This is a genomic window from Pseudomonas sp. FG47 (assembly GCF_057809115.1).
Window position 1 is genome coordinate 56604 of record NZ_JBMDJI010000019.1, and the last position, 49438, is coordinate 106041.

Here is a 49438-nt window from a genome sequence, read left to right on the forward strand (position 1 = left end):
CTCACGCTGTTCAGGCGTGAGTCGAGCAAGCCGTTGTTCGACGTGCTTGTCGACCAAGTGTCGATCGAGATGCACCAGGCCGCCCAGCTCATGCAAAGCAATGCCGACCTGCGCAAGGCGATGTGGCGCGGTTACCTGTCGGCATTTCTCAAGGTGTTCGGTGGCTTCGCGCCCTTGGGTTGGCCCATGAGCCTCACACTGTTGGGGGCTGGCCTTGGCAAGGTGGGCCTGGATGTGGACGCCGCGGCCACTGCAGTGGACGCGCAGGCCCGTCAGGGGGCGCTGCGTGAAGCCATGCTCGACAGCCTGTATACGGCCTTGAACATGATCGATATCAGCTTCACCTCCAGTTTCGCCTCGTTGACTTACGACGCGCCGCCCCACGAGTTCAAGGCATCGCTCGGACGTTGGCAGGAGGTGCGCAGTGCCACCCTGCCGGTGGAGGGGCAGGAGACCAATACGCTGGTGGCCGGCGAGCTGATGCAAACTGGCCGCTTGCGAGGCGTGCGGGTAGCGAATGACGGCAGTTGCTGGATCACCCTCAACGGCTTGGTCTATCGGGTGCGCTACAGCCCTGACTTGTCCTGTTGGCTGATTGTGCCGCCGGACAATCCCTTTGCATTCGCCGCCTTGCATCCTGTGCGCCTGAACGACCAGGGCGAGTGGGTGCTGTTGGAGCCGCCGCGCCTGCTGGGGGGGGCCCCCCCTGCACCTGCGCAGCTGTCCAGCCTGCGTTCGGAACTTTGGGATACCTACAGCCGGACCGGCCAGTGGGCGAGCGCCAAGCTGTCGACCAAGGCCATCGTGCGGCAGAAGGATGTGCTGATTGGCGCGGGTGTTGTCGAGCTTGCGGCCGGAAAGGGCTTTGACCTGGATACCCATGGTTTGCCTTGCCTGCTGGTCGAGGGCAAGCCGGTGTATTCCTACCGCAAGGGGCGGCAGTTCTTCAACGCCTTGATCGAGGACTACACCCACAAGGCGTCGAACGTCAACGATGTGTTCCGCTATGGCACCTACGCGCACCCGGACATGGACGACTACATCGGGCGTCTCGCCGACACCTTGGCGGCGTTGCCCGAGAACAACGCCGTCACCTTGTATCGCGGTGGTAACGCTAGCCGCGGCACGGGAGGCGAAGGCTATCGCAGCGGCCGTCTACAAGTGGGCGACATACTGGTCAACACCGACCTGAGCTCCTTCACCGAGAATCCCTACAAGGCTTGCGAATTTGCCTCCACCGGCAGCGGAGAGGACGAGGATGGCGCACTGCGTAGCTATGATGACAGCTCGGTGATTTTCGAGTTGCCGGCGCAGCGTTACCAAGGGGGGAGGCCGATCAGCCCGTTCTCGATCTACCCGATGGAGGCTGAAACCCTGTTCCTGCCGGGGCACTACTTGCGCATCGAGGGGTTGCAGCAGGTCTACGGGGAGGGCTATCGGTTCATTCATGTGCAGCTTGCCCGGGTGGGCGGGCCCGGCACGGCGGCCGTGTATGACCTGCGTACCGGTCAGCCTTTCGATCGAGAGGTTTACCGAGCGCGCTTCAGGAACCCGGCGGTGGCGGACCGGTTCTTTCCCGCCGACGGTGGCCGGCGCTGAGAGGGGGCGGCCTTGATCAGGCCTGCTTGAGCAGCAATGCCACCCCAGGGAAGTACTGCCCCAGTTCGTTATGCAGCTTGCGGTAGGCATAGGGGAAGTACCAGGCGATCGCGCAGGCGGTGTGTTTTTGCAGGTCGTCGACCAGGTCCTGCAGTTCTTCGGGGCTGGCGTGCTGCCCGGCCTTCCACGGGGTGACGAACAACGCCCCGGCCTTGAACTGGCTGGCGTAGGCGATCGCCTTGGCCTGGCTGGCGCTCTCCTGCAAGGCCGCTGCCAGGTCGAGGCGGGCGATGCGTGGCCAGCGCTGGCTGGCGTGCAGGTGGATCGAGTCCTCGGCATTGCCGATGAACAGGTCGCCGCGCGCCTCGCGCTCGCCTTCGTCGCGTTGTTTCTTGCTGGTGTATTGCTCCAGCGCCACCAGCTCGGCCTGCCAGGCCGCCGCCGCGAGCATCCCGGTGTTGGCGGCGGCGCCGTGCCAATACGGGGCCTCGTTATCGCCTTGGAACTGGTTGAAGCGGTCGATACAGTCGACCCAGCGTTCCAGGGCCGGGCGCAGGAACTCCAGGCGGGGGTTGTTGATGATCAGGCCTTGCATGCTGCGCGCTCCTTGTCATTGTGGTCGCGGTCGGTCGCGGTGATGGCTATGTGATATCACTGCTTTGAGTGTGGCACAAGCTGGCGGATCGGCCATTGATCCAGGCCAGATCGGTCCATGCTCGATTGACGCTCCTGATGCAACCCTCTAACCTTCGCGGCGTGTTTCAGGTGCCCTGCGAGCCGTGGCTCGGCAGGGTGAAACTGGGAAGCCGGTGAGCGCCAGCCAAGGTGCGAGTCCGGCGCTGCCCCCGCAACGGTAGGTGAGTCAACGCTGCGCAAGGCCACTGGGTGTATCGCCCGGGAAGGCGCGCAGCCCGGGCCAGGCCCGCTCACAAGCCCGGAGACCGGCCTGCAACTGCCAACGGCATCACGGAGGGTGATGCGCCAGCGATGTGGCCTGCGCCACGGCCCCTGCGCGTTCTCCGTCTGCCCGCCCTTTTTCTGTCGCTGCCCCTGCGACAGCCCGCGGAGACCCCTGATGAGCGAATCCACCGAACGCGACGAACGTCACCTGGCGCGCATGCAGCGCAAGAAGGCGATCATCGACGAGCGCATCGCCAATTCCCCCAACGAATGCGGCCTGTTGCTGGTGCTGACCGGCAACGGCAAGGGCAAGAGCAGCTCAGCTTTCGGCATGTTGGCCCGCGCCTTGGGCCACGGCATGCAGTGCGGCGTGGTGCAGTTCATCAAGGGTCGCAACAGCACAGGCGAAGAGCTGTTCTTCCGCCGCTTCCCCGAGCAGGTGCGCTATCACGTGATGGGTGAGGGCTTCACCTGGGAGACCCAGGACCGCCAGCGCGACATCGCCGCCGCCGAGGCCGCGTGGGCGGTATCGCGCCAGTTGCTGCAGGATCCGTCGATCCAGTTCGTGGTGCTCGATGAGCTGAACATCGCCCTCAAGCATGGCTACCTCGACCTCGACCAGGTGCTCTCGGACATCCAGGCCCGCCCACCGATGCAGCATGTGATCGTCACCGGCCGTGCAGCCAAGCCGGAAATGATCGAGCTGGCCGACACCGTCACCGAGATGGGCATGCTCAAGCACGCCTTCCAGGCCGGTATCCGCGCACAGAAGGGCGTCGAGCTGTGAGTGACTCGCGCCAATGTCCCGCCGTGCTGATCGCGGCCCCGGCCTCGGGCCAGGGCAAGACCACGGTCACCGCCGCCCTGGCCCGCCTGCACCGCAACCTCGGGCGCAAGGTGCGGGTGTTCAAGTGCGGGCCTGACTTTCTCGACCCGATGATCCTCGAGCGTGCCAGTGGCGCGCCGGTCTATCAGCTGGACCTGTGGATGATCGGTGCCGAGGAGAGTCGTCGCCTGCTGTGGGAAGCGGCGGGCGAGGCCGACCTGATCCTGATCGAAGGCGTGATGGGGCTGTTCGACGGCACGCCGTCGAGCGCCGATCTGGCCCGTCATTTCGGCGTGCCGGTGCTGGCGGTGATCGATGGCACGGCCATGGCCCAGACCTTCGGCGCCCTGGCCCTGGGCCTGGCGCGTTACCAGCCCGACTTGCCGTTCGCCGGGGTGCTGGCCAACCGGGTTGGCAGCCTGCGCCACGCGCAGTTGCTCGAAGGCAGCCTCACCGAAGGCCTGCGCTGGTACGGCGGGTTGTCCCGCGAGCGTGGCATCGAGCTGCCCAGCCGCCACCTCGGCCTGGTCCAGGCCAGTGAACTCAATGACCTGGATGCGCGCCTGGATGCCGCCGCCGAAGCGCTGGGTGCCAGCTGCGATGCAGCATTGCCGCCACCGGTCGGTTTTGCCCGGCCTGAGCCACTGGGCGTGACCACACCGCTTGCCGGGGTGCGCATCGGGGTGGCCCATGACGAAGCCTTCGCCTTCACCTATGGCGCCAACCTGGATCTGCTGCGCAGCCTCGGCGCGCAGCTCGAATTCTTCTCGCCGTTGCATGATCGGGAGTTGCCTGATGTAGACAGCCTGTACCTGCCAGGCGGCTACCCGGAGCTGCACCATCAGGCCCTGGCCGCCAACGCACCGATGCTGGAGGCGATCCGTGGCCACCACGCCGAGGGCAAGCCGCTGCTGGCCGAGTGTGGCGGCATGCTCTACCTGCTCGACGCCCTGACCGATGTGGCCGGTGTGCGTGCGCCGCTGGCAGGCCTGCTGCCGGGCGAGGCGACCATGCAGAAGCGCCTGGCGGCCTTGGCCCTGCAGGCCGTCGAGTTGCCCGAAGGCATCCTGCGCGGCCACACCTATCACCATTCACTGACCAGCACCGAGCTGGAACCGATTGCCCGGGGCCTGAGCCCCAACGGCGGACGCGGCAACGAGGCGGTCTACCGCCTGGGACGGCTGACCGCTTCCTACGTGCATTTCTATTTTCCGTCCAACCCCGACGCGGCGGCGGCGCTGTTGCGACCATGAGCGAACACGCGTACAGCGCCGTTGAGCGCGCGGCCATCTACCGGGCCATCGGCGAGCGCCGCGACATGCGCCATTTCGCCGGCGGCGAGGTGGCCCCCGAGTTGCTCGGGCGTCTGCTGGCCGCCGCTCATCAGGCCCCCAGCGTGGGCCTGATGCAGCCCTGGCGCTTCATTCGTATCAGCCAGCGCGGTTTGCGCGAACGTATCCAGGCGTTGGTGGAGCAGGAGCGGGTGCGCACCGCCGAAGCCCTGGGCGAGCGCTCCGATGAGTTCATGAAGCTCAAGGTCGAAGGCATCAACGACTGCGCCGAGGTGCTGGTCGCCGCGCTGATGGACAAGCGCGAGGCGCATGTCTTCGGCCGCCGCACCCTGCCGGAGATGGACCTGGCTTCGCTGGCCTGCGCCATCCAGAACCTGTGGCTGGCGGCGCGGGCCGAAGGGCTGGGCATGGGCTGGGTGTCGCTGTTCGAGCCGCAGGCCCTGGCCGAGCTGCTGGGCATGCCCGTAGGTGCCAAGCCCATGGCGGTGCTGTGCCTGGGGCCGGTGACCGAATTCTATCCGGCGCCGATGCTGGTGCTCGAAGACTGGGCCGAGCAACGGCCGTTGAGTGACATGCTCTACGAGAACCAGTGGGGAGAGCGGTCATGAGTGTGGCTTTGCTGACCGTGGCCGGCGTGGCTCTGGATGCACTGCTGGGTGAGCCGAGGCGGCGCCATCCCCTGGTCGGTTTCGGCAACCTCGCCGTGCGCCTGGAGCAGCGCTTCAACGCCGGTGGCCGGGGCTGGCGCAGCCACGGTGTCACGGCCTGGTTCCTGGCTGTCGTGCCGCTGACCTTGCTGGCGCTGATTCTTTCCTGGCTACCTGTTATTGGCTGGCTGGTGGACGTGCTGGCGCTGTACTGCGCCCTGGGCCTGCGCAGCCTGGGTGAGCATGTGCTGCCGGTGGCCCAGGCGCTGCGCCAGGGCGACCTGGAGCAGGCGCGGCGGCGCGTCGGTTACCTGGTCAGCCGCGAGACCCGCGAACTGGACGAACCCGCCGTGGCCCGGGCGGCCACTGAGTCGGTGCTGGAGAACGGCAGCGATGCGGTATTCGCCGCGCTGTTCTGGTTCGTCGTGGCCGGGGCGCCGGGGGTGGTGCTGTACCGCCTGAGCAATACCCTGGATGCCATGTGGGGCTATCGCAACGAACGTTTCGAGCGCTTCGGCTGGTGCGCGGCACGCATCGACGATGGGCTGAACTATATTCCCGCCAGGCTGGTAGCGCTGACCTATGCGCTGCTGGGCAAGACCCGCCTGGCCCTGGCCTGCTGGCGCAAGCAGGCGCCGCTATGGGACAGCCCCAACGCCGGCCCGGTGATGGCGGCGGGGGCCGGTGCCCTGGGGGTGGAGCTGGGTGGCCCGGCGGTGTATCACGGCGAGCTGCACGAACGCCCGCGCCTGGGCGAGGGGCCGATGGCCGACGCTGATGCCATCGAGCGTGGCTGGAGCCTGGTGCAGCGTGGCGTGTGGCTGTGGGTGCTATTGATCTGCGTGGGAGCCTACCTGAATGCTTGAGCACGGTGGCCGCCTGCTGCGGGCGGTGAAACAGTACGCGATCCCTCGGCACCAGTGGCTCGACCTGTCCAGTGGTATCGCCCCCTGGCCCTACCCGATACCGCCGATTCCCGTGGACGCCTGGGCTCGTCTGCCCGAGACCGAGGACGGCCTGGAGGCGGCTGCACGGCGCTACTATGGCGCGCAGCCGCTGCTGGCGGTGGCCGGCTCGCAGGCGGCGATCCAGGCCTTGCCGTACCTGCGCCCGACCGCTCGGGTCGGGGTACTGACGCCATGCTATGCCGAACATCCGCATGCCTGGGCGCGGGCGGGGCATGCGCTGGTCGAGCTGGATGAGGCCCAGGTCGAGGACGCACTCGACAGCCTGGATGTCCTGGTGCTGGTCAATCCCAACAACCCCACCGGCCGCCGTGTGCCCCGCGAACGCCTGCTGGCCTGGCATGCGCGTCTGGCTGCGCGGGGTGGCTGGTTGCTGGTGGACGAAGCCTTCATGGACAACACACCGGCATACAGCGTGGTCGATCAGGCCGAACAACCCGGGCTGATCGTGCTGCGCTCGTTCGGCAAGTTCTTCGGCTTGGCCGGCGTGCGGCTGGGCTTCGTCGTCGCCGAGGCGGATGTGTTGCGGCAACTGGCCGAGGCGCTCGGGCCCTGGACCGTCAGTGGACCGACCCGCGTGCTGGGGCAGGCGTGCTTCGCCGACGAGGCGACGCACCTGGCGCAGATTGTCCGTTGCGCCCAGGCCAGCCAGCGCCTGGCCACGACGCTCGAAGGCGCAGGCCTGCCACCCAGCGGTGGCTGCGACCTGTTCCAGTACGTGCGTGACGAACGTGCCGCGCATCTGCATGACTATCTCGCTCGCCGGGGCATCCTGGTGCGGCTGTTCGAGCGGCCGTCGGCGCTGCGTTTCGGCCTGCCCGCCACGGCGGCGGACGAACAACGCCTGGCCCAGGCCCTGGCGGACTACCACAAGGAATCGGCATGACCACCCTCATGGTGCAAGGCACCACCTCCGATGCCGGCAAGAGCACGCTGGTCACCGCCCTGTGCCGCTGGTTGCTGCGCCAGGGCATCGCCGTGGTGCCGTTCAAGCCACAGAACATGGCGCTCAACAGCGCCGTGACCGCCGATGGCGGCGAGATCGGTCGCGCCCAGGCGGTGCAGGCCCAGGCCTGCCGGCTGGCGCCACACACCGACATGAACCCGGTGCTGCTCAAGCCCAACAGCGACACCGGCGCCCAGGTGATCGTCCATGGCCGGGCGGTGACCAGCATGAACGCCGTGGCCTATCACGACTACAAGACCATCGCCATGCAGGCGGTGTTGGCCTCCCACGAGCGCCTGAGCGAAGCCTATCCGGTGGTGATGGTCGAAGGTGCTGGTTCCCCGGCGGAGATCAACCTGCGGGCCGGCGATATTGCCAACATGGGCTTCGCCGAGGCCGTCGACTGTCCGGTGATCCTGGTGGCCGATATCAACCGGGGCGGCGTGTTCGCCCATCTGGTCGGCACTCTGGAGTTGCTGTCGGCAAGCGAGCAGGCGCGGGTCAAGGGCTTCGTCATCAACCGTTTCCGTGGCGACATCGCCCTGCTGCAGCCTGGCCTGGACTGGCTGGAGCAGCGCACTGGCAAGCCGGTGCTGGGCGTGCTGCCCTACGTCACCGACCTGCACCTGGAGGCCGAGGATGGTATCGATACGCGCCAGGGCGAAAAAAGTGAGCGCCTGCTGAAGGTGATCGTCCCGGTGTTGCCGCGCATCAGCAACCACACCGACTTCGATCCGCTGCGCCTGCACCCTCAGGTGGACCTGCAGTTCATCGGCCCGGGCCAGCCGATTCCGCCTGCCGACCTGATCATCCTGCCCGGCTCCAAGAGCGTGCGCGGCGACCTGGCGCAACTGCGCGAGCGCGGCTGGGACACGGCCATCGCCCGGCACCTGCGTTATGGCGGCAAGCTCATCGGTATCTGCGGCGGCCTGCAGATGCTTGGCGAGCAGGTGCATGATCCCCTGGGCCTGGAGGGGCCGGCTGGCTCCAGTGATGGCCTGGGCCTGCTGGCGTACAGCACCGTGCTGGAATCCGAGAAGCAGTTGCGTAACGTGGCGGGCACGCTCGATCTCGAGCAGGCCCCGGTGGCGGGGTATGAAATCCATGCCGGCGTCACCAGCGGGCTGGCGCTGGAGCGCCCCGCAGTGCAACTGGCCGATGGCCGTGCCGATGGCGCCATCAGCGCCGACGGGCAGATCCTCGCCACCTACCTGCATGGCCTGTTCGAGGGTAGCCAGTCGTGCGCCGCGCTGCTGCGCTGGGCCGGGCTGGCCGATGCGCAGACCATCGACTACGAGGCCCTGCGCGAGCGCGATATCGAGCGCCTGGCCGACCTGGTCGAGCAGCACCTGGACACCGCGCGCCTGTGCGAACTGTGTGGAGTCGCCTGAAATGCACAGCCTGATCCTCGGCGGCGCCCGTTCGGGCAAGAGCCGCCTGGCCGAACAACTGGCCGAAGCCAGCGGCCTGCCGGTGACCTATATCGCCACCAGCCAGCCGCTGGACGGCGAGATGAATGAACGCGTGCGCTTGCACCGTGAACGGCGTCCGGCCCATTGGGGGCTGGTGGAGGAGCCCGTGGCGCTGGCCGCCGTGCTGCACGCCGAAGCCGGCGAAGGGCGCTGCCTGCTGGTGGACTGCCTGACCCTGTGGCTGACCAACCTGCTGATGCTCGAGGATGACCAGCGCCTGGCGCAGGAGCGCGACGCGCTGCTCGCCAGCCTGGCGCAATTGCCGGGCACGATCATCCTGGTCAGCAACGAAACTGGCCTGGGCGTGGTGCCCATGGGCGAACTGACCCGTCGTTATGTCGACCTGGCAGGCACGTTGCACCAGGCCGTGGCCGAACGCTGCCAGCGCGTGGTGCTGACCGTCGCCGGCCTCCCTCTCATGCTCAAAGGACCAGCCTTATGACCCCGATGTGGTGGCGTGACGCCTGCCAACCCCTCGATAGCGCCGCCATGGACCAGGCCCGCGCCCGTCAGCAACAGCTGACCAAACCGGCCGGCTCACTCGGCCAGCTCGAAGGCCTGGCGGTACGCCTGGCTGGCTTGCAGGGGCGCGAGCGTCCCAGCCTGGAACGGGTCGCCATCACCATCTTCGCCGGCGACCATGGCGTGGTGGAGGAGGGCATCTCCGCCTATCCGCAAGCGGTGACCGGGCAGATGCTGCGCAACTTCGTCGGCGGTGGCGCGGCGATCAGCGTGCTGGCGCGCGAGCTGGGCGCCGAACTGCGGGTGGTTGACCTCGGCACCATCGACGCGGACCTGCAACTGCCAGGTGTGCACCACCTGCGCCTGGGGGCCGGTACCGCCAACTTCGCCCGCCAGCCGGCGATGACCGACGCGCAGCTGGCGGCGGCGTTGCAGGCCGGCCGCGACAGTGCCTTGCGCGCGCTCGACAACGGCGCCCAGCTGTTCATCGGCGGTGAAATGGGCATTGGCAACACCACTGCCGCAGCCGCGTTGGCCAGTACCTTGCTGGGCTGCCCGGCGCGTGAGCTGAGCGGCCCGGGCACCGGCCTGGACAGCGCCGGCGTGCGCCACAAGGCCGAGGTGATCGAGCGTGCCCTGGTGCTGCACGGCCTGCGCGCTGACCAGCCGCTGCAGGCATTGGCCTGTGTCGGCGGCTTCGAAATCGCCGCGCTGGCAGGTGCCTACCTGGCCTGTGCCCAGCACGGCGTGGCGGTGCTGGTCGACGGCTTCATCTGCAGTGTCGCCGCCCTGGTGGCGGTGCGCCTCAATCCGCAATGCCGCCCGTGGCTGCTGTTCGCCCACCAGGGCGCCGAGCCAGGCCACAAGGCCCTGCTGGCGGCGCTGGAAGCCGAGCCGCTGCTGGCCCTGGGGCTGCGCCTGGGCGAGGGCAGCGGCGCGGCGCTGGCGGTGCCGCTGATTCGCCTGGCCTGCGCCCTGCACGGGCAGATGGCGACCTTTGCCGAGGCCGCGGTGGCGGATCGTCCGGCATGATCCTCGAGCTGTTGCGCCATGGTGAGACCGAGCTCGGCGGCGGCTTGCGCGGCAGTCTCGACGATGCCCTTACCGAAAACGGCTGGGCGCAGATGCGTCAGGCCACCGCCGCTGCCGGCCCCTGGGATGTGCTGGTGAGCTCGCCGTTGCAGCGTTGCGCGGCGTTTGCCGAAGAGCTGGGAGCACGGATCAACCTGTCGGTGCAGCGCGAGGCCGGTGTGCGCGAGCTGCATTTTGGCGACTGGGAAGGGCAGAGCGCCGCCCAGATCATGCAGACCGACGCCGATGCCCTGGGGCTGTTCTGGCGTGATCCTTATGCGTTCACCCCGCCTGCGGGCGAGCCGGTGCTGGCCTTTGCCGAACGGGTGCTGTCTGCGGTCGAGCGCCTGCACCGCGAGCATGCCGGCAAACGGGTGTTAGTAGTGACCCATGGCGGGGTGATGCGCTTGCTGTTGGCGCGTGCACGCGGGCTGCCACGTGAGCAACTGTTGCAGGTCGAGGTCGGCCATGGCGCGCTGGTACGCCTGGCCGTGGCTGAAGACGGTCAGTTGCGCGAGGTGCGCTGAGATGCTGCCGTTCTGGATCGCCCTGCAGTTTCTCAGCAGCCTGCCGGTGCGCCTGCCGGGTATGCCGGCGCCGCAGGAAATGGGGCGTTCGCTGCTGTTCTATCCCGTGGTGGGGCTGCTGTTCGGTCTATTGCTGTGGCTGGCCAGCCAGCTGCTGCATGGCGTGGCGGCCCCTCTGCACGCGGCCTTGCTGCTGGCGCTGTGGGTGTTGCTCAGTGGCGCGCTGCACCTGGATGGCCTGGCCGACAGCGCCGATGCCTGGCTCGGTGGTTTTGGCGACCGCGAGCGGACCTTGCAGATCATGAAGGACCCGCGCAGCGGGCCGATTGCCGTGGTCACGCTGATGCTGGTGCTATTGTTGAAGTTCTGCGCGCTCTGGGTGCTGGTCGAGCGCAATGCCGGCGGCCTGCTGGTGCTGGCACCGGTGGTGGGCCGCGCGGCGCTGCTCGGACTGTTCCTGGGGACGCCTTACGTGCGTCCGGGTGGGCTTGGCGCGGCCTTGGCCGAGCATTTGCCACGTCGCGCGGGCGCTGCGGTGTTGCTGGGCTGTGCGGTGCTCTGCGCGGCGCTGGGGGGCTGGCCGGGACTGTGGGTGCTGCTGCTGGCTGGCGTGGCGTTCGCCTGGTTGCGGCGGTTGATGTGCCAGCGCCTGGGGGGCACCACGGGTGATACCGCGGGCGCACTGCTGGAATTGCTGGAATTGGTGGTGCTGCTGGGATTGGCGTTGTAAGAGCGGCAGCGCGAAGCAGCCAAGGGGGTGTTTATGCCGGAAATATCCCACCGGTAACTCGGAGCCCTGTCTTGGCCACTGCGGCTATCCTCGACCCTCTCAAACACCTGGAACGCCCCTCATGCACCACTGGATCCTCGCCAGCCTGCTGGCCCTTGCCGCCATCCCCGCCAGCGCCGCCGACCTGATCGATTTCTGGGACACCCCGCGCCATGGTGGCAACAGCTTCAACCGCCTGCCGCCGGACCAGGCCTATTTCGATGCGCTCAAAGGCTACGGGGCCAGTTGGGTGCGGTTGTCCTATGACAAGTGGCGCCCAGCCAAGCGCGACTTTCTGTTGGGCAACGCCGATGATTACCAGGGCCTGGCGGCTACCGACCTGAAGCAACTCGTCGCGGTGCTCGACCGGGCCCATGCCGCGGGTCTGAAGGTAGTGATCACCCCGCTGTCGCTGCCCGGCATGCGCTGGAGCCAGAACAACCAGGGCAAGTTCGACGACCGCCTGTGGCAGGACAAGCGCTTCTGGGCGCAATCCGCGCGCTTCTGGCGCGATGTCGCCCAGGCGCTCAAGGATCACCCGGCGATCGCCGCCTACAACCTGATCAACGAGCCTGCACCCGAGAAACTCGGCGGGCTGACCGAGCATGCGTCGCCCGGGCAGATGCAGCAGTGGTATGCCCGCCAGCAGGGCGGTGCACGTGACCTGCCGGCGCTGTACCGGCAATTGCTGGCGGCAATCCGCGAAGTCGATGGCAAGACCCCGGTCATGCTCGATGCCGGCTGGTACGCCGCCGCCGATGCCTTCAGCTATTGGCCCGCGCCACTGGCGGACGCCCGGGTGCTGTACAGCGTGCACATGTACGAGCCCTATGCGGCCACCAGTGCGCCGAACCTGGCCCGCAAGCGGCCCTACGCCTATCCGGGGCCAGTGCCTTTTGCCGGGCAGGTGCAGCCTTGGGACGCGCAGCGGGTTGCCGACTACCTGCGGCGCCCCCTGGACTGGGCCCAGGCAATGAAGTTGTCGCGCTCGCGCCTGGTGGTCGGGGAGTTCGGCTGCATGCGGCGCCTGCCGGGGTGCCGGCAGTACCTGGAGGATGTGCTCAGGGTACTGGACCAGCATCAGATGCATTGGGCCTTCTACAGCTTTCGCGAGGACAGCTGGGATGGCATGGATTACGAACTGGGCACCGCCAAGGTGCCGTGGCGCTATTGGCAGGCCATCGACAACGGCCAGGCGGACCCTTTGCCGCGCCAGGCGACCCCGGCATTCGAGCCCATTCGGCGCCAGCTACAGCCGTGAAACCTCTTGCAACAGTCGATATGCGGGTATATACACGTATCCATGCTGACCAGTGAATGTATCTGCACCCACCTGCGTCGCGCCGCCCGTGGCGTGAGCCGGCACTATGACGAAGCCCTGGCCGGTTTCGGGATCAATGTCGCGCAATTTTCCTTGCTGCGTCACGTGCAGCGTCTGGACCGGCCGAGCATCACCAGCCTGGCCGAGGCCATGGGCCTGGAGCGCAGCACCCTGGGGCGCAACCTGCGGGTATTGGAAGCCGAAGGCTTGGTGCAACTGGCCGAGGGCGATGATCAGCGCAACCGCCTGGTGCTGCTGAGCGCCGCCGGCAAGGCCCGGCTGGAGGCAGCCCATCCTGCTTGGGAACAGGCTCAGGAGCAGTTGGTGGCGCGCCTGGGCGAGGGGCAGCGGGATGAACTGGTGCGCTTGTTGGAACGCTTGGCCTGAATCACCACGACTATAAGCGGGTATATACCCGTATAAACCTTGCGATGTGCCGGAGACAACGACAATGACTTCCCTATGGCGGAGCAGCGGGTGGGTGTTACTGGGGGCGGCGCTGATCCTGGCGTTATCCCTGGGTGTGCGGCATGGCTTTGGCCTGTTCCTGGCGCCGATGAGCGGCGAGTTCGGCTGGGGGCGAGGGGTATTCGCCTTCGCCATCGCCTTTCAGAACCTGATTTGGGGCTTGGCCCAGCCGTTTTCCGGGGCCCTGGCCGACCGGCTCGGTGCGGCCAAGGTCGTGATCATTGGCGGCATGCTCTATACCGCTGGGCTGGTGCTGATGGCCCTGGCCGATTCACCTTGGTCGCTGTCGCTGAGCGCCGGGCTGTTGATTGGCATCGGCCTTTCCGGCACCTCGTTCTCGGTGATCCTCGGCGTGGTTGGCCGCGCGGTGGCGCCGGAAAAACGCAGCATGGCCATGGGCATCGCCAGCGCGGCGGGGTCGTTCGGCCAGTTCGCCATGCTGCCGGGTACCCAGGGCCTGATCCAGTGGCTGGGTTGGTCGTCGGCGTTGCTGGTACTGGGCCTGCTGGTGGCGCTGATCGTGCCGTTCGTCGGCCTGCTGCGCGACCGTCCGCTGCCTAGCCATGGTGTCGAACAAAGCCTTGGCCAGGCCCTGCGCGAGGCCTGTTCGCATTCCGGCTTCTGGCTACTGGCCCTGGGCTTTTTCGTCTGCGGCTTCCAGGTGGTATTCATTGGCGTGCACCTGCCGGCTTACCTGGTCGACCAGCATTTGCCGGCGACCACCGGCACCACGGTGCTGGCGCTGGTCGGGTTGTTCAATATCGTCGGCACCTACACCGCAGGCTGGCTGGGTGGACGGATGTCCAAGCCACGCCTGCTGACCGGCCTTTACTTGCTACGGGCGGTGGTGATCGTGCTGTTCCTGTGGGCACCGGTGACGCAATACAGCGCCTACCTGTTCGGTATCGCCATGGGGCTGCTGTGGTTGTCCACGGTACCGCTGACCAATGGCACCGTGGCCACTCTGTTCGGCGTGCGCAACCTGTCCATGCTTGGCGGCATCGTGTTCCTGTTCCACCAGCTGGGGGCTTTCCTGGGCGGCTGGTTGGGTGGCGAGGTGTATGATCGCACCGGCAGCTACGAGCTGGTCTGGCAGTTGTCGATCCTGCTCAGCCTGCTGGCCGCCGCGCTCAACTGGCCGGTACGCGAGCGTCCGGTCGCGCGATTGCAGGCCCAGGCCGCATGAAGCGCTTGCTGTTAGCCGTGGCGGCATTGCTGGTGCTGGCTTTGGTGTGGTGGGGCTGGCAGGCGAGCGGGTTGGCGCTGCTGCAGTTGGGCATGAGCCTGTGTTAGGGCTACCCTGCACCTGAATGCATGATTCGCAGGAGACCGACAATGCACGCACGCTGGCTAATGCTACCCATCCTGGCCCTGGCCGTCACCTCGAGCTGGGCGGCGGATTGCCCGGCCTTGCTCCAGGGCAGCCTGCCCGAACTGCGCGGCAAGGAGCAGATCGACCTGTGCCAGCGCTTCGCCGGCAAGCCCCTGGTGGTAATTAATACTGCCAGCTACTGCGGCTTCGCCCCTCAGTTCGAAGGGCTCGAGACCACCTACCAGAACTATCAGGGGCAAGGGCTGGAAATGCTCGGCGTGCCGTCCAACGACTTCAAGCAGGAAGACGCCGACAGCGAGAAGACCGCCAAGGTCTGCTATGCCAACTACGGCGTGACCTTCAGCATGACCAAGGCCCAGCCGGTGCGGGGCAGGGACGCGATCCCGCTGTTCGTCGAGCTGGCCCGCCAGAGCAGCGCGCCGAAGTGGAACTTCTACAAGTACGTGGTGGACCGCAAGGGCAAGGTGATCGGCAGTTTCTCCAGCCTGACCAAGCCGGATGATCCGGCGTTCACGGCGGCGATCGACAAGGCCATTGCCTCCCAGCCCTGAGCCCGTTTGCCACGCAGGCATGAAAAAACCGCCACGAGGGCGGTTTTTTCATGCGGCAAGTGTCACTCAGAAGCGGTAGGTCAACGAAGCACCAACGCCGTGGGCGCTGTTTTCGTACTTGGCCTTGTAGCTGCCTTTGAGCGCGCCTTCCTGCAGGCTGTGCGGCTGGTTGTTGACCTTGGTGTCCTCTTCCCACAGGTAGGAGTAGGCCACGTCGATGGTCATGTCGTCGGTCGGGCTCCAGCCTGCACCCACGCTGAAGATCTTGCGATCGCCAGTGGGAATGCGCGGGGAGCGGTTGGTGTTGTTGGTCGGCGACTGGTCAACCGAGAAGCCGGTACGCAGGGTCCACTCCTTGTTCACCTTGTAGGAGGCGCCAATGGCGTGGGCCCAGGTATCGTGCCAGTTCTGCTCCTCGGTGATGGTGCCGAACGCGGCAGTCAGCGGGTTGCCTGCCAGGGCGGCTGGCAGCTTGTTGTTGACGGTGATGTCTTTCAGGCGGCTCCAACGGGTCCAGGTGCTACCGGCATAAAGGGTCCACTGGTCGTCGAGCTCATGGGTGACCGAGAAGTCCACCGACTCGGGGGTCTTGATATTCAGCTTGGCATCGTACTTGTCGTTGAGGGCACCTAGACGAGGCACGCCATAGCTGACCTTGGTCTTGCCTTCGAGCTTGTAGTCGACCATCGAGTGGTAGGTCAGGCCGACGCGGGTGCGATCAGTGGCCTGGACCAGGATACCGATGTTGTAGCCCACGGCGGTGTCGTCGCCCTTGATCTTGATTTCGCCGTCAGCAGGATTCAGTGGCGAGAGACTGGCCAGGTTCGAGCTCAGTTCGCCCTTGATGCGGTTGATGGTTGGACCGAAACCGATCGAAACCTTGTCGTTGAACGCATAGCTCACGGTCGGCTGGAAGGTCACGACCTCGACATGGCTCTTTTTACCCCAGTAGCGTGCGGCATCGTTGCTACCGTAATCGGTGACCAGGCCGAATGGCACGTAAACGCCGAAACCGACGCTCCAGTGGTCATCGATCGACTTGACGTAGTAACCCATCGGTACACCGACCACAGGCACCATGTCACCGTCTGTTTCCCCCCCCTTGCTGCTGCCTGGGCCCGAAATATCGGACTTGGCAATCACAGCGGCACCACCGACGGTCATCTGATCGCGCTTGAGGCGCGACATGCCCGCCGGGTTGCCGTACACGGTGCTGGCATCTTCGGCAGAAGAAGAACGACCCGCGAAACCTGTCCCCATACCGCTGACGCTTTGTTCGTTAAGGGCGAAACCACTGGCGAGCAATTGGCTGGAAGCGAGGGCAACGGCAATGCCGAGAGAGGTTTTGAGCATTACTTTTTTCATTATTAGAAACTCCTTGGGATCTCCGGGGCGAAAAGCTACCAACAAATGCCGCTCCACGCTATAGGCGCAAACACTGGAGATAGAGCGGTTTTGTAGGACAATCCGACCAAAATTCCTTTTTTTCGCGGTAGAGGTGGCTTTCAGGACGCCAGAACCTGAGCCGGCTCGATGCAGTGCTGCCAGGCCTGGGTGAAATCGCGCAGGCGGCCCTGTGGCTGGAAGGTTTGCCGCCAGATGCGCGCCAGGCCCAGCAGGTCGTTGGCGGCCGGTAATGGCATGGCTTGTTCCTCGATGAGCATCCAGGCGATGGCGGTGGCGTAGCGCAGGTTAACCGTCAGTTCCAGGTGTGGGCCGCCCAGGAAGGCGTGCTGGCTGGCCAGGCCACGGACCAGGCTGGCCAGCTCGGGGTCGCGGGCCAGGAAGTGATCCCACAGGCAGCGGTGGCGCTGTTCACCAATACGGTACAAGCCATGGCCGCGTCGGTCGTGCAGGGCCGAGCCCAAGGCTGATTGGCTGGCGGCAACGCCCAGTAACAAAGCTTCGGCGCTGTCGCAGTGACGATCCAGGTAAAGCAGGGTCGGCCGGATCACATATTGACTCAACTCGTTCGCAGCGATGCCCATGATGGCCTCTGGCTAAGAAGGACCGACGGGCGCTGGAGCTTGGCAGCTGGTGAGTGGTCAGGCCCGCCGGAAGCGGCAAGCGCCGCTCGAGTTGAAGTGTAGTGTGATAAGCGTGCTGTAAAAGGCTGTTTTTAAATCGATTGCTGTCTGAGGGCGCGGGCTATATGCCCGCTGGCAATTAAGCCAATTACCTTCAGACAGGCTGTTGCGTGACCTATTCATGGCGTGAATTACCCGCCATTCATTCATGCGGTCAGCGACTGGCGGGTACGATCGATCACTGCTTGCAAGGGTTCTGCCCGGTTGTATTGGTCCGGGTAGAGACGCTCGCTATGGCAGGCGATGCCGTGTTCGTCGACCAGGGTGAAGCTGAAGCTGCCCTTGCGCGGCGCGACGATCAGGCACTTCAGTGGGGCGAAGGCCTGGGAAAGGGTGCCGAAGGCAGCCTGGATTTGCTGATGGTTACTCATATTGTTGGATGTTCCTGCGTAAGACACGGTATTCGATCCGTGCACAATAGAAACGTTCCAGTGACATCTTTATTAAGGAGACGCAGAACCTGACTGGAACAGGGCAGCCAGAAGGGCGCATGCATAAGTGGGCGCTGGGCTGACTGGTAGGTACGACAGAAGGCAGGCAGCACACCGGGTCCTGGGTTCTAGGCGCCGGGGAAGATCCTGATCAATCTGAAATCGTGATTCGCGCAGGGCAGGGATTGCCAAGTGAATCATCGAATGGGCCGGTCCGAAGAGGCAGTGCCTGCTCGTATGCGAGTGTGGGCTGCGAGGACGTAGATGGCCAGAATTGACTTTCAGCTGGGTACTAACGCTGCACAACCTACACGAACAATCGTGGGTTGGCAAGTATTTGGTTTGTTTGCGCGAAGCCGAACATTATGGCGGCAATCGTGGCTGCTGTGAAGAGGGTAGACTGCTCCAAGACGGCCCGGCCTGTGCCGTTTTCGTGCAGCGCCTGGGCACTTGTACACATTCGCATGGGGACTTGTAACCCTCTTGCAACATCCTGTGGACGCTTCGCCAATGACTTGACTGAACGCTTAAGTCAATGAAAAAAAACACTAATATTTGCTGGTGAAAAAATCGACAGTTTGACTGAAGCCCCCATTTCACAGGGGTTTGCAGCCTGCGTGAAGGGGTTGTCCACCGAGTTATCCACAGCTTCTGTGGATTGTCCCTAGGGCTTGCTCTAGGACGGGCGTGCCAGCTGTTTCATCTCGTGTCCGACAATCAGATGGCAATAGGGTGGCCGGCATTTTCAGGTGTGAAACGTCAAGAAAAAAACATCGAATTTTTTTCCCCTAAGCCGTAAGTCGAAGGGGTCATTGGCGACAAAAAGGAGTAGAGTGGCGCGCCTTTCGAGTCACCAACGCTGTCGGTCATGAAGCTTCGCGGTAAACACCTCGCTCCCCCGGTTGCAGCCCCCTCGTTGCCCTCCTCCAAACGGTTCTCCCTGAAAGTGGCCCTGTGGCTGCTCGACAGCCCGCGTCTGGGCGACAAGCCCAGCGTCAAGCACCTGGCTGGGCGCATGCTCAAGCAGCCGGCGCGCCAAGGCGTGGTGGTGGCCCAGAGCCGCTTGGGGCAGATGCTCTGCCGCGACTGCGGCAATGCCCGGGACCGGCGCATCGGCCATGAGCTGTTGCGCCAGGCTGCCCGTGCCGGCGATCGGCGGGCGCAGTTGGAATATGGCCGCCTATGCCCGGAGCCAGAGCAGGCCCGCTACTGGCTGGAGCTGGCGGCGGGGCAGGGGTCGCAGGAGGCTCGGCGGTTGCTGCGGCAGTTATAGTCCGGTTCTGGCCCTTTACTACGCGCTGGGCGGTTCGCCAGCAAGGCTGGTTGCTACAGGCAGACGTGGTGGCGGGCAGTTGAACTGATAAGCTGCACGGCAATCGTCAATGTTCGTTCGGGGTTAGCATGACAGTGGATCTGACCAGCGTCCTGCTGGGCGTGGTGGCAGGCGCGGTGCCTTGCCTGGGCTGGGTCATGCAGGTGCAGCGCGGGCAGGGCGCGCGCAAGGCCGAGCAGGCCTTGCTGCAAGAGCGTCTGAATGCCGCGCAACTGGCCCAGGCCGGCTTGCAGGCGCAGCTGGAGGCCAGTCGCGATGAAATCAGCGACCTTGGCGAGGCCAACACCGTCAAGCAGACCCAACTGGCGGCCCAGGGCCGTGAGTTGGAACTGCTGCAGATCGACCGCGACAACGCCCGCGACGCCGCCCATGCCTGGAGCCTGGAGCGGGCCAATCGCGAAGCCGAGCTGCGCCGCCTGGAGGCCCAGACCGCGCGTCTGGAAGCCGAGCTGCGTGAACAGCAGGAAAGCCACCAGCAACGCCTGGAAGACCTGCAGGAGGCTCGCGACACCCTGCGCGCGCAGTTCGCCGACATGGCCACGAAGATCTTCGACGAGCGCGAGCAACGCTTTGCCCAGACCAGCCAGCAGCACCTGGGCCAGTTGCTCGACCCGCTCAAGGAGCGCATCCAGGCCTTCGAAAAACGCGTCGAGGAAAGCTACCAGCAAGAGGCCCGCGAGCGCTTCTCGCTGGGCAAGGAACTCGAGCGCCTGCAGCAGCTCAACCTGCGCCTGTCCGACGAAGCCACCAACCTCACCCAGGCGCTCAAGGGCCAGAAAACCCAGGGCAACTGGGGCGAGTTGATCCTCGAGCGGGTGCTGGAGCACGCGGGCCTGGAGAAGGGCCGCGAATACCAGACCCAGGTCAGCCTCAAGAGCGCCGATGGCGAGCGTTTCCAGCCCGATGTGCTGATCATGCTGCCGGGCGACAAGCAGGTGGTGGTCGATGCCAAGGTCAGCCTCACCGCCTACCAGCAGTTCGTCGGCAACAACGACGAGGCGGCGCTCAAGCAGCATGTGCAGTCGCTGCGCAACCATGTCAAAGGGCTGTCCAGCAAGGACTACAACCGCCTCGAAGGCCTGCACAGCCTGGATTTCGTGCTGTTGTTCGTGCCTATCGAGGCGGCGTTCTCGGCGGCGTTGCAGGCCGAACCGAACCTGTTCCAGGAGGCCTTCGACCGGCAGATCGTGATCGTCAGCCCCACCACTTTGCTGGCCACCCTGCGGGTGATCGACAGCCTGTGGAAGCAGGAGCGCCAAGGCCAGAACGCCCGGGAGATCGCCGAGCGCGCCGGCTGGCTGTACGACAAGTTCGTGCTGTTCATCCAGGACCTGGACGAACTGGGCGCGCGCCTGGCCCAGGTCGACAAGGCCTATGCCGCGGCGCGCAACAAGCTGTGCGAGGGGCGTGGCAACCTGGTCAGCCGCAGCGAGCAGCTCAAGCTGCTCGGCGCCCGGGCCAGCAAGAGCCTGCCGGCCGAGCTGATCGAGCGCGCGCTGAGCGACGAAGCGCTTACTGAACCAGGCTCAGATGGCGGTTGAGCAGGGCGCGCAGGGCCGCCGGCTTGACCGGCTTGGCCAGGTAGTCCAGGCCGGCGGCATGGACCATGGCGATGGTCTCGTTGCGACCATCGGCGCTGATCACCACCCCCGGCACCGGTTCGCCCAGGCGCGCGCGTAGCCAGCCCATCAGCCCGGTACCCGTCTCGCCGTCGTCAAGGTGGAAGTCCACCAGCGCCAGGTGCGGGCGCAAGCCCTTGGCCAGCAGCGCCTCGCATTCGGCCTGGTTGCGCGCGGTGGATACCTGGCAGCCCCAGCGGCTGAGCAGGCTGTTCATGCCGATCAAGATGCTGTCCTCGTTGTCCACGCACAGCACCTGCAGTCCGGCCAGCGGCTGACCAGCCTGCTCCACGGGCGCCGGTGCGGCGGGGGCGGCGCTGTGGGCGACGGGCACGCCCACCCGGAACACGCTGCCCTTGCCCGGCCAGGAGCGGACTTCCAGTTGGTGGCCGAGCACCCGGCACAGGCCGTCGGCGATCGCCAGGCCCAGGCCCAGGCCTTTCTCGGCGCGGGTCTGGTGACTGTCGAGGCGCTTGAACTCCTGGAAGATCACCGCCAGCTTGTCATCGGCGATACCTGGGCCACGGTCCCACACCTCCAGCCACAGGCGTTCGCCCTGGCGGCGCACGCCGAGCAGGATCGGCCCCTTGCCATAGCGCAGGGCATTGGTGAGGAAGTTCTGCAGTACCCGGCGCAACAGTTTCATGTCGCTGTCGACCCGCAGGCGGCTGCCGCGCAAGCGGAACTCCAGGCCTTTTTCGGCAGCCAGCAGCTTGAACTCGGCGCCAAGGGTGTCGAACAACTGGTTGAGGGCGAAGGGCTTGACGTCCGGGGTGACCCGGCCGTTTTCCAGGCGCGAGATATCCAGCAGGTCGCTGATCAGCTCCTCGGCCGAGCGCAGCGAGCTGTCCATGTGCTGGACCAGTTGGCGGGCTTCGTCGTTCATGCCTTCGGCCTGTTGCGACAACGCCGCGGAGAACAACCGCGCGGCGTTCAGCGGCTGCATCAGGTCGTGGCTGACGGCGGCGAGGAAGCGCGTCTTGGATTGGCTGACGGCTTCGGCGCGGCTTTTCGCCTCGATCAACGCCTGGTTGAGCTGCGACAGTTCGCGGGTGCGTTCGGCGACCCGCTGCTCGAGACCTTCGTTGGCGTCGCGCAGGGCCTGCTCGGCCTCGCGGAACGGGGTGATGTCGGTGAAGCTCATGACGAAACCACCGCCCGGCATCGGGTTGCCGATCAGCTCGATCACCCGGCCATTGGGGAACAACCGTTCGGAGGAATGGGCGCGGCCCTGGCGCATCCAGTGCAGGCGCCGCGCCACATGTACCTGGGCCTCGCCCGGGCCGCACAGGCCGCGGTCGGCGTTGTAGCGGATGATGTCGGCGATCGGTCGGCCGACGCTGATCAGCCCGTCGGGGTAGTTGAACAGTTCAAGGTAGCGACGGTTCCAGGCCACCAGGTGCAGGTTCTGGTCCACTACGCTGATGCCCTGGTTGATGTTCTCGATGGCGCCTTGCAGCAACGCGCGGTTGAACTGCAGCACCTCGCTGGCCTCATCGGCGATGCGTACCACGTCCTCGAGCTGCATGTCGCGGCCTTCGATGGCGGCCTTGACCACCGCGCGGGTCGAGGAGCTGCCGAGCACGCCGGCCAGCAGCCGTTCGGTGTGCTCGATCCAGTCGCCGTCGGCGTTCTGGTTGGGGTTGAAGCCCTTGCCCTGGCGGTAGGCGAAACGGATGAAGCTCTGCCGGGCGCGTTCCTCGCCGACGAAGCGCGCGGCCAGCTTGAGCAGGTCGTCGATCTGCACTGCCAGCAGCGGCTTGCTGCTGGGGCGGGCGCTGGTCTGCTGCCCGATGAAGCGCCCGGCCTGCCAGTGCTCGGAAACCCGCGTGCGCGACAGGATCGAGACCCAGGCAAAGAGGGTGAAGTTGCCGGCCAGCGACAGCACCACGCCCTGGGTCAGTGGGGTGATCGGCAGGTTCAGCGGATTGCCGTGCAGCCAGGCCAGGCCCGGGAACAGCTGCAGCGACCAGCCCAGGCTATGGGCGGTGATCGGCAGCACCAGGGTGTAGAACCACAGGAAGATGCCTGCGGCGAGGCCGGCGAACACGCCGCGGCGGTTGGCCTGCTTCCAGTACAGCGCGCCGAGCATCGCCGGGGTGAGTTGGGTGACCGCGGCGAAGGCGATCTGGCCGATGGTGGCCAGGCTCGCGGTGGAGCCCAGCAGGCGGTAGCTGACGTAGGCCAGCAGCAGGATCACCACGATGGTCACCCGACGCACCGAGAGCATCCAGTGGCGGAACACCTCGAACGGCCGTTCGGCGTTGTTGCGCCGCAGCAGCCAGGGCAGCAGCATGTCGTTGGAGACCATGGTCGACAATGCCACGGCCTCGACGATGACCATGCCGGTGGCCGCCGAGGCGCCGCCGATGAAGGCCAGCAGGGCCAGGCTCGGGTGCGCCTCGGCCAATGGCAGGCTGATGACGAAGGAGTCGGAGATCACCGTGCCCGGCAGCAGCATCTGCCCGGCCAGGGCTATCGGCACCACGAACAGCGCCGCCAAGGCCAGGTACAGCGGGAACACCCAGCGTGCCAGGCGCATGTCCTGGGGTTCGATGTTCTCCACCACGGTAACGTGGAACTGCCGCGGCAGGCAGATGATCGCCATCATCGCCACGGCGGTCTGCACCACCATCGACGGCCAGTTGATGGTCTCCTGCCAATAGCTGTCCAGGTGCACCGACTGACGTGCCTGGGTGAACAGGTCGTCGAAGCCGTCGTACAGGTTGAACACCACGAACACGCCTACCGCGAGGAAGGCCAGCAACTTGACCAGCGATTCGAAGGCGATGGCCAGCACCATGCCGCGGTGGTGTTCGGTGACATCGAGGCTGCGGGTGCCGAACACGATGGCGAACAGCGCCAGCACCAGCGATACCACCAGGGCGGTGTCCTGCACCCGGCTGCCGGTGGCATCGGCGCTGGCGCCGATCAACAGGTTGACGCCCAGCACGATGCCCTTGAGCTGCAGGGCGATATAAGGCAGCACGCCGACCAGGCAGATCAACGCCACCACCACGGCGAGGGTCTGCGACTTGCCGTAGCGCGCGGCGATGAAGTCGGCGATCGAGGTGATGTTCTGCTGCTTGCTGATCAGCACCATCTTCTGCACCACCCAAGGTGCGAAGATCAGCAGCAGCACCGGGCCCAGGTAGATGGGCAGGAACGCCCAGAGCTGCTCGGCGGCCTGGCCGACCGCGCCGAAGAAGGTCCAGCTGGTGCAATACACTGCCAACGACAGGCTGTACACCCAGGCGCGCAGGCGCGGCGGCAACGGTGTGCTGCGGCGGTCGCCGTAGAAGGCGATGGCGAACATGATGGCCATATAGGCCAGGGCGACCACGGCGATCAGCCCGCTGGACAACGACATGCAAACTCCGGAGCAGAAAAAGAAAACGCGGTCCCGATCAATCAGTCTGGCACGCAGCGGGCGCCGCGTCAGCGCAGACCATGGTCGCAGTGGCAGGACGTCGCAGGGCCGGCGCCTACTCCACCCGCCGACGCGTGCCCAGCCAATAGAACATCGCCGCCAACATGACCGAGCCGATGAGCAGGTAGAACACCGCCGCCGGCAGCAGATACCCCAGTGCCAGGCCTACCAGGATCGGCCCCAGCCCGCCGCCCAGGTTGGACAGGTTCTGCGCGCCATAATAAACCCCGCGCAGGTGTTCCGGTGCGATCAGGTCGATGAACATGAATTCGGCCGGAATCACGATGATCTCGCCCAGGGTGAACACCAGCATCGCCAGGCACCAGGCTGGCGCCGAAGCCGCCACGGAAAACCCCAGCAAACCGGCGATGAACATGGCCATGCCGGCCATCAGCCAGGGCATCAGCTGCTGGCGGCCGATGCGCCGGCCGATCACGTACTGCAGGGCAATCACCGTGACGGCGTTGGTGGTCACCAGGTAGCCCGCCAGCCGCGCGACCTGGGCCGGGTCCTGCAGGGTCACCACCAGGTATTGCGACAAGTAGGCGGTGAACTGGCCGAACACCACGGCGCTGAGCACGCCGCCCAGGGTAAAGCAGACCAGCCGGCGGTCGCGCAGCATGCCCAGGGCAACCTGGGCGAAGCCCGCCGCGGGCCCGTCCTCGCGCAGGCCCAGCAGGTTGCGCTCGCCCAGCCAGTAATAAGCCAGGCTCAAACCGCTGCCGATCAGCGCCGATAGCAGAAACGGCAGGTGGTCGTCGGCCTCGATCAACAGCACTCCGAGCATCGGCCCTGCGGCCCAGGCGATGTTGTTGAACGTGTACTTGATGGCGAACGCTTCGCCGCGCCGGTCTTCGGGCAGCAGGGCGCAGAACCCGGCCTTGGCGGTAATGTCGACCACGGTCTGGGCCAGGTAGGCCACCACCAGGAAGCAGAAGAACAGCAGCGCCGAGGTGCTGCTCACGATGCCAATGAAGGCCAGGGCGAACAGCAGCGTGCAGGCGACGATCAGCGTGTGGCTGCGCAGGGTGTCGACCAGGTGCCCGCCGTAGAGGCTGAGCATGGAGGCCAGAAGCATGGCGCCACCCACCAGCAGGCCGGTGTGGCCGACCGATAGGCCCATGTGCGCCGACAGGTACACCACCAGATAGGGCAGGGTGATCGCCCGGGCCATGGTCAAGGTGAAGGTGGTGAACAGCAACAGGCGCACGGCGGATGGATAGTTTTTCAGGGCACGGAGCATCGACGGGTCCTTGTCATTGTTAGCGGCCAAGCATATGCCAGGCGGCTGATCGAACGCTATATATGTAAAATCGATAACAGATAGAGAAATTACCCGTTATATAGATATTCTTCACGGGCATAAGATATTCCTACCTTACCCAAGGCCAGGAGAAACGTTCATGCCATGCACCCAGACCCACGCGCCCTGCTGGCGCCCGCTCAGCCATCTGGCGCACCCGCGCGAGGTGATTCGCCAGTTCACCCCCAACTGGTTCGCCGCAACCATGGGCACCGGCGTGCTGGCCTTGGCGTTTCACCAGCTCCAGGTGCCGGTGCTGGACCGCGTGGCCGAAGGGCTGTGGTGGCTGACCATTGGCCTGTTCACCCTGTTCTGTGTCCTGTACGGCGCCCGTTGGCTGCTGTTCTTCGACGAAGCCCGGCGCATCTTCGCCCATTCCACCGTGTCGATGTTCTTCGGCACCATTCCCATGGGGCTGGCCACCATTCTCAATGGCGCCCTGGTGTTCGGCATGGCGCGCTGGGGCGAGGCCGTGGTGCCCTGGGTCGAGGCCTTGTGGTGGCTGGACGTGGGCCTGGCGCTGCTGTGCGGGGTGGCTATTCCCTACCTGATGTTCACCCGCCAGGAACACAGCATCGACCAGATGACCGCGGTCTGGCTGCTGCCGGTGGTGGCAGCGGAAGTCGCCGCGGCCAGTGGTGGCCTGCTGGCCCCGCACCTGGCCGACGCCCACCAGCAGTTCCTGGTGGTGGTGACCAGCTACGTGATGTGGGCGGTGTCGCTGCCGGTGGCGTTCAGCATCCTGACCATCCTCATGCTGCGCATGGCCCTGCACAAATTGCCGCCGGCCAACATGGCCGCTTCCAGCTGGTTGGCGTTGGGCCCGATCGGTACTGGCGCGCTGGGCATGCTGGTGCTGGGTGGCGATGCGCCGGCAGTGTTCGCCGCCAATGGCCTGGGCGGGTTGGGTGAGGTGGCGCGCGGCTTGGGGCTGGTGGCCGGGATCGTGCTGTGGGGCGCGGGGCTCTGGTGGCTGCTGACCGCGGTGCTGATCACCTTGCGCTACATGCGCCAGGGCATGCCGTTCAACCTGGGCTGGTGGGGGTTCACCTTCCCGCTGGGGGTGTACTGCCTGGCGACGTTGAAGCTGGCTGCCTGGTTGTCGCTCGATTTCTTCAGCGTGTTCGGCCTGGTGCTGGTGGTGGCGCTGGCCCTGCTCTGGGCGGTGGTGGCCAGTCGCACCCTGCGTGGGGCGTGGCGAGGTGAGCTGTTCGTGTCGCCGTGTATTGCACAGGCGTAGCTGGACAGCACGAAGGCCCGGCAGTACTGTCGGGCTTGCTCGCTTGGCGAAGACGCATGGATGCGGTTATCTGTGTCTGGAGGGCAGGGCGCGGACAACAAGAACAAGCGGGCAAGGAGCGCCTTAATGGAGCTGAATTCGATCGTTTCGCTCAAGTCCTATGCCGAAGGCGTCAGCCTTCATGTGCACGACTTCCACCAGTTGGTCATTCCCACCCACGGCACCATGGAAATAGAGGTCGATGGCACGCAAGGGCATCTGACCAATGCCAGGGGCATATTGATCCCCGCCGCCAGCCACCATCGCTTCAATGCTTCCTCGGGTAGCCAGTATGTGGTTGCCGACATCCCCATCGACTTCCGCCTGGCCGATGGCCGTCAGGTGGGGGCGCTGCGCCTGCTCGACGAACGTTTCTTCAGCGTGCCCTTGTCGTTCTGCCACCTGATTGCCTTTCTCAGAGGGGCGGTTCAGGAGCAGCGCGCCGTCGACACCGGCGCCTGGCTCAGGTTGGCCTTGAGCGCCATCTCCGGGCAGGCTGCGTCGGTCACGGACGCGAAGTACACGCCGCTGGCCAAGGCCACGACGTTCATGCGGGCCAACCTTGACCAGCCGATCACCTGCAAGCATGTGGCTGTTGCTGCCGGCGTCAGCGAACGCAAGCTCAACTACCTGTTCAACCAGTCACTGCGGATGACGCCCCATGCCTACTTGCTGGAACTGCGCATCGAACGGGCGATTGGCCTGCTCTCCGGCAGCCGACTGCCCATCAGTGACATTGCGCGGGCCTGCGGCTTTTCCGATCAGAGCGCGTTGACCCATGCGCTGAAGCGCGCCCGTGACATCACCCCGGCCAGGTTGCGACGCGCCAGCGCCTGATCGCCCTGGCGCAACCTGCCTGGCCTTGCAGGCGGCAACAAAAAAATTGCCGGATCCTGCAAGCCGGGCCCATGACGGCTGGCGTACGTTTCGCTCACCACCTCGACGGGTTACGAGCGTCCCATGTCCGAAGCGTTGCACGGTAACTCCCTTGCACCCGCCAGCCTGAAGAAGTCCGCCAACGCCTGCGGCTTGCTGGCGATCCTGATGTGGGCGGCGCTGGCGCTGTTGACCACCCAGACCCAGGGAATCCCGCCTTTTCAGTTGCTGTTTCTGTCATTTTGCATTCCTTTCGGCCTTGCCTGCCTGGCCGCGCTGGGTGGCTGGCGGGGTGGCTTGCGGGCCTGGCGACAGCCGGTGGGGGTCTGGTGTTCCGGATTCGCCGCGATCTTCCTGTACCACGCCTTCTACTTTTTTGCCCTCAAGGCCGCTCCGCCCGCGCAGGCCAGCATGATCGCCTACCTGTGGCCGCTGTTGATCGTGCTGTTCAGTGCCATGCAGGGTGGGGGGCGCCTAAACCGCCTGTGCCTGCTGGGCGCCTGCCTGGGCCTGGCCGGCACAGCCTTGATCTTGCAACCACAGAGCAGTGTGCTCACCACGCGCACCTTGCTCGGCTATGCCGCTGCGTTGTGTTGCGCGTTGGTGTGGTCGAGCTATTCGGTGTTCAACAAGCGCCATGAAGGCGCGCCGGTAGGTGTCATTGGCGGGATCTGCGGGTTGGTCGCGCTGGCCGGGTTCATCTGTCACCTGCTGCTGGAAGACACGGTGATCCCTGACGCCCGAGGCTGCCTGGCGATCGTGCTGCTGGGGCTCGGGCCGGTCGGGCTGGCGTTCTTCGCCTGGGACTACGCCACCAAGAGCGGCAATGCCGAGTTCCTGGGGGCGGTTTCATACCTGGCCCCCTTGATCTCGACCTTGCTCCTGGTGCTGGCAGGCGTGCTGACCCTCGATCTGCGGCTGATGGCCGCGGCCGGGTTGATCGTCGCAGGCACCCTGGTGGCCACTTTCGGCGCTCGCTGACGGCCTGAACAGGGTGTTCGGCCGCAATACACTTGATAAGGATATCTCTATGCTCAGAGTGCTGGCAGTCAGTGCTCCCCACTGGCAGTTTGCTCCTGCAGGCCACGAACAACACCTGAACAGCAGCACGCCTTTCAGTTTGCATAATGCGATCAGGGTCTGTGCCCATGAGGCCCGCGAGGGTATCGGTGCATGGGGGCGGAGCAATTGGCACAGCACGCAGGGGCTGGCCGAGGCGGTGTTCATGTCGGACTACCTGCATGAGACGCTGGCCTGGCTGGACCGGGCGCTGGCCAGTGTTCGACCCAACCTTGTATTGATCGGCGCGATGTCGATTTCCTTTCCTGGCGCCGTCGCGGTGGCCGCGCGTGTCAAGCAGGTGCTGGGGCCTCAGGCGATCGTGGTGATCGGCGGCAAGCACGCGATAGAGACCACCTACCTGGTGAACGGCAAGCTGCGGGTGCACCCCGGTTCGCCAATCGCGGCCATGCTTCGGGGGGATATTGGGCGCCTCTTCGACCTGGTGATTTCCGGGGATGGCGAGGCACTGATACGCGAGATTGGCGTTGCGGTGGCCGGCCTGCCCGCCTCGGAGCTGAACGCTTCCAGCATCGCCACATTCCTGGCGGATCGCGATGAGGTTCGTGGCGACTGGACGGCCGCCTGGCTGGAGGAGGACCGTGTCATGCATCTAGGCAGTGCACAGTTGCCCTTGGATTATGACCATCTGCCCGTGCCCGCGACCTTGTTCCCGATCACCTCGGCGTTTCCGGTCTTTGCTACCAAACTGACGGCTCATGCCTATAGCGATACCAGCAAGGGCTGCATCTATTCGTGCGACTTCTGCAGCGAAGCCCAGGCCATCAATGGCAAGTTGCATGGCATGGCGAGCGCGCACCAGCGCTTGTATCGGCAATTGCGCGCTATCGCCAGCCTGGCGCCTGGGCTGCCGGGTGGCGGGACGGTCAGCGCCTTCGTCGAAGACTCCATCCTGCTGCAGGGCAACGCGATTTCGCTCGCGCGCTTGTCCGACCTGATCGAAGCACAGGGGCTGGGCATGGTCTTTGGTGGGCAATTGACCGTGGACATGGTCAACGATCCCAATCGCCAGGCGCAGATTGCACGGCTGGCAGGCAATGGTCTGCGCTATCTCTTCATGGGGCTGGAGACGCCGGACGAGGCGCTCGCGGCAACCATGCACAAGAACCGTGGGGCCGCCAAGGCCAGCCTCAAGGGCGACCTGCTATGCAGTGACGCGGCATCCAGCGGCTGGGTGCACAGGAGCGAACAGGCCCTGCGTTTCCTGGCTGGTGTCGGCATCGACTGTGGGTTGTCGCTACTGTTCGGCCTTGGTGAAAAGCATGCCCAGCGCATCGCCTTGCTCGAGCGGATAGGCGCTTGGCAGCGCGAGCTGGGGCAACCCAAATGCATCAGCATGAACTGGGCGGTGCAGCATCCGTTGCGCCAGGATCAGGGCAATCGGCACCACTACCTGGAGTGGGCCATCGATGCCGACGACCCCCGTGCGCCGATCATCTCCCGGGTCTTCGGTGAGGCTTCCACGCGTTATTGCATGCCCGGGGTGAGCATGGCCAGCCTGGCCGAGCTCACGGAGCTGGACGGGCTCTACCAGCAACTCAATAACATTGTCTGAGGCTTGAGCTTCCATGATCGAAGTAGCTTCCGCGCTGTCCACCGCCTGGCCGTCCCTGCGGGTGGGTTTTCTCTACTGTCAGCTGGCTGGCACGGTCGACAATGGGCGCTTGCCAGCGTTGGGGGCTGGCGAGCCTGATGCGGTCGCGCAACAGAACATTGACAGTGCCCGGCGCCTGTTCAAGGCATGCGGTGCCGACCCGTCACGCTACCGGCCTTCCTGCGATGCGCTCAGTCGTCGGGTGGCGGGGGGCAAGCCATTGGCAAGCGTCAACGCCGTGGTGGATATCGGTAACTGCATTTCATTGCGTTACGGCGTCTGTGTCGGGTCCTACGACATGGCTTGCCTGGAGGGGCCGATCGTCTGCACCGTGGGTGAGCCGCAGGCGAGCTACCAGGGTATTGCCGACAAGACCATCAAGCTTGGGGGAATGCCGGCGGTGCGCGACACGCAGGGCTACTTCGGTAGCCTGCACGCCGACTCCCGGCGAACCTGCGTGGGTGCGCAAAGCCAGGCGCTGTTGATGCTGTTCTTCTACGCCAGTGACGAGGTCAATCCACTGACGGTCCAGGGCGATGCCAGCGCACTGCTGCATGACTGCTACTCGTACTCGCTGGTTGCCTGCAACATGGGAGTTTGCCAATGACGACCGGGCCGCAATCCCTTGCACATGATGATTCCGCTGCCGGCTTCTATGCCTGCGGCGCTGGCGACCAACTGTTCAGTGATGCGCACTTTCCGCCTGCGATCAATGCCTTTCTGCACTCTGAGCGGATGCTGCTAGCGGCGGCGGCACGGTCTCGGCAGGTGATCGTCGAAATCGGCTGCCATGAGGGCACCCATGCGGGTTGGTGTCGCGCCGCAGGCAAGCGCTACCTCGGTATCGACCCGGTCGAACGCTATATCCAGCGCGGCCGCGCCCGGCTCGCCGAGGCTGACCAGCAACGCTGCACGTTGGTGGTGGGACGCGCGGAGCAGGTCGATGAACTCATCGCCCGCGAACTGGCAGGCATTGCGCCCAGCGACATACTGCTGTTCATTCCGTTCAACTGCTTTGGCAACATCACCGAGGTCGAGTCTGCGGTGCGTAGTATCGCGCGTAGCGGTTGTGCGCTGTTGCTCAGTTCCTACCAGACGACACCTGCGGCGTTGCTGGCGCGTTTTGCCTATTATGCCGCGTGTGGCTACAACCCTCTGACCTTGAGCCGCGATGAACGCGGCGAGTTGTTCCATGACGCTCTGGGGTTACATACCTATGCCTACCATCCCAGCTGGTTGAGCGCGCTGTTTGCGCGCTTCGGCATGAGCGTGCAGGCAGTCCAGCATGCCGAGATCGGCCAGGCCTTCGTGACGCCTGAGCTTGAAGTTGCGCTGTGCGAGCAAGTGCGCCGATGAGCTGTTATGCGCGCAGCCTGCTCGGCGGGTTGCCTTTCTGGCCTGTTCCCGTGCAGATTTGTGGCTTGGCGCGCCGTGCGCGCCTCCAATGAAAAAGCCCAATCAGGTACACGGACGATGAGTCACCCCTCGCAATTCACCCTGCTCGGCAAACGGCGTTTCCTGCCGTTCTTCATGACCCAGTCGCTGGGCGCCTTCAACGACAACCTGTTCAAGCAGTCGCTGATCCTGGCGATCCTCTACAAGCTGAGCCTGGAAGGCGACCGCTCGATCTGGGTCAACCTCTGCGCCTTGCTGTTCATCCTGCCGTTCTTCCTGTTCTCGGCATTGGCCGGGCAGTTTGGCGAGAAATTCGCCAAGGACCGGCTGATCCGCGCGATCAAGCTGGCCGAGATCGCCATCATGGCCATCGGCGCGACCGGTTTCGTCACCCATCACCTGGAGTTGATGCTGCTGGCGTTGTTCGCCATGGGCACCCATTCGGCGCTGTTCGGCCCGGTGAAATATTCGATCCTGCCCCAGGCCCTGCGGGAGGAGGAACTGGTGGGCGGCAACGGCCTGGTGGAGATGGGGACTTTCCTGGCGATCCTGGCCGGGACCATCGGCGCTGGCGTGCTGATGTCGTCATCCAGCTATGCGGCGCTGGCCGCGGCGGGCGTGGTCGGTACCGCCGTGCTCGGCTACCTGGCCAGCCGCTGGATCCCCCGCGCCGCCGCCGCCGCACCCGAGATGAAGCTGGACTGGAACATCTTCAAGCAGTCCTGGGCCACCCTGCGCCTGGGCTTGGGGCAGACCCCGGCGGTGTCGCGCTCGATTGTCGGCAACTCGTGGTTCTGGTTCGTCGGCGCCATCTACCTCACGCAGATCCCGGCCTATGCCAAGGACTGGCTGCATGGCGACGAGACCGTGGTCACCCTGGTATTGACCCTGTTCTCGGTGGGCATCGCCGTCGGTTCGCTGCTGTGCGAGCGCCTCAGCGGGCGCAAGGTGGAAATCGGCCTGGTGCCGTTCGGCTCGTTCGGCCTGACCCTGTTCGGCCTGCTCTGGTGGTGGCACTCCGGGGACGTTCCTGCTGCGGCGACGCCCCATGACTGGCTGGCACTGCTGGGCATGAGCCAGGCCTGGTGGATCATGCTCTCGATCGTGGGCCTTGGGGTATTCGGCGGCTTCTACATCGTGCCGCTGTACGCCTTGATCCAGGCCCGCACCGCAGAGGGCGAGCGGGCCCGGGTGATCGCCGCCAACAACATCCTCAACGCGCTGTTCATGGTGGTGTCGGCGATCATCACCATCGTCCTGTTGAGCCTGGCCAAGCTGAGTATCCCGCAGTTGTTCCTGGTGGTGTCGCTGCTCAATATCGCGGTCAACGCCTATATCTTCCGGATCGTGCCGGAATTCACCATGCGCTTCCTGATCTGGCTGCTCAGCCATTCGATGTACCGGGTCGAGCACCGCGAGTTGCAGCGTATTCCCGACGAAGGCGCGGCGCTGCTGGTGTGCAACCATGTCTCGTTCGTCGATGCGCTATTGCTCGGTGGCGCCATCCGCCGGCCGATCCGTTTCGTCATGTACTACAAGATCTACAACCTGCCGGTGCTCAACTTCGTGTTCCGCACCGCCGGAGCCATCCCGATCGCCGGGCGTGGCGAAGACGAGGCGACCTACGAGCGAGCCTTCGTTCGCATCGCCCAGTACCTGGCTGACGGCGAGCTGGTGTGCATCTTCCCCGAGGGCAAGCTGAGTTCGGATGGTGAGATCGATGTGTTCAAGGGTGGGGTCAGCCGTATCCTGGAGCAAACGCCAGTGCCGGTGATTCCGTTGGCGTTGCAGGGGCTGTGGGGGAGTTTCTTCAGTCGCGATCCGAACAAGGGCTTCTTCAAGCGTCTGTGGTCGCGGGTGACCATCGTGGCTGGCGCCGCCATCCCGGCGGAGGCGGCGCAGCCTGAAGCGCTGCGCGAACAGGTGAGCCTGCTGCGCGGCGCGCTACGTTAAGGCGGTGCAAGCGAAGGTCAGCTGGCGCTGACCTTCAGGCCGACCAAGCCGCAGATGATCAGGGCAACGCTGACCAAACGCACCAGGGCCATGGATTCGCCGAACAGGATGATGCCGGCGATGACCGTGCCGACCGCGCCGACGCCGGTCCAGATGGCATAGGCGGTGCCCAGCGGCAGCTCTTTCATGGCCAGGCCCAGCAGGCCGAGGCTGATGACCATGGCGCCGACGGTGAGCACGGTGGGCAGGGGGCGGGTGAAGCCGTCGGTGTACTTGAGGCCGACAGCCCAGCCGACCTCGAACAGGCCGGCGAAGAACAGGATGATCCAGGACATGGTGTCTCTCCATCGTTTCAAGGATGGGGCCGTCCCCGGGATGGTCACGCACAGCGTCGTAAGGTCGTCCTCACAGTGCGCAGTATAGTGCACATTTTTCAGCTCGCCGGCAAGTGCTCTGCGCTGTTGGCGCCAGCGGTTCGCCGCACGAGCCCGCGCCTGCAGCAGGTGCTTGCCGGCGATAGAAAGCGTCGATCATGCGGTATGCGCTATCGATTGGACGCTGCCTGGGGTTGCCTCTAACGTGGCCGCGAGCCCATTTCCGGAGCAGTTCCCATGAGCGTGAAACCCGATGCGGTGTTCGTGCCACTGAACATCGCCGTGCTGACCGTCAGCGACACCCGTTCCTTCGACAACGATACCTCTGGCGAGCTGCTGGCCAGCCGCGCGGTCGGCGTCGGCCATCGCCTGGTGGCGCGCGAGTTGCTCAAGGACGATCTGTACAAGATCCGCGCCCAGGTCGCCACCTGGATCGCCGACGAGCAGGTGCAGGTGGTGCTGATCACCGGCGGCACCGGTTTCACCGGACGTGACAGCACGCCGGAAGCGGTGAACTGCCTGTTGGACAAGCACATCGATGGCTTCGGCGAGCTGTTCCGTGCCCTGTCGATTCTCGACATCGGTACCTCCACGGTGCAGAGCCGGGCGCTGGCCGGCATGGCCAATGGCACCCTGGTGTGCTGCCTGCCGGGCTCGACCGGTGCCTGCCGCACGGCCTGGGAGGGGATCTTGGCCGAACAGCTGGATGCCCGGCATCGGCCGTGTAATTTCGTCGCGCACCTTAAACCCATCGGGGCCTGCGCAAGCCGCGGTTGACCTCAGGAACCCCATCGCGGGGCGAGTCGCAGAGGCGGTGCGCCGCTGCGACTTGCCCCGCGACGGGCCTTCAACTCAGCACATGATCCACCGGCTCCAGCGCCGGCGGCAGCGGCTCGTGCCCCAGCGCCGCCAGCACATCGCGTTCGAGGCTGCGCACCAGCGCATCGGTGGGTAAATCGTTCTCGTCGCGCCCGAACGGGTCTTCCAGCTCGTTGCCGATCGCATCCAGGCCGAAGAAGGTGTAGCTGACGATGGTGGTGAACAACGGCGCCAGCCAGCCCAAGGGTTCGGCCAGGGCGAACGGCAGCAGCAGGCAGAAGATATAGATGGTGCGGTGCAGCAGCAGGGTGTAGGGGAACGGCAATGGCGTGCTCTTGATCCGTTCGCAGGTGGCCTGCACCTCCGAGAGCCCCGCCAGGCGCTGCGCCAGGCTGGTATAGCGGAACTCGCTGAGCGCCCCCTGTTCGGCCAGCCGTGAACAGTGTTCGCCCACCTCGCGCAGGATGCCGTCACACACATTGTGGCGGACGATTAGCGCCTGCTCGCCCAGCCAGGGCCGGGCGGCGCGCAGTTCGTCCTCGTTGCGCAACCGGGCGTTGAGTGCGTGGGCGAAGCCGCACAGGTTGCGCAGCAGCAGCGTGCGCAGGTGCGGGTCCTTGATCACCACGCTTTCGCGGGTGAACGAACGCACCTCGATGATCAACCGCCCCCAGGCCTTGCGACCTTCCCACCAGCGGTCGTAGCAGGCGTTGTTGCGAAAGCTCATGAAGATCGACAACGACAGGCCGAGCAAGGTGAACGGCGTGGCACTCACCGGGTAGAACAGCGCCGGGTAGTGCCGCTCGATCAGCACGATCAAGGCCGCCAGCAGGGTCACCCCCAGGCAGCGCAAGGCGATGCGCTGGATAATCGAGCCCTTGAGGGTGAACAGCACGCGCAGCATGTCGGGGCGTGGATGGACGATCAAGGCGGTTCCAGAGGCAGCCGATCAGCCGCCGGTCATGTTCATGAAACGCAGGATCTGCACCTCGCCACCGACCTCGAAGTGGTGGCGGTAGGGCTTGAGCTGCATGGCGTCGCGGATCGCCTGCTCCAGGCGCTCGCGCTCGCCCGGGTGCTGGCGCAGGACCTGCTTGAGGTCCACCGAGTGCTCGTTGCCCAGGCACAACAACAGGCGGCCTTCGACGGTCAGCCGCACGCGGTTGCAGGTGGCGCAGAAGTTGTGGCTGTGCGGGGAAATGAAACCGACCCGGGTGTTCGGCGCCTCGGCCAGGCGCCAGTAGCGCGCAGGGCCCTGGGACGACTCGGCCGACTCGACCAGGGTGAAGTGCTCGGCCAGGCGCGCGCGCACATCGTCGCTGGAGCAGAACGACTCGCCGCGTTCGTGCTCGCTGATCACGCCCAGGGGCATTTCCTCGATGAAGGAGATGTCCAGCTCTCGGTCAATGGCGAAGCGCACCAGGTCGACGATCTCATGGTCGTTGCGGCCCTTGAGGACCACTGCATTGAGCTTGGTGCGACGGAAGCCCGCGGCGCGGGCGGCATCGATGCCGGCGATCACCTGGTCGAGGTCACCGGTGCGGGTCAGGGCGCGGAAGCGTTCGCGGTCGAGGCTGTCGAGGCTGATGTTCAGGCGCGACACGCCGGCGTCGAACAGCGGCTGGGCCAGGCGGCCCAATTGCGAGCCGTTGCTGGTCAGGCACAGTTCGCGCAGGCCGGGCAGGGCGGCGATGCGCCCGCACAGCTCGACGATGCCCTGGCGTACCAGCGGCTCGCCGCCGGTCAGGCGGATCTTGCGGGTGCCCAGGGCCACGAAGCGCTCGGCAACCTGGTACAGCTCCTCGAGGCTGAGGATCTGCTGGCGCGGCAGGAACTGCATGTCCTCGGCCATGCAATAGACGCAGCGGAAGTCGCAGCGGTCGGTGACCGACATCCGCAGGTAGTCGACTTTGCGGTTGAAACCGTCGATCAGGGCCTGGGGGTTCTTTTCCACGTTCGCGCTCGACATTGAAGAGGGGGGGGCGGCGCAAGGCCGCAGACAAGGTTCAAGCTATAACCTGCGTCCAGTGCCGTCAAATTGCTTTGCCCGACTATTCGATCAGTCTCCTCTATCACGGCTCAAGGCCCCGCCAGGCGAGGGCTGCAGGCCATGATCGACGGCGTTTATCACGCTTTCACTCATATCGATTGGACGCGTCTGGGGCGCACTTCTTAGGCTGGAAAAAACACCGCGCGAGATTTTCACAGCATGAGCCAGGACGAACACATCAGGGACTACAAGGGGCCGGCCGCCGGCTGGGGCGCGCTCAAGAGCGTGACCAAGAGCTGGCTGGGCAGCGAGAACGCCTTCAAGAACCTGCGGGCCATGCTCAAGACCAACCAGAACGGTGGCTTCGACTGCCCGGGCTGCGCCTGGGGCGAGTCGCCGGAAAGCGACATGGTCAAATTCTGTGAGAACGGTGCCAAGGCGGTGAACTGGGAGGCCACCGGTCGCTCGGTGGATCCGGCGTTCTTCGCCAAGTACAGCGTCAGTGCGTTGCGTGAACAGACCGACTACTGGCTCGAGTACCAGGGCCGGCTGACCCATCCGATGCGCTATGACGCGGCCACCGACCATTACGTCCAGACCAGTTGGGAAGAAGCCTTCGCCCTGGTCGCCCGCCACCTGAACCGTCTCGAGTCGCCCGACCAGGCCGAGTTCTACACCTCTGGCCGGGCCAGCAACGAGGCGGCGTTCCTCTACCAGTTGTTCGTGCGCGCCTTCGGCACCAACAACTTCCCCGACTGCTCGAACATGTGCCACGAGGCCAGCGGCGTGGGCATGGCCGAGACCCTTGGCGTGGGCAAGGGCACCGTGGTGTTCCACGACCTGGAGCTGGCCGATGCGATCTTCGTCATTGGCCAGAACCCCGGCACCAACCATCCGCGCATGCTCGAACCGCTGCGCGAGGCGGTCAAGCGCGGCGCCCAGGTGGTCTGCTTCAACCCGCTCAAGGAACGTGGCCTGGAGCGTTTCCAGCATCCGCAGCACCCGTTCGAGATGCTCAGCAATGGCTCCGAACCGACCAACACCGCCTACTTCCGTCCAGCCCTGGGTGGCGACATGGCGGCCATGCGCGGCATCGCCAAGTTCCTCCTGCAGTGGGAGCGCGAGGCACAGCTGAACAACGAGCCGCCGGTGCTCGACCATGCCTTCATCGCCGAGCACACCAGCGGCGTCGAGGATTACCTGGCACTGGTGGATGCCACGCCATGGCCCCATATCATCGAGCAGTCCGGCCTGAGCAAGGCCGAGATCGAGCTGGCCGCGCGCATGTACCGCAAGGCCGAGCGGGTGATCATGTGCTGGGCCATGGGCATCACCCAGCACCGCCACTCGGTGCCGACCGTGCAGGAAATCGTCAACCTGCAGTTGCTGCGCGGCAACGTCGGCAAGCCGGGCGCCGGCCTGTCGCCGGTACGTGGCCACAGCAACGTGCAGGGTGACCGCACCATGGGCATCGACGAGAAGCCCAAGGCGCAGTTGCTCGATGCCATCGAGCGGCGCTTCCAGTTCAGCGTGCCCCGCGAGCACGGGCACAACGCGGTGCTGGCGATCAAGGCCATGGAACAGGGGCAGGCCAAGGTGTTCATCGGCCTGGGCGGCAATGGGCGGCAACTTTGCCCAGGCCACGCCGGATACCCCACGCACCCACGCGGCGCTGCGCAACTGCGAGTTGACCGTACAGATTTCCACCAAGCTCAACCGCTCGCACCTGGTGACCGGACGCGATGCATTGATCCTGCCGTGCCTGGGCCGCACCGAGATCGACCTGCAGGCCGAAGGCCCGCAGGGCGTCACCGTGGAAGACACCTTCAGCATGGTGCACATTTCCCACGGCCAGTTGCAGCCGCGTTCGCCGCACCTGCGCTCGGAGCCGGCGATCATCGCCGGCATGGCCCAGGCCACCCTGGGCAATCGGCCGATCGACTGGGACCATGTGATCGCCGACTACGGCCGCATTCGCGACCTGATCGCCGATGTGATCCCGGGCTTCACTGATTTCAACGCGCGCCTGCAGCATCCAGGCGGTTTCCACCTGGGCAACAACGCCGCGGACCGCAACTTCCGTACGGCCACTGGCAAGGCGCGGTTCAGCGCCAGCGAGCTGCCGGTGCAACTGATCAACGAAGCGGTGCTGGCGCGTGGTGACACGCCGGACCTGATCCTGCAGACCTTGCGCTCCCACGATCAGTACAACACCACGCTGTACGGCCTGGACGACCGCTACCGCGGTGTGTTCGGCCTGCGCGAGGTGGTTTTCGTCAATGAGGCCGATATCCGCCGCCTGGGCTTCGAGCCGGGCGAGCAGGTGGACCTGGTGTCGCTGTGGGAGGATGGTCGCGAGCGGCGGGTGTCGGGCTTCCGCCTGGTGGCCTATGACGTGCCGCAGGGGCAGGCGGCGGCGTACTACCCGGAGACCAATCCGCTGGTGCCGCTGGACAGTTACGGCGAAGGTACCTACACGCCAACCTCGAAGTTCGTGGCGATCAAGCTGGAGAAGGCCCAGGCCGGCAATCGTATCGAGGTGATGGCCGCCGGGGAGTGAGCAGCTGCGCCGGTATACAAACTGTAGGAGCCAGCCTTGCTGGCGAACCAGGTGACGCGCTGCCTGGCACCGGTTATGCCGGCGTTCGCGGGTAAACCCGCTCCCACAGGGGGCACGCCGCACGGTGTTAGCGATGCACCGGATACGCCGTGGTGTACTTCATCTGCTCCATGGCAAAGCTCGAAGTGATGTTCGACAGCCCGTCGGTGCTGGTGATCAGCTTCTTGTAGAAGCGGTCGTAGGCGCCGATGTCACCCACCACCACGCGCAGCATGTAGTCCCAGTCGCCGGACATGCGGTACACCTCCATCACCTCCTCGAACGCCGTCACCGTGGCGGCGAACCGCGCCAGCCAGGCACTGTCGTGGCGCTGGGTCTTGAGCTGGACGAACACCGTCAGCCCCAGGCCCAGGCGCACAGGGTCGAGCAGGGCGACACGTCCCTTGATGTAGCCGTCTTCCTCCAGGCGCTTGACCCGTTTCCAGCACGGCGTGGTCGACAGGTTGACCGCTTCGGCCAGGTCCTTGAGCGAGATCGAGGCGTCACGTTGGAGCAGGGTAAGAATATGCTGGTCGAAACTGTCCATTGTGTGCTGTGGCCTGAAAAGAGAAAAAGTTTCCCGAGAGTAGTCGCTAGAACACATCATTGGAACTGTAATCCCATGCCGAGCGGCAGGAACGTTCCGATAGCGCCGGGCCGGGGCGGATATGCGATAGTGGCGGTTTTCCACCCTTAGCCCATGGGCCCGAACATGTCCGACAAGCCGCGCAATTTCGCCACCCGTACCATCCACGCCGGCGAGCAGTCCAGCGTCGCCGACAATGCCATCTTCCCGGCCATCGTCACCTCCAGCTCGTTCATCAAGCGCGGTTTGGACGACAACCCCGAATATGCCTACAGCCGGGTCAGTAACCCGACCCGGCATGCCTACGAAACCTGCGTGGCCGCACTGGAGGAGGGTGTCGGCGCTGTCGCCTGCGCCTCGGGCGTCAGTGCCACCGCCACGGTGCTCGAGCTGTTGTCCAAGGATGCCCATGTGGTGGTGATGAACGGCGTCTACGGTGGCACCTTCCGCCTGCTGGAAGACTACCGTGGACGCACCTCGGGCCTGACCACTACCTATGTCGACCTCAATGACATCGACGCCGTGGCCGCTGCGATCCGCCCCGAAACTCAACTGATCTGGATCGAATCGCCGACCAACCCGCTGCTGCACCTGGTGGACATCAAGGCGGTGTGCGACCTGGCCCGCGCTCGCGGCGTGCTGACCTGCATCGACAACACCTTCTGCTCGCCGTGGAACCAGCAGCCGATCACCCTGGGCGTGGACCTGGTGATGCACTCGGCGAGCAAATACATCGGCGGCCACTCCGACCTCACCGGTGGCGTGGTGGTGGCGGCCAACCCGGAGCTGTTGGGACGCCTGCGCAAGATCAGCATGGCGGTCGGCGCCATCCAGGGGCCGTTCGACTGCTACCTGGCATTGCGCGGGCTGAAGACCCTCGATGTGCGCATGGAGCGCCAGAGCGCCAATGCCCTGCGCGTGGCGCAGTTCCTCGAACAGCACCCGCAGGTCGAGCAGGTCTACTACCCGGGGTTGGAAAGCCATCCGCAGCATGAGCTGAGCAAGCGCCAGATGCGCACCGGCGGCGCGGTGGTGGCGTTGCGCATCAAGGGTGGTCGGGCGGCGGTCAACCGTTTGGTCGAGGCGCTGTCGATCTTCGTGCTGGCCGACTCGTTGGGCGGGGTGGAGAGCATGATCAACCACTCCTGGAGCATGTCGCACAATTCGCTGAGCCCGGAGCAGAAGGGTGTGATGGGAATCAGCGAGAACCTGCTGCGGTTGTCGGTGGGGATCGAGGACTACCGCGATCTGATCGAGGATCTGGAGACGGCACTGAAGGCCTCGGCCCAGGCGTGATCGTCGGGCGGCATCGGCCTTGCCGGCGTTCGCCGGCAAGGCCGGCTCCTACAGGGGGATGCGCCCCTTGCAGGAGTCGATTCAGGATTTGGGCGGATGGACGATCCTTTCGATCTTGTCCTTGAGCAGCAAGCGTTCCTTGCGTAGCAGGTTGACTGTGTCGTCATTGGTGCCGTTGCCTTCGGCGGCCACCACTTCCTTGTCCTTGGCGTTGTATTCCTTGTGCAACTTGTGCAGGTCGTGGTCCTTGTCGATCAGGGCCTGGAACTGGTCGGCGGTCACATGCAGGTCTGCGAGCAAATCATGCGGGACGGGCATTTCTTCACCTCTCTGGCGGGTTGTCGAACGAGCCTGAGTCCTGAGGATAGCCGCCTTTGCCCCATTGCGGGACTGGGGTAGGCTGTCGCACATCCCTCGCGTAACTGGAACCTGCGCCATGCCTCACTTGAACCTCGAATACAGCGACAACCTGCGCGACCTCAATGTCGACGTGCTGTTGCTGCGCCTCAACCACGCCCTGGTCGGTAGCGGCCAGTTCGCCGAGGAACTGGACATCAAGAGCCGCGCCCAGGCTTTCGCCCAGTATCGCGTCGGCACCGCGCCGGGCGAGCGGGCATTCGCCCATGTGCGCCTGGCGATCCTTAGCGGCCGTTCCGAGCAGGTCAAGCAGCAGCTGTCCAGCAGCCTGCTCGAGGTGCTGCACGAGGCGATCCCCGCCCAGGTCGGGCTGGACATTCAGCTGTGCGTGGAAGTGCTGGATATCGACCGCGCGCCGTACGCCAAGCGTCGCCTGCCTGGCTGAATGGCGGCTGAATGAAAGTTGTTTAATCCATGAAAGACGTCAATCCAGCGATTCGTTGGCGTCTTTTTCACAAAAAATTGATGCTCGCATTCCTAAAGTTCGCGCAACTTTCCAACCTGCCCAAGCGGGCGTGTTGGCCGCTGTTGAACTCTTAATGCGAACGCCATGCTCACACTTAAACCCCTGCGGACTGAATGGGTCACGTTGCTGGCCAGTCTTTACCTGCTGATCGGCATGAACATGTTTCTCTGGGAGCACCTGGAAGCCATTGTGCCACCCGGCATGGTGGGGCTGTGGCTGAGCTTGGCATTCGCGGTAATGATGCTGTTCGCGTTCAATCTTATTCTCACCTTGTTGGCATTTCGTTATGTATTGAAACCGGTGCTGATTGTATTGTTCATGGGCGGCGCGGCGGTCGCGTACTTCATGAACCAATACGGCGTACTTATAGATGCCGGCATGTTTCGCAATGTCGCCGAAACCAATGCCGCGGAAGTCCGCGACTTGCTGTCGTTGAAGTTTGTCCTGTATATCCTGCTGCTCGGCGTATTGCCGTCGCTGCTGGTATGGAAGGCCAACATCGCCTATCGGCCCTGGCACCGCGAGCTGCTGGGCAAGCTGGTGGTCAGCGGCGCCTGCGTGGTGGCGTTGGGCTCGGTGGCGCTGGTCAATTACCAGGGGCTTGCCTCGTTGTTGCGCAACCACCATGAACTGCGCCTGATGCTCACCCCGAGCAATATCGTCGGTGCTTCGTTCGGTTACGTTCGTGAACAGATCGGCAGCGCCGCCCAGCCCTTCCTGGCCTATGGCGAAGATGCTCGCCGCGATGCCGCCTGGCAGCACCATGCGCGCAAGTCGCTGACTGTGCTGGTGGTGGGCGAGAGTGCCCGGGCGGATAACTTCGGCGTGCTTGGCTATGCCCGCGATACCACGCCGCGACTGGCCAGGGAACAGGGCTTGCTGAGCTTCACCGACGTGCATTCCTGCGGCACCGAGACCGCGGTGTCGGTGCCATGCATGTTCTCCGGCATGGGCCGCAAGGACTATGTGCCGAGCGTGGCGAAGAACCGCGAGGGGCTGCTCGATATCCTCCAGCGCGCTGGCCTGGCCGTGCAGTGGCGTGACAACCAGAGCGGCTGCAAGGGCACCTGCGATCGCGTGCAGTTCATCGATGTCAGCAACCTCAAGGATCCGGCCCTGTGCGCCAGCGGCGAATGCCATGACGAGATCCTGCTGCAGGGCCTTGGCGAGCTGATCGACAACCTCGACCAGGACACCGTGCTGGTGCTGCACCAGATGGGCAGCCACGGCCCCGAGTATTTCAAGCGCTACCCGGCTGGTGCCGAGCCATTCACCCCGGTATGTCGCAGCAATGCGCTGAACCAGTGCAGCACACAGGAAATCGTCAATGGCTATGACAACACCTTGAGCTATACCGACAAGGTGCTGGCGTCGCTGATCGACACCCTGCGCAACAAGCAGGACAAGGTAGACACCGCGATGATCTACCTGTCCGACCATGGCGAGTCGCTGGGCGAATACAACCTGTTCCTGCACGGCACGCCGTACATAATGGCGCCGGACCAGCAGAAGCATGTACCGCTGCTGGCCTGGTTCTCCGACAGTTATCAGCAGGACTTCGGCCTCGACACCGGTTGCCTGGCCAAGCTGCGCGATGCGCCATTGTCCCAGGACAACCTGTTCCACTCGATGCTCGGCCTGTTGCAGGTGCGCACCGGGGTCTACCAGCAGTCGCTGGACATGTTTGCCGGCTGCCGCCCCTGGTTGGCGGCCGATCGCTGACCGCCACCGCGGTCGGTACCAAGGATGGCGTGGCTTGCGAGGTTTCACCCAGAGCACCCGCGCCGTATATACTGCGCGCCAATGTTAGTGGGAGAGCCTCGTGGCCATCGATATTCACTGGATCCGTGACGACCAGACCCTGGCCGAGCACTGCCAAAGCTGGCGCGAACTGCCTTTCGTGGCGCTCGACACCGAATTCATGCGGGTCGATACCTTTTACCCGAAGGCCGGGCTGATCCAGATCGGCGACGGCCAGCGGGCCTTCCTCATCGACCCGTTGCTGATCCGCGACTGGCAACCGCTGGCCGGGCTGCTCGAGGATAGCGGCGTGGTCAAGGTGCTGCACGCTTGCAGCGAAGACCTCGAGGTGTTGCTGCGCCTGACCGGCAAGCTGCCGCAACCACTGTTCGACACGCAACTGGCAGCAGGCTACCTGAACATCGGATTCTCGATGGGCTATTCGCGCCTGGTCCAGGACGTGCTGGGTATCGACCTGCCCAAGGGCGAGACCCGCTCCGACTGGCTGCAACGCCCGCTGTCGGACACCCAGGTCAGCTACGCCGCCGAGGATGCCGTGCACCTGGCCGAGCTGTTCGACGCCCTGCGCCCGCGATTGTCCGATGACAAGTACGCCTGGGTCCTTGAGGACGGAGCCGAACTGGTCGCCGCGCTGCGTCGCGAAGTCGAGCCCGAGACCCTGTACCGCGATGTCAAGCTGGCCTGGAAGCTGGGCCGCCAGCAGTTGGCGGTGCTGCGCGAGCTATGTGCCTGGCGCGAGCGTGAAGCCCGCAGCCGCGATGTGCCCCGCAACCGTATCCTCAAGGAGCACTCGCTGTGGCCCATGGCCAAGAACCAGCCCGATTCGCCGTCGGCCCTGGCGAAAATCGACGAGATGCATCCACGAACCATCCGCCAGGACGGCGAACAGCTCATCCAGCTGATCAAGCGTGCCGCCGCGCTGCCGCAGGAGCAGTGGCCAGCGCCGCTGCCCGAGCCGCTGCCGATCGAGGCCGCCGGCATCCTCAAGCGCCTGCGCGCCATCGGCCAGGCCGAAGGCGAGCGCCTGGGCATCGCCCCGGAGCTGATGCTGCGTAAAAAAGCCCTCGAAGCGCTGCTCAAGAGCGGCTACCCCAACGGCCCCTATCAACTGCCCGATGCCCTGCGCGGCTGGCGCCGCGAGCGCATGGGCCAGGCCCTGCTGGACGACCTGGCGGGCGCCGGAGATTCCCGATGAAACGCATCTGCTCCATCTATAAAAGCCCACGCAAGAATGAGATGTACCTCTACGTGCTCAAGGCAGACGGCCTGGCCCGCGTGCCCGAGGCGTTGCTGCCGTTCTTCGGCACGCCGCTGCACGCCTTTGACCTGGTGCTGACCCCGGAGCGCAAGCTGGCCCGCGAGGACATCGCCAAGGTCCTGGAAAATCTCGACAGCCAGGGCTACCACCTGCAGATGCCGCCGCCGGAAGACGACTACATCGAGCACCTGCCCGAAGAGTTGCTGCGTCGCAACGACCCGGCCTGAGCCGGGCCTCGCGCCTCTCCCCCGGCCCGCCTGGCGGGCCGCTTTCGTTGTTTGCCAAGGTTGTGTTTGCACATGCGTGTTCTGATCGCTGAACAGGATCATGCCCACTATGCTCGCCTGCTGGGCGAGCTGGCACCGGACCTGGAGGTCCTGACCAGCGGCGATTCCGCCGAGCTGGCGCGCTTCGCCCCCGAATGCCCGGTCTGGCTGGGCCAGCCGGACCTGCTGGCCAGCCTGCTGCGCCAGGGCCACAAGCCCGTTTGGATGCAGTCGACCTGGGCCGGTATCACCCCGCTGTTGGCCGATGGCTTGCCGTGTGATTATCGCCTGACCCGCGCGGTGGGTATCTTCGGCCAGGTGATGGCCGAATACATGCTCACCTATATGCTCAGCCATGAGCGCGAAGTGCTGTCGCGCCTGGTCAGCCAGGTCGAGCGGCGCTGGGATGACCGCCCAGGGCGCACCCTGGAAGGGCGTCGGGTGCTGATCGTCGGTACCGGCGATATTGGCCAGCGGGTGGCTGAGTTCCTGCAACCCTTCGGCGTCGAGCTGTACGGCGTGGCCAGTACCGCCCGCGAGCAGGCGCCGTTCGTCGAGGTGGCCGGGCTCGAGCAACTGCCGCGTCTGGTCGGTGAAGTCGACTACGTGCTCAACCTGCTGCCCGATACCCCGGCCACGCACGATCTGTATGACGCGACGCTGTTCAAGTGCTTCAAGCCCAGCGCGCTGTTCATCAATGCCGGGCGTGGCGTGGCGGTGGTCGATGCCGACCTGGTCGAGGCGCTCAAGCAGGGGCACCTGGCCGGGGCGGTGATCGATGTCTGCCGCCAGGAGCCGCTGCCGCAGCGCCATCCGTTCTGGACCGCCTGGGGGCTGCTGCTGACCGGGCACAGCTCGGCGCCGACCTCGCCGGTGGCGATGGCACGGTTGTTCGTCGAGAATGCGCAGGCGTACGCGGCGGGGCAGGGGTTGCGTGGCGAAGTGGATTTCGCCCGCGGTTATTGAGGGCAAGCCGCCACCTGCAGGAGCCAGCGTTGCTGGCGCAGCAAGCGCCGTGTTGGATGGCTTCGGCCGTGGCGCTGCCGGCTCCTACAGAGATCGCGTTACAAGCTGAACTCGCCTTCAGCAGCCAGCTCGCTCAGCGGCCGGCGCGGGCTTGGCATTTCGCGAGCCTGCAGGGCTTCGGCCAGGGTCGCCTTGTCACCCAGCTTGCCGATCGCCACCATGGCGTGCAGCGCGTAGCCCTCGGGGATCTTCAGCTCGCGGCGGGCCAGGTCCTGGTCGAAGCCGGCCATGCCGTGGGTGTGCCAACCGCTGATGCTGGCTTGCAGCGCCAGGTGGCCCCAGGCGGAACCGGTGTCGAAGGTGTGCCACAGGGCGGGTTTTTCTTCATCGGAGCCGGGCGCGGCGAAGGTGGTCTTGGAGAGGATCAGCACCAGCGCCGAGGCGTGCTGCGCCCAGCTGCGGTTGAATTCGTTGAGGATATCCAGGTAGCGCGCCCAGCTCGGCGTGTCACGGCGCGCGTAGAGGAAGCGCCACGGCTGCGAGTTGTAGGCCGAAGGCGCCCAGCGCGCGGCCTCGAGGAAGCTCAGCAGGGTCTGCTGGCTGATCGGCTCGTCGCTGAAGGCGCGGGGCGACCAGCGGTTGATGAACTGCTCGTTGATGGCATAGTCGGCGATGCGTGGGGTGGCGCTCATGGCTGCTCCTGCAAGGGCGGGGTCAAAAACCGCACGCTACTGTGTCCGGCGAGCACTGACAAGCGGTCTGGCGTTGCCGCCGGACTGCCTCTAGACTGGCGCCGCCGCGTGCCGCGGATTGAAGTTGACTGCAGGAAACCGTGTGATGATCGCCGATACCGCGCCCTTCTGGCGGCGCAAGACCCTCGAGCAGCTCGACGCCCAGGAGTGGGAGTCGCTGTGTGACGGCTGTGGCCTGTGCTGTTTGCAGAAGCTCGAGGACGAAGAGGACAACAGCGTCTATTACACGAGCATCGCCTGCAAGCTGCTCGACCTCACCACCTGTGCGTGCAGCGATTACCCCAACCGCTTCCAGCAGGTGCCCGACTGCATCCAGCTGACCCCGGGCAAGGCCGACCAGTTCAAGTGGTTGCCGCCCACCTGCGGTTATCGCCTGGTCAGCGAAGGCCAGGACCTGCCGGCCTGGCATCACCTGGTATGCGGGGATCGCCAGCAGGTGCATGAGCAACGCATTTCCCGGTCAGGGCGGATGCTCAGTGAAAAGGACGTGGATGAAGACGACTGGGAAGACCACCTGATCTTTCGCGCGGGTTGAGCCTCGCGGCTACAAGGAGTTTCGCTATGCGTCGCCCGCTGTTGATGGTGTTTGTCCTGCTGCTCAGTACGCAGGCGCTGGCGAAGAAAGTCGACCTCGATTACCAGGTACGGCTGCTGCCGCAGAGTGGCCAGGCCGAGGTGCGCATGACCCTGGCCGAGGGCAGCGCGGTGCGCAGCCTGGACTTCGACCTGGGCAAGAGCGGCGCCTACAGCGATTTTCTCGCCGACGGCCAGTGGCAGGTGCACAACGGCCGTGGCGTCTGGCGTCCGGCACCGGGCAAGACCAGCCTCAGCTATCGGGTAGTGCTCGACCAGCAACCCAAAGGCGGCGCCCACGAGGCGCGGATCACCGCGCACTGGGCACTGTTTCGTGGCGACCAGTTGGTGCCGCCGGCGCGCCTTGACCAGCAGGACGGCACCGAGCTGGTGTCGCGCCTGGCCTTCGACCTGCCGGCGGGCTGGAAGAGCGTCGAGACGGCCTGGCCGCGCATTGGCCGGCAAAAATTTCGCATCGATGATGTCTCGCGTCTGTTCGACCGCCCCACCGGCTGGATGCTGGCCGGCAACCTCGGCAGCCGCCGCGCGCGCCTGGGCGATACCGAGGTGACCGTCGCCGCGCCGCAAGGGCAGGGCATGCGGCGCATGGACACGCTGACCTTGCTGACTTTCGTCTGGCCGCAGTTGCAGGCGGTGTTCCCGCGCAATCCGTCCAAGTTGCTGCTGGTCGGTGCCCGTGACGAGATGTGGCGTGGCGTGCTGCCAGGCAACAACTCGCTGTACCTGCATAGTGGCCGGCCGCTGGTCAGCGAGAACGGCAGCAGCCCGGTGCTGCGCGAGCTGGTGCAGTTGTTCGCCCAGATCAACGACCGCGATGGCAGCGATTGGCTGGGCGAGAGCCTGGCCGACTATTACGCCACCGAGTTGTTGCGCCGTGCCGGCGGCATGAGTGATGACCGCTATGAGGCGGCGCAGGCGCGTTTGCACAAGCTGGGCGACAAGGTGAACCACCTCAAGGGCGCCAAGGCCAGCCCCGCGCAGGTGGCTCGTGGCGTGCTGCTGTTGCAGGCGCTGGACCGCGAGATCCGCCTGCACAACCACGACAAGCGCTCGCTGGACGATGTCGCCAGGGCGCTGATGCGGCTGTCCAGCGTCAGCACCGCAGAGTTCGTGCAGATCAGCGAGAACGTGCTTGGCCGCCAGTCCGAGGTGTTGCAGGGCAAGGTGTTGCGCTAGGCGCGGGTCTTTGTTCGCGGGGCAAGCCCGCTCCCACGTGTTAGCCCCTGTGCCTGCGATGCATTCAACCGCCTGTTATCGTCGCGGTACGGGTCGCCGCTTCGGCGCTGGCCTGCAGGGCCTTGAGCTCCTGCGCCCCGCGTTCGATGTCGCGGTGCAGGCGCAGGTACTCGGCGCGATGATGTTGCCACCAGGCCTTGGTCGAGCAATGCCCGCTCAGGCCTCGGGCCAGGGCCAGGCCACCCACGGCCACTTGCAGCATGCCCAGCAGGCCGCCATGGCGCAGGCCCTTGCTGATCATCAACGCGCCCCCGGCCAGAGAGCTGATGCGTTCCAGGCCGTGGACATTGGGTTGCGGTGCATCCGTTGTGGAGTGGAAGTCGTGCATTGGCGGGGCCTCCTCAGGTCGGTGATATTCAGCAGACGCTGGCGGGCATACGAGCGTTCATTTTTATTGCCTGGGCGGCCCCCGGCCAACTCCGAGTTTCATGAACATATAAGTTTCTGTTTCTGTTTCTGTTTCTGTTTCTGTTTCTGTTGCTGTTGCTGTTGCTGTTGCTGTTGCTGTTGCTGTTGCTGTTGCTGTTGC

46 protein-coding genes, 1 pseudogene and 1 riboswitch (1 of these 48 running past the window's edge) are annotated in these 49438 nt (G+C 65.2%); of the genes and pseudogenes, 34 read left to right on the forward strand and 13 right to left on the reverse strand.

All coding sequences use genetic code 11. From position 1 onward, the window contains the following. On the forward strand, positions 1-1599 hold the 3' portion of the coding sequence (locus tag ACODS5_RS15585) for a dermonecrotic toxin domain-containing protein (RefSeq protein WP_489109076.1). It extends 963 nt beyond the left edge of the window; 1599 of the gene's 2562 nt are visible here — the last part of the coding sequence; its start codon lies off the left edge, out of view; its stop codon occupies positions 1597-1599. Between the two features lie 16 nt (positions 1600-1615). On the opposite strand, the gene ACODS5_RS15590 is transcribed toward ACODS5_RS15585, so the two are convergent. Beyond that, positions 1616-2194, reverse strand: a complete 579-nt coding sequence (locus ACODS5_RS15590; RefSeq protein ID WP_489109077.1) for a hypothetical protein — start codon at positions 2192-2194, stop codon at positions 1616-1618. Positions 2195-2345: 151 nt separating this feature from the next. Next, positions 2346-2563, forward strand: a riboswitch (cobalamin riboswitch). Between the two features lie 111 nt (positions 2564-2674). On the opposite strand from ACODS5_RS15590, the gene cobO reads away from it, so the two are divergent. The 14 genes from cobO to ACODS5_RS15660 all read left to right on the forward strand — a co-directional run bounded on the left by cobO (position 2675) and on the right by ACODS5_RS15660 (position 15149). After that, positions 2675-3286, forward strand: coding sequence for a cob(I)yrinic acid a,c-diamide adenosyltransferase (cobO, locus tag ACODS5_RS15595; protein WP_134691854.1), 612 nt, complete (start codon positions 2675-2677; stop codon positions 3284-3286). Next, positions 3283-4578, forward strand: a complete 1296-nt coding sequence (locus tag ACODS5_RS15600) for a cobyrinic acid a,c-diamide synthase CobB (RefSeq protein WP_134691855.1) — start codon at positions 3283-3285, stop codon at positions 4576-4578. Before cobO ends, ACODS5_RS15600 begins: the two co-directional genes overlap by 4 nt. Beyond that, positions 4575-5225, forward strand: a complete 651-nt coding sequence (bluB, locus tag ACODS5_RS15605) for a 5,6-dimethylbenzimidazole synthase (protein WP_134691856.1) — start codon at positions 4575-4577, stop codon at positions 5223-5225. Before ACODS5_RS15600 ends, bluB begins: the two co-directional genes overlap by 4 nt. After that, entirely contained in the window at positions 5222-6130 is a 909-nt protein-coding gene (cbiB, locus tag ACODS5_RS15610; RefSeq protein ID WP_134691857.1) for an adenosylcobinamide-phosphate synthase CbiB, read from the forward strand. Before bluB ends, cbiB begins: the two co-directional genes overlap by 4 nt. Continuing rightward, positions 6123-7115, forward strand: a complete 993-nt coding sequence (gene cobD, locus ACODS5_RS15615; RefSeq protein ID WP_489109078.1) for a threonine-phosphate decarboxylase CobD — start codon at positions 6123-6125, stop codon at positions 7113-7115. The genes cbiB and cobD overlap by 8 nt, the downstream gene beginning before the upstream one ends. After that, positions 7112-8566 carry a cobyric acid synthase gene (locus tag ACODS5_RS15620; RefSeq protein WP_134691859.1) on the forward strand — a complete coding sequence of 485 codons (1455 nt, stop codon included), beginning with the start codon at positions 7112-7114 and terminating at the stop codon, positions 8564-8566. Before cobD ends, ACODS5_RS15620 begins: the two co-directional genes overlap by 4 nt. A 1-nt stretch (position 8567) precedes the next feature. Beyond that, the gene (cobU, locus tag ACODS5_RS15625; protein WP_134691860.1) at positions 8568-9089 is read left to right on the forward strand and encodes a bifunctional adenosylcobinamide kinase/adenosylcobinamide-phosphate guanylyltransferase; all 522 of its coding nucleotides are present in this window, start codon (positions 8568-8570) and stop codon (positions 9087-9089) included. Beyond that, on the forward strand, positions 9086-10141 hold the full coding sequence (gene cobT / locus ACODS5_RS15630; protein ID WP_134691861.1) for a nicotinate-nucleotide--dimethylbenzimidazole phosphoribosyltransferase: 1056 nt from the start codon (positions 9086-9088) through the stop codon (positions 10139-10141). Before cobU ends, cobT begins: the two co-directional genes overlap by 4 nt. Then, a complete protein-coding gene (cobC, locus tag ACODS5_RS15635; RefSeq protein ID WP_489109079.1) occupies positions 10138-10707 on the forward strand; it encodes an alpha-ribazole phosphatase family protein in 570 nt (189 codons plus the stop codon). The genes cobT and cobC overlap by 4 nt, the downstream gene beginning before the upstream one ends. A 1-nt stretch (position 10708) precedes the next feature. Beyond that, entirely contained in the window at positions 10709-11437 is a 729-nt protein-coding gene (locus tag ACODS5_RS15640) for an adenosylcobinamide-GDP ribazoletransferase (protein WP_134691863.1), read from the forward strand. A 121-nt stretch (positions 11438-11558) separates the two neighbouring features. Beyond that, positions 11559-12737, forward strand: a complete 1179-nt coding sequence (locus ACODS5_RS15645; RefSeq protein ID WP_489109080.1) for a glycoside hydrolase family 5 protein — start codon at positions 11559-11561, stop codon at positions 12735-12737. A 42-nt stretch (positions 12738-12779) separates the two neighbouring features. After that, positions 12780-13184, forward strand: a complete 405-nt coding sequence (locus ACODS5_RS15650) for a MarR family winged helix-turn-helix transcriptional regulator (RefSeq protein WP_253092516.1) — start codon at positions 12780-12782, stop codon at positions 13182-13184. Between the two features lie 64 nt (positions 13185-13248). Further along, positions 13249-14451 (forward strand): MFS transporter, encoded by a 1203-nt coding sequence (locus ACODS5_RS15655; RefSeq protein WP_134691866.1) that lies wholly within the window; start codon positions 13249-13251, stop codon positions 14449-14451. A gap of 149 nt (positions 14452-14600) precedes the next feature. Further along, on the forward strand, positions 14601-15149 hold the full coding sequence (locus tag ACODS5_RS15660) for a glutathione peroxidase (RefSeq protein WP_489109081.1): 549 nt from the start codon (positions 14601-14603) through the stop codon (positions 15147-15149). A 66-nt stretch (positions 15150-15215) separates the two neighbouring features. Here ACODS5_RS15660 and ACODS5_RS15665 read toward each other — a convergent pair whose 3' ends face one another. From ACODS5_RS15665 to ACODS5_RS15675, 3 genes are all read right to left on the reverse strand, one after another. Beyond that, positions 15216-16514, reverse strand: coding sequence for an OmpP1/FadL family transporter (locus ACODS5_RS15665; protein ID WP_134691868.1), 1299 nt, complete (start codon positions 16512-16514; stop codon positions 15216-15218). Between the two features lie 140 nt (positions 16515-16654). Continuing rightward, positions 16655-17137: a hypothetical protein gene (locus ACODS5_RS15670; protein WP_134691869.1), complete on the reverse strand. Its 483-nt coding sequence runs from the start codon at positions 17135-17137 to the stop codon at positions 16655-16657. Positions 17138-17382: 245 nt separating this feature from the next. Beyond that, a complete protein-coding gene (locus ACODS5_RS15675) occupies positions 17383-17607 on the reverse strand; it encodes a hypothetical protein (protein WP_134691870.1) in 225 nt (74 codons plus the stop codon). A gap of 928 nt (positions 17608-18535) precedes the next feature. Here ACODS5_RS15675 and ACODS5_RS15680 point away from each other — a divergent pair. Together ACODS5_RS15680 and ACODS5_RS15685 are read left to right on the forward strand one after the other, a co-directional pair. After that, on the forward strand, positions 18536-18940 hold the full coding sequence (locus tag ACODS5_RS15680; protein WP_134691871.1) for a tetratricopeptide repeat protein: 405 nt from the start codon (positions 18536-18538) through the stop codon (positions 18938-18940). Positions 18941-19182: 242 nt separating this feature from the next. Further along, a complete protein-coding gene (locus ACODS5_RS15685) occupies positions 19183-20541 on the forward strand; it encodes a DNA recombination protein RmuC (RefSeq protein ID WP_489109086.1) in 1359 nt (452 codons plus the stop codon). On the opposite strand, the gene ACODS5_RS15690 is transcribed toward ACODS5_RS15685, so the two are convergent. After that, the gene (locus tag ACODS5_RS15690) at positions 20513-23989 is read right to left on the reverse strand and encodes a hybrid sensor histidine kinase/response regulator (protein ID WP_134691873.1); all 3477 of its coding nucleotides are present in this window, start codon (positions 23987-23989) and stop codon (positions 20513-20515) included. The genes ACODS5_RS15685 and ACODS5_RS15690 overlap by 29 nt on opposite strands. A gap of 115 nt (positions 23990-24104) precedes the next feature. After that, positions 24105-25292: an MFS transporter gene (locus tag ACODS5_RS15695; protein WP_134691874.1), complete on the reverse strand. Its 1188-nt coding sequence runs from the start codon at positions 25290-25292 to the stop codon at positions 24105-24107. A 160-nt stretch (positions 25293-25452) separates the two neighbouring features. Between ACODS5_RS15695 and ACODS5_RS15700 the strand changes: the two genes are divergently transcribed. The 7 genes from ACODS5_RS15700 to ACODS5_RS15730 all read left to right on the forward strand — a co-directional run bounded on the left by ACODS5_RS15700 (position 25453) and on the right by ACODS5_RS15730 (position 33529). Beyond that, entirely contained in the window at positions 25453-26592 is a 1140-nt protein-coding gene (locus ACODS5_RS15700) for a TDT family transporter (protein ID WP_134691875.1), read from the forward strand. A 126-nt stretch (positions 26593-26718) separates the two neighbouring features. Then, positions 26719-27468 carry an AraC family transcriptional regulator gene (locus ACODS5_RS15705; RefSeq protein WP_167659478.1) on the forward strand — a complete coding sequence of 250 codons (750 nt, stop codon included), beginning with the start codon at positions 26719-26721 and terminating at the stop codon, positions 27466-27468. Positions 27469-27591: 123 nt separating this feature from the next. Further along, positions 27592-28488: a DMT family transporter gene (locus tag ACODS5_RS15710; protein ID WP_134691877.1), complete on the forward strand. Its 897-nt coding sequence runs from the start codon at positions 27592-27594 to the stop codon at positions 28486-28488. A 49-nt stretch (positions 28489-28537) separates the two neighbouring features. Further along, on the forward strand, positions 28538-30142 hold the full coding sequence (locus ACODS5_RS15715) for a B12-binding domain/radical SAM domain-containing protein (protein WP_134691878.1): 1605 nt from the start codon (positions 28538-28540) through the stop codon (positions 30140-30142). 13 nt (positions 30143-30155) lie between these two features. Then, on the forward strand, positions 30156-30788 hold the full coding sequence (locus tag ACODS5_RS15720) for a B3/B4 domain-containing protein (RefSeq protein ID WP_489109082.1): 633 nt from the start codon (positions 30156-30158) through the stop codon (positions 30786-30788). After that, positions 30785-31537 carry a hypothetical protein gene (locus ACODS5_RS15725; protein ID WP_489109083.1) on the forward strand — a complete coding sequence of 251 codons (753 nt, stop codon included), beginning with the start codon at positions 30785-30787 and terminating at the stop codon, positions 31535-31537. The genes ACODS5_RS15720 and ACODS5_RS15725 overlap by 4 nt, the downstream gene beginning before the upstream one ends. A gap of 117 nt (positions 31538-31654) precedes the next feature. Next, positions 31655-33529, forward strand: a complete 1875-nt coding sequence (locus tag ACODS5_RS15730; RefSeq protein ID WP_134691881.1) for an MFS transporter — start codon at positions 31655-31657, stop codon at positions 33527-33529. Positions 33530-33546: 17 nt separating this feature from the next. Here the strand turns inward: ACODS5_RS15730 and sugE are convergent, their stop codons facing one another. Beyond that, a complete protein-coding gene (gene sugE / locus ACODS5_RS15735; protein WP_134691882.1) occupies positions 33547-33864 on the reverse strand; it encodes a quaternary ammonium compound efflux SMR transporter SugE in 318 nt (105 codons plus the stop codon). 276 nt (positions 33865-34140) lie between these two features. On the opposite strand from sugE, the gene moaB reads away from it, so the two are divergent. Then, positions 34141-34680 carry a molybdenum cofactor biosynthesis protein B gene (gene moaB / locus ACODS5_RS15740; RefSeq protein ID WP_134691883.1) on the forward strand — a complete coding sequence of 180 codons (540 nt, stop codon included), beginning with the start codon at positions 34141-34143 and terminating at the stop codon, positions 34678-34680. A gap of 70 nt (positions 34681-34750) precedes the next feature. Here the strand turns inward: moaB and ACODS5_RS15745 are convergent, their stop codons facing one another. After that, positions 34751-35650 (reverse strand): bestrophin family protein, encoded by a 900-nt coding sequence (locus tag ACODS5_RS15745; protein ID WP_134691884.1) that lies wholly within the window; start codon positions 35648-35650, stop codon positions 34751-34753. Positions 35651-35671: 21 nt separating this feature from the next. Then, complete coding sequence (moaA, locus tag ACODS5_RS15750; protein WP_134691885.1) at positions 35672-36676, reverse strand: GTP 3',8-cyclase MoaA; 1005 nt, start codon at positions 36674-36676, stop codon at positions 35672-35674. Positions 36677-36931: 255 nt separating this feature from the next. On the opposite strand from moaA, the pseudogene ACODS5_RS15755 reads away from it, so the two are divergent. After that, a pseudogene (locus ACODS5_RS15755) lies at positions 36932-39272 on the forward strand (FdhF/YdeP family oxidoreductase). Between the two features lie 127 nt (positions 39273-39399). Here ACODS5_RS15755 and ACODS5_RS15760 read toward each other — a convergent pair. Then, positions 39400-39858, reverse strand: coding sequence for an Lrp/AsnC family transcriptional regulator (locus tag ACODS5_RS15760; RefSeq protein WP_489109084.1), 459 nt, complete (start codon positions 39856-39858; stop codon positions 39400-39402). Between the two features lie 153 nt (positions 39859-40011). On the opposite strand from ACODS5_RS15760, the gene ACODS5_RS15765 reads away from it, so the two are divergent. Then, positions 40012-41193: a trans-sulfuration enzyme family protein gene (locus ACODS5_RS15765; protein ID WP_134691889.1), complete on the forward strand. Its 1182-nt coding sequence runs from the start codon at positions 40012-40014 to the stop codon at positions 41191-41193. Positions 41194-41274: 81 nt separating this feature from the next. Here the strand turns inward: ACODS5_RS15765 and ACODS5_RS15770 are convergent, their stop codons facing one another. After that, positions 41275-41511 carry a DUF465 domain-containing protein gene (locus ACODS5_RS15770; RefSeq protein WP_134691890.1) on the reverse strand — a complete coding sequence of 79 codons (237 nt, stop codon included), beginning with the start codon at positions 41509-41511 and terminating at the stop codon, positions 41275-41277. Positions 41512-41629: 118 nt separating this feature from the next. Between ACODS5_RS15770 and ACODS5_RS15775 the strand changes: the two genes are divergently transcribed. From ACODS5_RS15775 to ACODS5_RS15795, 5 genes are all read left to right on the forward strand, one after another. After that, positions 41630-41995, forward strand: a complete 366-nt coding sequence (locus ACODS5_RS15775; RefSeq protein ID WP_134691891.1) for a 5-carboxymethyl-2-hydroxymuconate Delta-isomerase — start codon at positions 41630-41632, stop codon at positions 41993-41995. Between the two features lie 165 nt (positions 41996-42160). Then, entirely contained in the window at positions 42161-43798 is a 1638-nt protein-coding gene (locus ACODS5_RS15780) for a phosphoethanolamine transferase (protein WP_489109085.1), read from the forward strand. A 100-nt stretch (positions 43799-43898) separates the two neighbouring features. Beyond that, positions 43899-45032, forward strand: coding sequence for a ribonuclease D (rnd, locus tag ACODS5_RS15785; RefSeq protein WP_134691893.1), 1134 nt, complete (start codon positions 43899-43901; stop codon positions 45030-45032). After that, entirely contained in the window at positions 45029-45322 is a 294-nt protein-coding gene (locus ACODS5_RS15790) for a YcgL domain-containing protein (RefSeq protein WP_134691894.1), read from the forward strand. The genes rnd and ACODS5_RS15790 overlap by 4 nt, the downstream gene beginning before the upstream one ends. Positions 45323-45394: 72 nt before the next feature. Next, positions 45395-46327: a D-2-hydroxyacid dehydrogenase gene (locus ACODS5_RS15795; RefSeq protein WP_134691895.1), complete on the forward strand. Its 933-nt coding sequence runs from the start codon at positions 45395-45397 to the stop codon at positions 46325-46327. Between the two features lie 98 nt (positions 46328-46425). Here the strand turns inward: ACODS5_RS15795 and ACODS5_RS15800 are convergent, their stop codons facing one another. After that, on the reverse strand, positions 46426-47019 hold the full coding sequence (locus ACODS5_RS15800) for a nitroreductase family protein (protein ID WP_134691896.1): 594 nt from the start codon (positions 47017-47019) through the stop codon (positions 46426-46428). A gap of 145 nt (positions 47020-47164) precedes the next feature. Here ACODS5_RS15800 and ACODS5_RS15805 point away from each other — a divergent pair, with 145 nt between their 5' ends. Then, positions 47165-47614 (forward strand): YcgN family cysteine cluster protein, encoded by a 450-nt coding sequence (locus tag ACODS5_RS15805; protein WP_134691897.1) that lies wholly within the window; start codon positions 47165-47167, stop codon positions 47612-47614. A 26-nt stretch (positions 47615-47640) separates the two neighbouring features. Next, positions 47641-48849 carry a hypothetical protein gene (locus ACODS5_RS15810; protein ID WP_134691898.1) on the forward strand — a complete coding sequence of 403 codons (1209 nt, stop codon included), beginning with the start codon at positions 47641-47643 and terminating at the stop codon, positions 48847-48849. A 64-nt stretch (positions 48850-48913) separates the two neighbouring features. Here ACODS5_RS15810 and ACODS5_RS15815 read toward each other — a convergent pair whose 3' ends face one another. Further along, positions 48914-49237 (reverse strand): YgaP-like transmembrane domain, encoded by a 324-nt coding sequence (locus tag ACODS5_RS15815; RefSeq protein WP_134691899.1) that lies wholly within the window; start codon positions 49235-49237, stop codon positions 48914-48916. Positions 49238-49438 lie beyond the last annotated feature (201 nt).

Bases quoted from the DNA above. Each gene is read 5' to 3' on its own strand.
- ACODS5_RS15590 (WP_489109077.1), bottom strand. From the start codon at position 2,194: ATGCAAGGCCTGATCATCAACAACCCCCGCCTGGAGTTCCTGCGCCCG.
- cobO (WP_134691854.1), top strand. From the start codon at position 2,675: ATGAGCGAATCCACCGAACGCGACGAACGTCACCTGGCGCGCATGCAG.
- bluB (WP_134691856.1), top strand. From the start codon at position 4,575: ATGAGCGAACACGCGTACAGCGCCGTTGAGCGCGCGGCCATCTACCGG.
- cbiB (WP_134691857.1), top strand. From the start codon at position 5,222: ATGAGTGTGGCTTTGCTGACCGTGGCCGGCGTGGCTCTGGATGCACTG.
- cobD (WP_489109078.1), top strand. From the start codon at position 6,123: ATGCTTGAGCACGGTGGCCGCCTGCTGCGGGCGGTGAAACAGTACGCG.
- ACODS5_RS15620 (WP_134691859.1), top strand. From the start codon at position 7,112: ATGACCACCCTCATGGTGCAAGGCACCACCTCCGATGCCGGCAAGAGC.
- cobU (WP_134691860.1), top strand. From the start codon at position 8,568: ATGCACAGCCTGATCCTCGGCGGCGCCCGTTCGGGCAAGAGCCGCCTG.
- cobT (WP_134691861.1), top strand. From the start codon at position 9,086: ATGACCCCGATGTGGTGGCGTGACGCCTGCCAACCCCTCGATAGCGCC.
- cobC (WP_489109079.1), top strand. From the start codon at position 10,138: ATGATCCTCGAGCTGTTGCGCCATGGTGAGACCGAGCTCGGCGGCGGC.
- ACODS5_RS15640 (WP_134691863.1), top strand. From the start codon at position 10,709: ATGCTGCCGTTCTGGATCGCCCTGCAGTTTCTCAGCAGCCTGCCGGTG.
- ACODS5_RS15645 (WP_489109080.1), top strand. From the start codon at position 11,559: ATGCACCACTGGATCCTCGCCAGCCTGCTGGCCCTTGCCGCCATCCCC.
- ACODS5_RS15650 (WP_253092516.1), top strand. From the start codon at position 12,780: ATGCTGACCAGTGAATGTATCTGCACCCACCTGCGTCGCGCCGCCCGT.
- ACODS5_RS15655 (WP_134691866.1), top strand. From the start codon at position 13,249: ATGACTTCCCTATGGCGGAGCAGCGGGTGGGTGTTACTGGGGGCGGCG.
- ACODS5_RS15660 (WP_489109081.1), top strand. From the start codon at position 14,601: ATGCACGCACGCTGGCTAATGCTACCCATCCTGGCCCTGGCCGTCACC.
- ACODS5_RS15665 (WP_134691868.1), bottom strand. From the start codon at position 16,514: ATGAAAAAAGTAATGCTCAAAACCTCTCTCGGCATTGCCGTTGCCCTC.
- ACODS5_RS15670 (WP_134691869.1), bottom strand. From the start codon at position 17,137: ATGGGCATCGCTGCGAACGAGTTGAGTCAATATGTGATCCGGCCGACC.
- ACODS5_RS15675 (WP_134691870.1), bottom strand. From the start codon at position 17,607: ATGAGTAACCATCAGCAAATCCAGGCTGCCTTCGGCACCCTTTCCCAG.
- ACODS5_RS15680 (WP_134691871.1), top strand. From the start codon at position 18,536: ATGAAGCTTCGCGGTAAACACCTCGCTCCCCCGGTTGCAGCCCCCTCG.
- ACODS5_RS15690 (WP_134691873.1), bottom strand. From the start codon at position 23,989: ATGTCGTTGTCCAGCGGGCTGATCGCCGTGGTCGCCCTGGCCTATATG.
- ACODS5_RS15695 (WP_134691874.1), bottom strand. From the start codon at position 25,292: ATGCTCCGTGCCCTGAAAAACTATCCATCCGCCGTGCGCCTGTTGCTG.
- ACODS5_RS15700 (WP_134691875.1), top strand. From the start codon at position 25,453: ATGCCATGCACCCAGACCCACGCGCCCTGCTGGCGCCCGCTCAGCCAT.
- ACODS5_RS15705 (WP_167659478.1), top strand. From the start codon at position 26,719: ATGGAGCTGAATTCGATCGTTTCGCTCAAGTCCTATGCCGAAGGCGTC.
- ACODS5_RS15710 (WP_134691877.1), top strand. From the start codon at position 27,592: ATGTCCGAAGCGTTGCACGGTAACTCCCTTGCACCCGCCAGCCTGAAG.
- ACODS5_RS15715 (WP_134691878.1), top strand. From the start codon at position 28,538: ATGCTCAGAGTGCTGGCAGTCAGTGCTCCCCACTGGCAGTTTGCTCCT.
- ACODS5_RS15720 (WP_489109082.1), top strand. From the start codon at position 30,156: ATGATCGAAGTAGCTTCCGCGCTGTCCACCGCCTGGCCGTCCCTGCGG.
- ACODS5_RS15725 (WP_489109083.1), top strand. From the start codon at position 30,785: ATGACGACCGGGCCGCAATCCCTTGCACATGATGATTCCGCTGCCGGC.
- ACODS5_RS15730 (WP_134691881.1), top strand. From the start codon at position 31,655: ATGAGTCACCCCTCGCAATTCACCCTGCTCGGCAAACGGCGTTTCCTG.
- sugE (WP_134691882.1), bottom strand. From the start codon at position 33,864: ATGTCCTGGATCATCCTGTTCTTCGCCGGCCTGTTCGAGGTCGGCTGG.
- moaB (WP_134691883.1), top strand. From the start codon at position 34,141: ATGAGCGTGAAACCCGATGCGGTGTTCGTGCCACTGAACATCGCCGTG.
- ACODS5_RS15760 (WP_489109084.1), bottom strand. From the start codon at position 39,858: ATGGACAGTTTCGACCAGCATATTCTTACCCTGCTCCAACGTGACGCC.
- ACODS5_RS15765 (WP_134691889.1), top strand. From the start codon at position 40,012: ATGGGCCCGAACATGTCCGACAAGCCGCGCAATTTCGCCACCCGTACC.
- ACODS5_RS15770 (WP_134691890.1), bottom strand. From the start codon at position 41,511: ATGCCCGTCCCGCATGATTTGCTCGCAGACCTGCATGTGACCGCCGAC.
- ACODS5_RS15775 (WP_134691891.1), top strand. From the start codon at position 41,630: ATGCCTCACTTGAACCTCGAATACAGCGACAACCTGCGCGACCTCAAT.
- ACODS5_RS15780 (WP_489109085.1), top strand. From the start codon at position 42,161: ATGCTCACACTTAAACCCCTGCGGACTGAATGGGTCACGTTGCTGGCC.
- ACODS5_RS15790 (WP_134691894.1), top strand. From the start codon at position 45,029: ATGAAACGCATCTGCTCCATCTATAAAAGCCCACGCAAGAATGAGATG.
- ACODS5_RS15795 (WP_134691895.1), top strand. From the start codon at position 45,395: ATGCGTGTTCTGATCGCTGAACAGGATCATGCCCACTATGCTCGCCTG.
- ACODS5_RS15800 (WP_134691896.1), bottom strand. From the start codon at position 47,019: ATGAGCGCCACCCCACGCATCGCCGACTATGCCATCAACGAGCAGTTC.
- ACODS5_RS15805 (WP_134691897.1), top strand. From the start codon at position 47,165: ATGATCGCCGATACCGCGCCCTTCTGGCGGCGCAAGACCCTCGAGCAG.
- ACODS5_RS15810 (WP_134691898.1), top strand. From the start codon at position 47,641: ATGCGTCGCCCGCTGTTGATGGTGTTTGTCCTGCTGCTCAGTACGCAG.
- ACODS5_RS15815 (WP_134691899.1), bottom strand. From the start codon at position 49,237: ATGCACGACTTCCACTCCACAACGGATGCACCGCAACCCAATGTCCAC.